Origin of the sequence: Providencia sp. PROV119 (assembly GCF_028482435.1) — a bacterium.
Lineage (GTDB): Bacteria > Pseudomonadota > Gammaproteobacteria > Enterobacterales > Enterobacteriaceae > Providencia > Providencia stuartii.
In genome coordinates, this window is sequence record NZ_JAMPQL010000004.1 from 1 (window position 1) to 57,671 (window position 57,671).

Consider the following 57,671-nt stretch of genomic DNA (forward strand, 5'->3'; position numbering starts at 1 on the left):
CCAAACTATTTATTTCAATGAGTTAATGAATTTATCGCTACTCACTTAGACTATTCCCAGCGGTATGCAATATCCACTCAGCCTGACGCTAGCGGCAATCAATCCCAGTTACGTACGGATGGATGATGAGGGAAATATTATATCTGTATTCATTTTTATTACTCTATGCCCTTTAAAAGATAGAGCTAAGATTAAAATCAGTAAGCCAATTAAATAAACGTTATCAGCCTCAGTTCTTTATTATAGAATTTATTAATGCTAATAAAAAATAAACTGAGGGGGATTGATAACAGATAAATTTATCACTCATTAGAAATAAAATTTATATATAATTAAATATAAATTACTTAAATTGCAGTAATGGATATTTATTAATAATTAATTTAAACCAAGGCGTAAATTGGTCAGGGGTATTTTTGATTTCTGTTTGTAAGTCTGAAGGTAATACCCAGCGAATGGCAGAAACTTCATCACGATTAGGGGTTACGGCGCCATCATAATAACCAATAAAGAGGTGGTCATATTCATGTTCAATTAAGCCGCCATTGACTTCTGCATGATAAACAAAGTGGCCAACTAATGAAATTTCGGTAGTAAAACCAAGCTCTTCCATTAATCGACGTTTAGCTGCCGCTAATGTATCTTCGTTAGGGCGAGGATGGCTACAGCAGCTATTTGCCCATTGACCCGCAGAGTGGTATTTATGAGCAGCACGCTGTTGAATAAGTAATTCTCCCTTGGTATTAAAAATAAAAACCGAGAATGCGCGGTGTAATCTTCCCTGTTGATGGGCTAATAGTTTAGGCATAGTGCCTATAGGGTTATCTTGTCTATCAACAAGAATGATCTTTTCTTCCATTTGATTTAATCTTCCGTATTAATTATTTCATTAGTTTATCATATTATAGTTCAATTCGTGTTACTTGTAGATTTGAGCTTTTTCATTGATAAACGCTATTTATAACGACCCTAATCACATATTAGCTATGTGACTAGGGGGATTTTTTAGACTCAATTGGTTTGCTTAGCAATTATGGGGAACGTAGGTACGTTGTTATGCACATTAAATAGCGACTATTTTTGTTGTAGCACCCATACAGCAGCCTCGACACGAGATTTTAGATTCAATTTTTTCAAGAGGTGCTTCACATGAACTTTGACTGTACTTTCTGCGATATCGAGTTTGCGAGCAATCATTTTATTTGATAGCCCTTGTGCAATAAGCTCTAAGATATTGGTTTCTCTAGGCGTTAAAGATAGAAGATTATTTTCGGTTTGTGGGCGATTGTCTCTCAGTGATTCTGCCAACACGGAAGTCAACGCTGGGCTAACCACCATTTTGCCACTGGCGGCTTCTTTAAGAGCGACAATCAGCTCTTCTGGCTCCATATCTTTCAATAGATAACCATCCGCTCCGCGTTTGAGGGCGCTAACAAGGTCTTCACCGTAATTAGAAACGGTGAAAAGAATGATCCTGCCAGATAATTCCCGTTTTCTAAGCTCATCTAGGGTTTCAAAACCATTCATACCTGGCATATTGAGATCAAGAAGGATAAGGTCTGGATCTTGTTCTTCAGCAATTTTTATACCTGTAGCGCCATCACCGGCTTCACCTATCACGAGTAATGATGGCTCAAGACTGATTAATTGTTTGACGCCATTTCTTAGCATCGGATGATCATCAATCAATAAAATCGTGGATTTTTCGCTCATTATATTTGTGTTTCCCATGAATTGCTTTGCTCCAAAATGATTAAGTAACAGGTAAAGAAAAGGTGACTTGCACTTTTGTTCCACCTTGCGCTCTCGGAATGATTTCACACTCACCATTAAGGCTAAGCGCTCGCTCTCTCATAATAATTAAACCATAGTGGTTTTGTTTGCTTGGTGTAGGGGCAATACCTTCGCCATTATCTTCGATTGTAATTGTGACAACACCGGAATCTTGTTGAAGAGTAACTTGTGCCCAATTGGCGTGAGCATGCTTCAGAATATTGCTCAGCGCTTCTCGGATTATCTGTATGATATGAATCGATTGATGGGGTGAAATGCTTTTCGCTGGAATATGGTAATTCAATAAAATCTTAAATCCCATCTTCTGACTAAATTCGTTAATTGTGCTTTCCAATGACGGAAGTAGTCCAGGCTCCATTAACTTTAATCGAAACGTGGTGAGTAACTCTCTAAGCTGACTATAGGCAGTGTTAATTTCACCTCGCATTTCACTGAGCAATTGTTGGTGTTTATCTGGCAAAGATTCTGGTTGCATTTGTAAATAGCTAATTTGCATTTTTAGACAAGACAGCGATTGGGCGATCGAATCGTGTAGCTCTCTTGCGATAGCAGAGCGTTCATCCATAATGAGTAATTGTTGCTGTTGCTCTATTTGATGTTCCATCGCTAGCATGCCTGAAATTTGTTTTACTAGCATAAGAACCAAGTTATTTTGTTCCTCAGAAATATCTTCATTATTCTCAATTTCCGCAGAAATGACACCATAACGGTGCATATTATCGGATAGCTCCCATAATAATGTTTTGGGATGATGAACAATATCTTTGGGAATAAATGACGGATCTTCGGATAGCGGATCATTTGAAGTACAACAAATTTCATGAAAGTATTTTTCATTGCTATCTTCGTAGAGCTTTAAACTCAAGTTTTTTAAACTTGTGATATTTTTGAGTTCGCCAAGGACTTTTTGTAATCGTAAATCGAGCGGCTCAGTTGAATGTAGTATCTGATTTGATTGATAAAGATAAGAAAGTACACGGTTCTTGTTGCGAAGATCGGCCGTTTTTTCCGCTACTCTCGATTCGAGCTGATGATAACTTTGTGCTAACTCATCAGACATTTGATTCAAGGTTAGCCCTAAAGTATTTAACTCATCTTGTTTGTTATTATTAGGGTATCGTTGGCTAAAATCTTTTTGCCCAATCGCATGAGCCATAGAGAGGAGTTTCATCCATGGATAATAAATTTTACGTCTAAGGTGCCAAATCGTGACCATTAATAACAAAAAGACTAAGCCAATAAAGATCATCTGTGTCATGGCGACATATGCGATTTTTCGTTCTGTTTTTTCGTCAATATCATGAACGAGTTCATCCAACATATTGACAAAAGAGATCACTTCATACCGCGCATCGCTGGCAGAATTGGCTTCAGAGAGTGCAGGGCGTAAGGTTTTTAACCAAAATGTGTGTAATTCGGAGAATTTTTCAGTGAGATCTTCAGCTTTAACAACTTGAGTTAATTCTAGGCTGGATAAATCATTTTCTAGTATATCAAGGTACTCTTTGGTATGGTCATTTAAAGGAATTAAAGAAAGCAGCCGGTAGCTTTGCATTCGAAGTGAACCGGATTTATTAATCGCATGAGCGTTACCTTGCACACTGATTATCATACGATTTGAAATCGTCATTCCGATAATACCAAGGATGGCTATAAGCAACATCAATCCGATAACTTGATTAATAATTGAAAATCGACGGTGAAATACCGGCATATTCATTTCCTTCAAAATGACCTCGCAATCTACTTTTTCTTTTTTATGATGGTTATATTGTTCAGAGATTGCTTAAATTTAAATATACTACTTCAGGGTTAACCCTAAATTTCTTATCTATAGGATAGCGTAAATATCAGGATAAAAGTAATTTAAATAAATCTATTTTTATTTTGAATATTTATAGGGTTAGCTAAATATACCCCTTGTACCCCTCTAGTAGGTTGTTTATATAGTGTGCAAAACCTAACTTGAATATCTCTTGATTTAGATCAGTCTAGCTGTTCCTAAATGAACACAAACTGACCTCATAAATGCTATTTATTGGGGTGAGTTATGTCTCAACGAGAAAGTTTAAATACACGGACAAAACAATCTGGAGCGATTATTCAGGATTGGCGCCCTGAAGATACTCAGTTTTGGCAAACAACAGGGCAGCGCATTGCAAATCGCAATTTGTGGATCTCTGTACCATGTTTGTTACTCGCATTCTGTGTCTGGATGTTATTTAGTGCAGTTGCCGTTAATTTAAATAAAGTAGGATTTAATTTCACAACTGACCAACTATTTTTATTAACAGCGCTACCCTCAGTTTCAGGTGCACTTTTACGAGTACCGTATTCATTTGTTATTCCTATTTTTGGTGGCCGTCGTTGGACTGCAATTAGTACTGTTTTTCTTGTTATTCCCTGTATTTGGTTAGGGTTTGCTGTTCAAAATCCAACAACACCTTATAGTGTTTTTGTCATTATTTCGTTGCTATGTGGTTTCGCTGGGGCCAATTTTGCGTCCAGTATGGCAAATATCAGTTTCTTCTTCCCTAAATCACGTCAAGGAGGAGCGCTTGGGCTAAATGGTGGCCTTGGTAATTTAGGGGTGAGCGTAATGCAGTTAGTTGCGCCATTTATTGTTGGTGTTGGCGTATTCTCTTTTATGGGGGGAGCAGGCACACCACAGGCTGATGGCTCTGTGTTATGGCTAGAAAATGCTGCATGGATTTGGGTACCTTTCTTATTATTTTTCACCGTGATGGCTTGGTTTGGCATGAATGATTTGGCAGCTAACAGAGCATCGTTAACAGCACAACTTCCTGTACTCAAAAGAGCCCATCTTTGGATCTTAAGTTTTCTTTATCTTGCGACCTTTGGGTCTTTCATTGGCTTTTCTGCAGGGTTTGCGATGCTGTCTAAGACGCAATTTCCTGACGTCATTATCTTAAAGTTCGCCTTTTTTGGGCCATTACTCGGCGCACTTGCCCGCCCTGCCGGAGGCATGCTGTCTGATCGCTTTGGCGGCGTAAAAGTGACGATGATTAACTTTATTGTGATGGCTATTTTCTCTGGATTGCTGTTCTTCACACTACCAACTCAAGGTCAAGGCGGTTCCTTCATCGCGTTTTACGCGGTATTTATGGTGCTGTTTTTAACGGCGGGATTAGGTAGTGGCTCAACATTCCAAATGATCGCAGTTGTTTTTCGCAAGCTAACTATTGATCGCGCCTTGTCTCTTGGGGCTTCAGAACAAGATGCACAAAAGCAAGCGGTGACAGAGAGCGCGGCAGCATTAGGTTTTATTTCCGCTATTGGGGCAATCGGTGGGTTCTTTATTCCAAAAGCATTTGGAACCTCTTTAACACTGACAGGTTCACCCGCTGGTGCGATGAAAGTTTTCTTCGTGTTCTATGTCTCTTGTGTGTTTATCACATGGTTAGTTTATGGGCGTAAGCACAAATAATAACAACCAATAAATACGATTTAAGCAATGTATGACGCCTGTCGGCGTCTCTTTGGAGGCAATCCGAATGAGCAAATTTTTAGACCGATTTCGTTATTTCAAACAGCTTGGCGAGACTTTTTCAGGCGATCACGGACAAGAGTTGAACGTCAATCGTGATTGGGAAAATGGTTATCGTAGCCGTTGGCAGCACGATAAAATTGTGCGCTCGACACATGGCGTAAACTGTACAGGGTCATGTAGTTGGAAGATATATGTCAAAAATGGTTTGGTAACATGGGAAACGCAACAAACAGATTACCCACGTACACGCCCTGACTTACCTGATCATGAACCAAGAGGCTGCCCGCGTGGAGCGAGTTACTCATGGTATCTTTACAGCGCTAATCGGGTGAAATATCCAATGGTTCGTAAGCGCTTACTAAAATTATGGCGTGAAGCGAAAGCAGAACATCAAGATCCTGTAAAGGCTTGGTTTTCTATTATCAATGATCCACAAAAAGCACAAAGCTATAAGCAAGCTCGTGGGCGCGGCGGCTTTGTACGCTCAAGCTGGCAGGAAGTAAATGAGCTGATAGCCGCAGCTAATGTCACAACGATTAAAGAGTTTGGCCCTGACCGTATTATTGGTTTCTCTCCAATACCCGCAATGTCGATGGTTTCTTATGCTTCAGGAGCAAGATATTTATCGTTGATTGGTGGTGTTTGCCTCAGTTTCTACGATTGGTATTGTGATTTACCGCCATCTTCACCGATGACTTGGGGTGAACAAACGGATGTACCAGAATCGGCGGATTGGTATAACTCCTCCTATATCATTGCATGGGGTTCTAATGTGCCTCAAACGCGTACTCCGGATGCGCATTTCTTTGCTGAAGTACGTTACAAAGGTACGAAAACGGTCGCAGTCACACCTGATTATGCCGAAATAGCTAAATTGTGTGACCACTGGTTGAATCCTAAACAGGGTACAGACAGTGCAATGGCGATGGCGATGGGGCATGTGATCCTTAAAGAATTCCATATCGAACGCCAAGCTGAGTATTTTCGTGAGTATGTACGTACTTACTCCGATATGCCAATGTTGGTTATGTTGGATAAACGTGAAGACGGAACATATGCTGGCGGTAGAATGTTACGAGCCGCCGATTTGGTTGATTCTCTGGGCGAAGAGAAAAATGCTGAGTGGAAAACCATTGCTATTGATGAAGCAACAGGGGCGTTATGTGTTCCTCAAGGTTCAATGGGGTTCCGCTGGGATAATAGTCGCAAATGGAACCTCGAGCCTCGTAAAGCGGATGATGGGCAAGAGTTCAAAATGCAGCTTAGCCTCTTGGATGGATGCGATGAGGTTGTCGAGGTTGGTTTCCCTTACTTTGGCGGCTTAGAAAGCGAACATTTCCAAAATGTTGAGCTTAAAGACGTGCTGTTACATAAACTGCCCGTAAAACGTATTCAATTGGCGGATGGTAGCGACGCTTTGGTGACCACTGTTTATGATTTGATACTCGCGAACTATGGTATTGAACGTGGTTTAGGCGATGAGAATTGTGCCGCAGATTACGATGATATGAAGGCATACTCCCCTGCATGGGCGGAGAAAGTGACGGGGGTTAGCCGTCAAAATATCATCCGGATTGCACGGGAATTTGCGGATACGGCAGAAAAAACGCATGGACGCTCTATGGTGATTGTTGGTGCAGGTATCAACCACTGGTATCACATGGATATGACCTATCGCGCTATTATTAATATGTTAGTGTTCTGTGGCTGTATAGGACAAAGTGGTGGTGGTTGGTCACACTATGTCGGACAAGAAAAATTACGTCCACAAACGGGTTGGCTGCCTCTTGCTTTTGGCTTAGATTGGCAACGTCCACCGCGCCATATGAATAGCACCTCATTTTTCTACAATCATTCAAGCCAATGGCGCTATGAAACAGTCAAGACGGAAGAGCTATTATCCCCATTAGCCGATAAAAAAGCATTTAGCGGCTCTCTTATTGATATGAATGTGCGCGCAGAGCGCATGGGATGGTTACCTTCCGCACCACAATTAAACGTTAACCCTATTACGATTGCTAAACAAGCCGAAAGTGCAGGTATGTCGGCGGTAGATTACACGGTTAACCAATTGAAAGAAGGGAATATTCGCTTTGCTGCGGAGCAACCCGATAGCCCACAAAACTTTCCGCGTAACCTATTTATTTGGCGTTCGAACCTACTTGGCTCAGCCGGTAAAGGCCATGAATATTTATTGAAATACCTATTAGGTACTGAAAATGGTATTCAGGGGCTTGATTTAGGACAACAAGGAGAAGTGAAGCCTGAAGAGGTTGAATGGGCAGATAAAGCGGCAGAAGGAAAAGTCGACTTAGTCGTAACCCTCGACTTTAGAATGTCGAGTACCTGTTTGTTCTCGGACGTGGTTCTACCAACCGCAACGTGGTATGAAAAAGACGATATGAATACTTCGGATATGCATCCATTTATTCATCCATTGTCTGCGGCGGTTGATCCTGCTTGGGAATCGAAAAGCGATTGGGAAATTTATAAAGGGATTGCTAAAGCATTCTCAGAAGTCAGCGTAGGTCACCTCGGGAAAGAAACCGACGTTGTTACGCTGCCAATCCAGCACGACAGTGCCGCTGAAATGGGGCAACCTTTCGATGTGCGTGATTGGAAAAAAGGCCAATGTGAACTGGTCCCAGGGAAAACGGCACCGCACATTATGACGGTTGAGCGTGATTATCCATCGACCTATGCACGTTATACCTCACTTGGTCCTTTGATGGATAAGCTCGGTAATGGCGGTAAAGGGATCAGTTGGAATACGCAAGATGAAATAGACTTCCTGAAAAAACTGAATAAAACCCAACCTAGTGGTGTTAATCAAGGACGGCCGAAGATTGAAACTGCTATTGATGCTGCGGAAGTTATCTTAACGTTAGCACCAGAAACCAACGGGCAGGTGGCAGTGAAAGCGTGGGATGCTTTAGGTAAAGTCACAGGCCGTGATCATACCCATTTAGCACGCTATAAAGAGGATGAAAAAATCCGTTTCCGCGACATTGTTGCGCAGCCACGTAAAATCATCTCTAGCCCCACATGGTCAGGCTTGGAAGATGAGCATGTGTCTTACAATGCCTGTTATACCAATGTTCATGAAATGATCCCTTGGCGTACCTTAAGTGGTCGTCAACAGTTATATCAGGATCATGAGTGGATGAGAGCTTTTGGTGAAAGCCTTGTGGTTTATCGTCCTCCTATTGATACCCGTGCGGCCCAACCGTTGATGGGGAAAAAGCCAAATGGTTTCCCTGAAAAGGCGCTTAACTTCTTAACGCCGCATCAAAAATGGGGGATCCACTCCACATATAGTGACAATTTACTGATGCTAACGCTGGGTCGAGGCGGACCGATTGTCTGGTTAAGTGAAGAAGATGCCCGCCAGTTAGGTATTGAAGACAACGATTGGGTAGAAGCCTTCAACAGCAACGGGGCGTTGACCGCGAAAGCCGTGGTGAGCCAGCGTATTCCTGATGGCATGATCATGATGTATCACGCGCAAGAACGCTTGATTAATTTGCCAGGCTCCGAAATTACGGCGCAGCGCGGCGGGATCCATAACTCAGTGACCCGCGTCTGCCCTAAACCGACCCACATGATTGGTGGTTATGGGCATTTAGCATATAGCTTCAACTACTATGGCACCGTGGGCTCTAACCGCGATGAATTTGTGGTGGTACGTAAAATGAAGCAGGTCGATTGGCTTGATGGTGAGCAAGATGGCTATCAGCAGGCGCTGAGCGGAAAGGAGAAAGCATAATGAAAATTCGTTCTCAAGTCGGCATGGTATTGAACCTCGACAAATGTATTGGTTGTCATACCTGTTCAGTGACCTGTAAGAATGTCTGGACCAGCCGTGAAGGCGTTGAATATGCTTGGTTTAATAACGTCGAAACGAAACCAGGTATCGGTTATCCCCATAATTGGGAAGATCAGGAAAAATGGAAGGGCGGCTGGATCCGTAATATCAAAGGTAAATTAGTGCCGCGTATGGGCAACCGAGTCGGGGTACTTTCAAAGATCTTCGCTAACCCAGATGTTCCTGCTCTAGATGATTACTATGAACCATTTGATTATGACTACAGTCATTTAAAAAATGCTAAAGAAGGGCAACATGTGCCAACGGCTCGCCCACGCTCATTAATTACTGGGCAGCGTATGAGCAATGTCAATATGGGGCCAAATTGGGAAGATGATCTTGGTGGCGAATTTAGCAAACGCGCGCACGATAAGAACTTTGAGCATATTCAAAAAGAGATGTATGGGCAATTTGAAAATACATTCATGATGTATTTGCCGCGCTTATGTGAGCACTGTTTGAACCCAGCTTGTGTGGCGACTTGCCCGAGTGGTGCTATCTATAAACGTTCAGAAGATGGCATTGTCTTGATTGACCAAGATAAGTGTCGTGGTTGGCGGATGTGCTTAACAGGCTGTCCATACAAGAAAATTTACTTCAATTGGAAAAGTGGTAAATCAGAAAAATGTATTTTCTGCTATCCACGCATTGAGTCTGGTATGCCGACAGTGTGCTCTGAAACCTGTGTTGGGCGCATCCGTTATTTAGGCGTGCTGCTATACGATGCCGATAAGATTGAGCAAGCGGCGAGTGTAGAAAAAGAAACCGACCTATATCAAAGCCAACTTGATGTATTCCTTAACCCACATGATCCACATGTGATAGAAGAAGCACAAAAACAAGGGATCCCTCTGAGTGTGATCGACGCTGCTCAAAAGTCTCCTGTTTATAAAATGGCGATGGAGTGGAAGCTTGCATTGCCATTGCACCCAGAGTATCGAACTTTACCGATGGTGTGGTATGTGCCGCCTTTGTCACCCATCCAATCCGTTGCGGATGCAGGTATGTTGGCGAGCAATGGTGTCTTACCTGATGTTGAAAGTTTACGTATCCCAGTACAGTACCTAGCGAATTTATTAACCGCTGGAGATGTCGAGCCAGTATTGCTTGCACTAAAACGTATGTTAGCGATGCGTCACTATAAACGGGCTGAAACAGTAGAAAATCAATGTGACACCAGTGCACTAGAACAAGTTGGTCTAACAGAAGCTCAGGCACAAGAGATGTATCGTTATTTGGCAATAGCGAACTACGAAGACCGCTTTGTGATCCCATCAAGCCATCGTGAGTTAGCGCGAGAAGCTTTCCCAGAAGCGAAAGCGTGTGGCTTTAGCTTTGGTGATGGCTGTCATGGCAGCGATAGCAAGGTGAATTTGTTTAATAGTCGCCGTATCGATGCGATAGATGTGACACCAAAAACATCGCAGGAGAAAACATTATGATGTCGTTGAAAGTGATTTCGCGCTTACTTGACTACCCAAGTGAAGCGTTATGGCAGCATCGTGATGAGCTTATCGAGGCGCTAGAGCAAGCGAATGAGTTGCCATTTACCCAAGCCGTTCAACTGATGATGTTTGTGCGCGAATACCTTGATGAAGATCTGTTAGACATGCAAGCACAATATTGCGAGCTATTTGATAGAGGACGCGCAACTTCCTTGTTGCTATTTGAACATGTGCATGGGGAGTCTCGTGATAGAGGGCAAGCAATGGTTGATTTGATGGCGCAGTATCAACAGCAAGGATTGCAGATTGATTGCCGCGAATTACCGGACTATTTACCGATTTATTTGGAATATTTAACGGTATTAACCCCCGACCAAACCCGTGAAGGCTTAAGCGATATTGCGCCAATTTTGGCGCTATTGGGTGAAAGATTGAAACAACGCCAAAGCCGATTCGGTGTGTTATTTGACCTTCTTTTGACGCTATCGGCGACTGCTATCGAAACTAGCCAATTGAGTGGGCAAGTCGCAGCGGAAGCACGAGATGATACGCCAGAGGCATTGGATGCTGTTTGGGAAGAGGAGCAAGTGAAATTCTTTACCGATGAAAAAAGTTGCGCGAGTGAAGTGACGGCTCATCAACATCGCTTTGCAAACGCGGTTGTGCCTCAATATTTGGATCTTGATGCGGGCTATAATGCGGGAGTTCAAAAATGAATTTTATCAATCAATTCTTCTTCGATATTTACCCCTACATTGCCGGTACTGTGTTTATTGTCGGTAGCTGGTTACGTTATGACTATGGGCAATATAGCTGGCGAGCTGGTTCAAGCCAAATGCTTGATAAAAAGAATATGCGCTTAGCGTCCAATTTGTTCCATGTCGGGATCATTGGTGTCTTTTTGGGGCATTTTTTCGGTATGTTAACCCCGCATTGGGTATATGAGTCTTTCTTGCCAATGCATATTAAGCAATTGATGGCGATGATTGGTGGGGGCGTATGTGGGCTAATGGTACTGATAGGTGGAGCGATGTTATTAAAGCGCCGCTTAACGAATCCGCGTGTCAGAGCTACTTCATCCTTTGGCGATATTATGATCTTAACCTTACTGGTAATACAGGTCTGTTTAGGGTTACTGACTATTCCATTCTCTGCTCAGCATATGGATGGTAGTGAAATGTTGAAATTGGTAGGGTGGGCACAATCGGTTGTCACCTTCCATTGGGGGGCGTCACAATACCTCGAAGGAGTTGGAATTGTCTTTAAGTTACACCTTGTTTTAGGAATGACGCTATTTTTGTTATTCCCATTCTGCCGTTTAGTGCATATCTGGAGTGCGCCAATAGAGTATATTACGCGCCGTTACCAGCTAGTGAGAAATCGTCACTAAAAATATGGCCTTGCAAATGAAGGCAAGGTCAGCTCGTGTTCTTGTGTAAACAACAAATATTGCTAATGTAGCAACCCCATATCATCGATATGGGGTTTTTTGCTTCTTTAGGCGCTTAAACGTGTTTTGACTTGTTTGGCTAAAGTGATAAGCAAAACGAGTATAATGCCCACGATTAACCCAAAAATAAGGTTTGCCAATGAAGGCGTAATGAATTGCATTACCTTACCAATTGCAGGTGTTAATGATAGCGCTAGGGCTAACTCTTCTATCCAATAATAGACTGTTGTTATACCATGAGTCAGAATACCGCCTCCGACCATAAACATGGCAGCTGTGCCGACAACGGATAAGGTTTTCATTAGGTAAGGCGTGGCGTAAATAAGCCATGTACCTAATTTGCTTAACCAAGCAGAAGCCTTTTTCTGTAAATAGAATCCGAGATCATCCAGTTTGACAATACCTGCCACTAGCCCATAAACCCCAATTGTCATAACAATCGCAATAATGGAAAGAACAATAACTTGGTTCATAAAGGTTGTTGCAGAAACGATACCGAGTGTGATCGCAATAATTTCAGCGGATAACACAAAATCCGTACGTACTGCTCCTTTGATTTTGCTTTTCTCAAATGCCGCCAGCTCTTCCGGCGACATGACGGCTTTTTGTTCCCTTTTTTCATGGTGTTCTTGGGCGGAATGGAGATATTTGTGCATTAATTTTTCTGCGCCCTCAAAACACAGGTAAGCCCCACCAATCATCAGTAAAGGCGTCACGGCCCAAGGTATGAAGGCACTGATCAATAAGGCGAGCGGAACCAATATCAGTTTATTGATAAAAGAGCCTTTTGCTACGGCCCATACCACAGGGATTTCTCGTTCTGCTCGAACCCCTGTGACTTGTTGGGCATTTAAGGCGAGATCGTCACCTAATACACCGGAGGTTTTTTTCGCGGCCATTTTTGTCATTACAGAAACGTCATCTAATACGGCTGCAATGTCATCAAGTAAAGCAAGTAAGCTACTTCCTGCCACAGAGTGATCCTTTTTGTCTAATTTAAGGTGTGTTTAATGTTAATTAGGCTGATATTGCGATAATTAGTTCACCTTTCGGTAGGTAAATAAATCCGATTTAGAAGGAATCTATGTCTGTAAGCCAAGAGATGGAGGCTCCACTTTTTAATTGTGAATTTTTTATGACAGTGGAACCAATATATATATTTTCTCTCTAATCATCTAAATTACCGTGTTTAGATGAGTTTTAAAAAGTATCGTTTGAACAAAATAATAGCAGAAAGTGACCAAGGAAGGTGGCTTTCGAATGAATGGTTTAATAAGGTTAATACATGTCTCCTGCACCTGTTTTGAGTATTGTCGTTGCCGTTTATAATGGTGAAAAGTTTCTTCCTCATTTTTTTGATAGCTTATTAGCGCAAAATCTGAGTAATTGGGAATTAATCGTCGTAAACGATGGTTCAAAAGATAACAGTGAGGCGGTGATCCGCCAGTATCAAGATAAATTCAGTCACTTTACATTATTAACGCAAGACAATCAGGGGGTTTCTGTCGCACGTAATACCGGCATGGCAGAAGCGCGAGGGAAATATATCACTTTCCCTGATATTGATGACGAAATTAGTCCTAAAATGTATGGTCGCTTGTTAGAAATTGCGTTGGCGGGAGATTTGGATGTAGCCACCTGTAACGGAACATATATTTACACTAATGGTGATGCACCAAAAGCGATTTTTCCACCCAATAAAGTACCATCAACAGGTGTGATTAGTGGCCCTGAATGGCTGGAAATTGGTTTAAGTTCACGTAAATTTTTACATGTGACTTGGTTGAATCTTTATCGTTTGGATTTAATTCGCCAGCATAACTTTTCCTTTGAACCTAAATTGCACCATCAAGATATTCCATGGACTACGGAATTACTGCTGGTGGCGAAGCGAGTTCAATTTATTAATGAGCAATATTACGATTATCTGATCCATAATCAGTCGGTTTCCCACTCCTTGCAAGGGGATGAACGGTCTATTCGTAAGATAAATACCTATTTGAAAATCATTGATATGCTGTTGGATATCTATAAGCGCTATCCGAAACAGGTTGAACAGGCGCCAGCGTGTTTATGGCAGGTCGGTAAAGAAGGGCTTGGGATTACTCAAGCCATACTTGCCATTAAATCACCGGAAACACAGCGAGATGTCGCCCGCATGTTTTTTGAGAAAGGTTATTGGGATGTGATCTGGTCTCATGCGACGACGATCAAGTTAAAATGGCGTTTGATCCGTCGTTACACTAAGTTGAAAGCTATCGCTAAATAATCGCTAAAGGGTAGCGAATGGAAACATTGGCTACCCTTGTTTTGAAAAGGCCTAATTAGGTAATCTTTTCAATGAATCAATAAACAATTCCCACAATCTAGCATTATCCAATCGAGTCGCAACTTGCGTATGGCAGTCGCTAGCTGGCGGATGCCGGAAATCAGTGACAGTCATCCCTGTGGTCAGTGCCCCTTGTAATTCAATATTTACCGGCGCTTTTTGGGTTGTGATTAATGTTGGATCAATAACATAAGCAACAGCGCAAGGGTCATGCACAGGGGCGTGCTCATTGGTTCCATTACGTTGGCGATATCCCGCAGTGTAGTAACTTAATGAGTCCACGACAAACTGGCTTATCGGTGTATTGAGTGCGGCGATATCGGCCATAATTTTGTCTGTCGGCCTTGCTTGGTGTGTTAAATCGAGGCCTACCATGGTGAGTGGCCAGCGTTCATTAAACACAATATGAGCAGCTTCTGGGTCGATAGCAATATTGAATTCGGCGACCGCAGAACGATTTCCGGTGTGGTAGCCTCCTCCCATTAAAACCACTTCTTTAACTAAATCGACGATCTCAGGCGCTTTTCTTACAGCAAGGGCAATATTAGTTAGCCCCGCAGTAGGAACGAGTGTGACTGTTTTAGGTGGATGGGATTTTAGGGTATCGATGATGAGATCAACGGCATGGCGCTTATCGAGTGGCTGTGTAGGGGAAGGAAGATGGGTGCCATCAAGGCCACTTATACCATGTACTTCTGCCGCATTTTGGATGTTACGTATTAGTGGGCGAGGACAGCCTGCTGCAATAGGGATTTGTTTTCCACCAGCGAATTCAGTGATGGCTTGAGCGTTGTGGGTGACTTTATCTAACGTTTGATTACCGACGACAGTAGTAATTGCTAGCACATCGATATCAGGATGCCCTAATGCCAATAGAATTGCCATTGCATCATCATGGCCGGGGTCGCAGTCTAAAATGATTTTCTTTTGTGGCATTTTTCTCTCCTAAAGTTGGCAGGAAAATGGTTAAGCATGAATGTATTAAGGAATGAGCTTAACCATAGGATCCATTGCTAATTGAGTCTATCTAAGCGTGTTATTAAGGTTAAAAAATTGCGTGTACATTTCCTGTGATACATCTCGGATTTATATGGATGGTGATAAATAGTTGGTAACAAATTATTAATACTTTTGGACGAGAGTGTGATTTGATTAACATATTAATAACAATTGGATTGAGTTGCTTAGGATAATGTGGTTTTTATAAGCTTTTGGCAGCTGATTTTATCGCTGAGAGAAAATAGCTTATTAATAAGTTAATGACTTTGGAGGCAGAATGGAAAACTATCTGGATAAACTACCTGATGTGATTGATTCTGTTGCAACCAACCAATTTTATCCTAATTTATTATCATGGCTATCATCATTTATTGCATTTGATAATGCCATTGTTTATTCATTTGAAAAAGATGCCCCACCACGCTTTTTATCGAAAGTTGAAAAGCGCAACAGTGACAGTGTGAACCGCATTTATCAACGCGGGGCTTACCTTATGGATCCTTTCTACCAAGAGTTACAAAAAGGGGGAGGTTCACAGGTGCTGACATTGAGAGAACTAGCACCAAAAGGTTTTTATCACACGGATTACTATCTCAATTTTTACCGGAAAACAGGTTGGTGTGATGAAGCGGGGCTGCTACTGGAAATCACCGCAGATAGGCAGTTAGGGATCTTTTTTGGTAATGAAGATGAACCGTTTTTATCTGAAAAATCAACACAGGCACCTTTAAAAGAAGCATTTGAAATTATTCGTAGCATGGCAAAACTGCATAAAGAAATTTCTCCAAATGATGTTTCTAGCCACTATCGCTTAGCAGATATGCAGACTCGTTTCGGTTTAACGCCAAGAGAGTGTGAAATAGTGGAGCTGATCCTTGAAGGTAAAGGCTCTCCGCAGATTGCGCAGTCTCTCTTTATTAGTTTAGGCACAGTAAAAAACCATCGTAAGAATATCTATCAAAAGTTGGATATTAATTCTCAAGCAGAATTGTTTAACTTATTAATGAATCATCGAAACCACCCTTCTTATCGTCGCTGTTTGTGTTGAAATTTCTAACATCAAGCATGACTTTAAAATTGTGATTATTAATATAAAAATAATACGTAATATTATGATTTAATTTGTTTTTGTTCTATTTTTAAATTAGTTGTTTATATCGAAATATTCTACCTGTGTCACAAATGTTAAATCAATGTTTCAAATATCCCTAAAGGGCTATGTAAATGTTAAAGCAAGGTTAAGATAATCGAGGTTATCGAAAGATACTAAATAGGGTATCCATTATGAATAACCAAGTAGAATCATTAACTTATTACGCTGCTACTAAAAAGTATGACCTACGTTTTCCAACATTGAGAGAAGACTTAGATGTTGACGTTGTGATCATTGGTGGTGGCTTTTCCGGTATCCATACGGCACTTGAATTATGTGAAAAAGGCATCACCAATATCGCGATTTTAGAAGGGCGTTATTTGGGATATGGCGGTTCAGGGCGTAACGGTGGACAAGTCATGGCGGGAATCGGTCATGATATTGACGCCATTAAAAAATATGTTGGCAAGGAAGGTTTAGAAACTATTTTTAAGCTTAGCAACATGGGGGCGGGGATCATGCGCGACCGTATTGCTAAATATAATATTGATGCCGATTTTTGTCGTGGTTACGCCTACTTAGGGAGTAACAAACGCCAAGAAAAAACGTTACGCAGTTGGTTGAATGATTTTAAAGCCGTCGATCCAGATGAGGAAATTGAGTTTTACTCAGGCTCTGATCTTAAACAGATCATTGGTTCGGATGCATATACCTGTGGCATCAAGCATATGGGCGGCGGTCATGTTCACTCCTTGAATTTACTCTTGGGTGAAGCAAAAGCTATTAGCGAAGTCTATGGCGCGAAAATTTTCGAAAACAGCCAAGTCGTCAATGTGGAATATGGTAATACCATCACAGTGCGTACGGCAATGGGATCTGTGCGAGCGCAAAAAATGCTATGGGCTTGTGACTCATTCCTTAATGGTCTTGAACCCACAATTTACCCAAAAACCATTAATACCTACGCTTATCAATTAATGACAGAAGAGTTACCTGAAGAACTCATTGAGCAAATTAGCCCTATTCGTGGTGCTTACAGTGATATTCGCCCTGTCATTGATTATTACCGAGTGACAAAAGAAAACAGGCTGCTGTTTGGTAGCTCAACGCATTTTCTTGAGTATATCCCGTCTGATCTAAAAGCTTGGAACCGTAATTTGATGCTAAAAGTTTTCCCCTATCTAAAAGATGTCAAAATCGAATTAGCATGGGGCGGACCGATGGCATGTAGTGCGAACCTATTCCCGCAAATAGGAACATTGCCACAACATAAAAATGTATTTTATGTACAAGGCTATTCCGGTTTTGGTGTGACGCCGAGCCAGATCGTGTGCAAAGTGCTTGCAGAAGGTATGGTCGAAGGGTCAAGCCGTTATGACTTAATGAGTTCTATTCCTCATGCCAACATCATTGGTAAGGACAAACTGCGTAATGTCATCGTATCACTGGCAAAAATTATGCACCAAACATCGGGTTACTGGCAGGGGCGCCGCTAACTCAACTATTTTGTACCATCGTGTTAATAAATAAAAAGGTGAAGTCATGATTAGTCCACTACTGTTAAACAAACCACTTCCTGATTTACTGAATATTGGTAGCGTAACCAATTTAGGATCAGAGGTTGTTGAAGGTGACCCACAAGCTAGCGTTGCGATGATCCATGGTGAGCCAACAGATAACCTAACGTGTGGTATTTTTGCCTGTACTAAAGGTAAGTTTAAAATGGTTTACCCATTTGATGAAATGGCGACAGTATACGAAGGCTCAGTCAAACTGACTGATGTCAAAACAGGTAAGACTGTTGAATATCATAAAGGTGACACTTGGTTTGCTGCTAAAGGCACTGAAGTCCTATGGGAGATCACCGCTGAGCGTTTTGTTAAGCATTATCTTGCTTGTGTAAACGCATAATTTATTTTTAAAAGTGGAGTGATAACGATGAATCAATTAGCCCTATTGCCGGAAGTTAGTGCGTTTTTGCAACGTCAACATGGACATTTTATCAACGGCCAGCCAGTTTCCGGTGAGGGGGATGCCTTCTTTGAAGTCGTTAACCCTGCCACAGAGCAAGTTATCGCGAAAGTGAAAGAAGGCACTAAGGCCGAAGTGGATGCTGCTATGCAGGCTGCTTACACCGCTTTTCGTGGTGCTTGGGCAAAAACAACGCCGATGGAGAGAGGTAACTGCCTCAATCGCTTAGCGGACTTGCTCGAAAAACATCTTGAAGAGCTGGCGCAGTTAGAAACCTTATGTTCAGGGAAAACCATCCAATTATCGCGTTTTCTTGAAGTTGGCTCTGCTGCTCAGTTCTTACGTTATTTTGCAGGTTGGGCGACAAAAATTAGCGGTGAAACACTGAATGTCTCTCTACCATCATTTAAAGGTGAACAGTATTCAGCCTTTACCCAGCGTGAACCAGTAGGGGTTGTTGCCGGCATTATTCCGTGGAACTTCTCAATTATGATTTCCATTTGGAAGTTGGCAGCGGCGCTGACTTGTGGCTGTACTATTGTTTTAAAACCGAGCGAATTTACACCGTTAACTATGCTGAGAGTGGTTGAATTAGCCAAAGAAGCTGGGATCCCTGATGGTGTTATTAATATTGTTAACGGCGGTGGTCGTGAAGTTGGCCCAGCGTTAATTAGTCACCCATTATGTTCGAAAGTGACCTTTACGGGGTCAGTACCCACAGGACTTGCCGTAGGCCGAGCTGCAATGGAAGGGAAACTCACCCGTGTAACTCTCGAATTAGGCGGTAAGAATGGGGCGGCTTTCTTGGCTGACCTGCCTGTTGAAAAAATTGTTGATGGCATTATTGAAGCGGGTTACCTCAATCAAGGCCAGATTTGTGCGGCAGCGGAGCGTTTCTATATCCCATCTTCTTTGATGGATGAAGTATTAGCTCAGCTTAAACAGCGTTTATCTACCTTGAAAATTGGTTCTCCGTTGGATGAAACAACCGAAATGGGGCCATTGGCGAATAAAGCCCATTATGAAAAGATTTTAGGGTTATTTGAGAAAGCGCGTAAAGAAGGCAATGAAATTGTCTACGGTGGTCAGCCGATAGCTGGTGCGGGTTATTTCGTACCGCCAACCATTATCCGTGCGAACAGCCCAGATGATGCGTTAATGAAAGAAGAAACATTCGGTCCAGTGGGTACTTTCTTAAGTTACGATGATGAAGAAGAGTTGATCGAACAGATGAACAGTACGCCATTTGGTTTGGCCGCGAGCCTTTGGACTAACGATCTGAGTAAGGCGATGCGTATGATTTCACGTATCGATGCAGGAACCGTTTGGGTCAATATGCACACATTCCTTGACCCTGCCGTACCTTTTGGCGGGATTAAATCCTCGGGTATCGGTCGTGAATTCGGCAGTGCGTTTATTGAACATTACACAGAACTGAAGTCGGTCATGGTTCGTTATTAATTGTTAATGTTGTTGTATTCAGCATGCCTCCAATGCAGTGTTGCCAGTAGTTGTATTTGGACGTGTTGTATCGAGTATTTTTTGAGTCAATTTTATAGTGGTTGCCCAGCTAACGCTGGGTTTTTTTTATCTCCAAAAAGTCAGGCGCAGCTTTTCTAACATTAGCCTTAAAGGGACGTTGAGACTCGGCTGGAGAAAATTATCAGTGGAGGTCACTCATGAAAACCCGTGCTCCCTGAGCTTTTGTTATCTTTTTCCTCTTGGTAACGTCGGTATCACAATCTTCGAAGAGAGTGCCTTAACAACGTACATAACCCAGTGTTAGGTAGGGCACAGAATGCCTTTTAGATAGGTTAGAACGTTTTCTGATATTGATTGTGAGACGATGCAGGATACCGCTTATCCATTAATTATTTTTAGTCTAAAGATAGATATCAAATCGCCGTAAACTCATTTCAGTTTCAGTATCACGTTCAAAAGCCACCTAGCAAGAGCGAGTTATCAATGTACAGGTAACCGATTTGAAGGTTATTTGTAACGGCATTCACTATTAACTCTCAAACGACAAATTCTCGATATGGTTTTGTGTTGGTTTTTGGGAAACATATTAAAAATTAACACGAAAAGAGAGTTTACTTGAATTTACAAAAATCGATGAGTGAGATACAAGATAATTTAGTAGATAATGCTTTGATGGTAGGGGTAAATAATCATAAAGACAATTAAAATGTTTATTTTTTAATTTTAAATATTATAAAAAATAATGAAACTCATTTTAGTTGTTTTTGCTTTTGGTTATTTTATTTACGATAATGTTATTAAGTTTGTTTTTGTCTAAAAAATTATTTTAGCGAAAAACATGATAAATGGGTATACGTATTTTTTAATGTTTTCATATGTAAAAATTTATTTTAATAATAATGGGTAAATATACGTATATTAATTTAATGGGATTATTAAAATATAAAGTAATCATTTAAAGTGTATTATTCAAAAAGTCTTTTTAATCATTTGGTTAGTTGTGAAAATCCAGTAGTTGTATTTATATTATTATTTAATTCATCGAACAATTTATGTCACTTGATAGGTCTCACCTATCGTAAGTGGTTTGTTTGATCGAAATAAACTTCTTTAATCGAATATAGATAAGAGTTAGATTACATGCAAATAAAGAGTATTTAATTATCTAATAATTTATTTCTATTTGGTTTTTCATTTTTTTTATTCTGATAAATACTTGCACTAGAGAGATTGTTTTATGGTTTCACAAGAAAAAGAACATTTTGATGTGATTAACTCTGAAATTGGTGAATTTATAAGAATGATTAGAATAAAAAAAGGGTTAACGGGAGCTGAGCTTGGTAAATTAATAGGTGTAAGTCAACAGCAAATTTCACGGTATGAAAGAGGTTATCATACACTCTCATTATCAGATTTTACATTTATACTATCAGTGATGAATGTGTCATTTTTAGACTTTATTTCATATTCGTCATTCTTTAAGTCTGATGATTGCCATATAACGCCAAAAGATTACATGCTATGAAATGATAGCCTATTTCTGTTTAAAGAATCTTTATAGTATAGGTAAAAGTTAAACTAGTTTTAGCTGTATTGTCTTTCTAATATATCAAATTAACCTTTTAGCTTTATAGCTAATGGGGATGGACTTCGTGAATTTTTATGTATTAGAAAGTGTTTTATCTAAAATGCTTTCTAATACAGATATGTTTATCTGTGTTGAGTAATTAAATAGTCTTAATTTTATTATTCAATTTATAATTAAACTTAAAACATTGATAGGAAATAGTATGAAATTAAATAAAGCTATGGCTGTATTAGCAGCGGCTATGTTAACCACATCTTTCGCTTCACTTGCAGACGTTAACTCAGGCACCGTGACTTTCAAAGGTGAAGTTCGTGATACTCCTTGTAACCTAGATGCGGGTCAAGGCGGTACGGCAACGGTTGTTGATTTTGGCCAGCTATCTCTAAGCCAATTAAATGCGGGCGATTCAAAATACAAAAATTTTGAATTGAACCTGAAAAATTGTTCTTTGACTTCTATTGACGATACAGATCCACAAAACCCAGTCACAGTTACTAAGACCGCAACGATTACTTTTGATGGTGTTAGCAAAATTGCAGGTCAAAATCTTTTAGCAACATCAGGTAGCGCAGCAAACGTTGCAGTTGGTATCCAAGATATTACTTTTGGAACCCCTGCGGCACTGAACCTACGTGATGGTGATAATACATTGACTTATTCTGCTTTCGTTAAGAAGGTGGGTGCTAATGCTGTAACAGCAGGTGATTTCTCAACGATCTCTACTTTCGAAATCGCATACCAGTAAGTTATACAGGCTCCTTCACTATTAGGCGAAGGAGCCTATAATTTGAAAAATTAATACTATGAAAAGCTTGCTGATTATTACTCTGTTATTCTCACCTATTTTCAGTATGCCAGTCTTTGCTGCAATGAATTGGGGACAGGCAACAGTAAAAGGAGAGGTACTCGCTTCTGGTTGCTCAATTCAATTGACGAGTAAAGACCAAATTATTGATTTTGGTGCCTATGCCTTAAGCAAGTTAGAAGAAAATAAGATAAAGAAACCATTTAAAATAATTTTAAATAATTGCCAATTATCAAATTCTTACTTCAATGATGAAAAATCGCCTGTACGAATAAAGTTTACAGGTCCAGCAACAAATAATTTTAATGGCTTTAAATTTAATGATGCCGATGGTTTAGCTATTTATATATTAAGTGGAAACGATGTTGTTAAACCTAATCAATACTACCCAATTTATAAATTAAAAAGAATATCCGGGAAAACAAAATCGATTAATGAACAGCAATTAGACTTTTTATCTGAGGTTATTGTTGTTGATAAGCTAAAGCCTCAATTAGGAGAATTCTCAAGTATCATTACATTTGATATCGATTACTATTAATCTAATGAGTATTTATGATGTTATCAACAAAAGAAAAAATAACGATATTCATGGTATCGATGCTTTGTTTGACTAAAGTGTCTTACGCTGTAGAGTTTAATACCGATATACTTGATAGCGAAGATAAAGCTAACATTGACGTCTCAAGATTTAAAAATCCTAATTTCATTCTACCGGGAACTTATTTCTTTAACATCATTATAAATAGTACTCAATTGACGCAGTCTACAGTTCCTATTCAAATTATTGGTGATAGTACAGATGCCTCTGTCAGTGATGTGTGCATTGATAAGTCATACATTAATAGCTTAGGTATTAAAGAAAAGTATATTGACCAATTAACCTATTGGAATGATGGGGCGTGTATTGATTTTTCGGCATTAAAAGGGGTCAGTGTTGTCCCTAATTTATCCGAAGGCACTGTGACGCTGAATATACCACAATTATATCTCGAATATATGGATAATAACTGGTTACCGAAATCATTGTGGGATGAAGGTATCAGTGGGTTGTTATTAGACTATAATGCAAACTATCAATATAGTGATCGGGATAGCTTAAAGAATCAGATTGCTTCCATTAGTGGATATCTTGGCGCCAATATGGGAGCATGGCGCCTACGTAGTGAATACTATGGTAATTATCAAAGACAAAATTCCAATGGTAAAACATCGACAATACGTAATTTTTTATTTAATGCCATTTATTTATATAGAAATATAAAAGCGCTAGATTCTAAATTAGTGATTGGTGAGAGTACAACCCCCTCACAAATTTTAGAGCCAATTAAATTTACAGGATTATCATTATTCACTAATGATTCCATGTTACCACCAAGGTTACGTGGATATGCACCAGAGATAACAGGTATAGCTAAAACGAATGCACGAGTTGTCATTACACAACTTGGACGTGTATTGCACGATGGAAATGTACCTGCTGGACCATTTAAGATTCAATCATTAAACAGTGGAACTCGTGGTGAGCTTAACGTAAAAATTATTGAGCAGGATGGTACTGAACAACAATTTACAGTGAGTAGTTCGAATGTTCCGTATTTAACGCGTCCGGGCACCACACGATATAACGTATCTGCGGGGCAACCGACAAAAGTGGATCATTCGGTATATCGTGGTGTGTTCTTTTTTAGAGCAGAGGCTTCTCACGGTTTAAATAACAATTGGTCGTTAAACGGTGCAACAGATATTAGCCAAGGCTATCAACAGGTTTCATTAGGTGTTGGTCGTTTTATGAATCGGTTTGGTGCACTTTCTGTGAACATTACGCGTTCGTTCGCACAATTAGATCATGATAGTCCTTCAGGTAACTCATACAGTGTTAATTACTCGAAAACATTCGATGACTACGATATGGACTTAACTTTTGCAGGGTATCGATTTACTGATAGAAAATACTATACATTATCCCAATATTTAGATTTAAGAGATGATAGGGTTGTTGATAGCGAAAAAGAACGTTATCAAATAACGCTTTCTAAGCGCTTAGGTGAGTTTAATATAAACTTAAATTATCAATTGCAACAATATTGGGATAGAGGTCAAACTCATCAATATGGTCTTAATATAGGTAAAAGTATCAATCTTCCTTACTTAAAACTACAGGGAGGAAGCATTACATTATCAGCAAATAGAAGCTATTATCAAAATAAATATGATGACCAAATTAGCTTAATGCTTTCTGTGCCATTTGGTAAGCAGTTTTATACTTTTGATACAATGAAATATAACGATACTTATAATTCGCGTGTTTCAGTGTCTAATTTAACAGATGATAATGACTACTATAATATAAGTGCATCGACAAGCTACGGTAAAGATGCCAAAAAACAAAGTACACTTGCTGGAATGTATGATTTACCGACACGCTATGCATCTATCAATAGTAATATGTCTATCTCGGATAAAGGGGATAGTAGTTTAGGCTTAGGAGTCAATGGTGGGGTGACATTGACGCAACATGGTGTAGCTTTACACAGTTCATCATATTCTTCTGCCTCAAGGTTAATGATAGACACAAATAATATCGCGGATGTTCCTTTAAGTAATGGTACAACCGTGACGAATGGATTAGGTATTGGCGTTATTCCTAACATGACTAACTATTATAAAAATAGTTACAATGTGGATATGAGTAAATTACCAGATAATATTGAATCATCAAATACAATTTATGATATCGCCTTAACAGAAGGCGCTATTGGATATAGAAAAATAAGTGCAGATAAAGGTTTTAAATTATTTGCAACGATTAAAATGTCTGATAACTCAGGGTCACCACCATTTGGTTCTCAGGTATTAAATGAAAAAGGGAGAGAGGTCGGGATTGTAAGCGATAATGGATTAGTTTGGTTAACAGCGGTTCAATCAGAAGAAAAGTTAAATATCAACTGGTCTAATAAAATACAATGCAGTACGACCTTACCAACCTTAGATAATGTAAATCAAATTATTTTAATTTGTGAGAAATAGAGAGTTTTTATGAAATATAAATTATTGTTAATTCCACTATTATTTATAGCACATAACAGCATGGCCGCGGTTTCTCTTGATAGAACAAGAGCGATAGTAGAAGGGAGCTCTAATCCAGTCATTATTAATATTGAGAATCAAAGTGATACTTTGCCCTATTTAGCTCAGGCTTGGATTGATGATAAAGATGGTAATAAATTAACAACAGGGCCGTTAATTGCAACACCATTGGTTCAACGTTTGGAACCAAACGTAAAAAGTATGATTCGAATCTCGACGACGGATGTATCTCAGTTACCGAAAGATAGAGAGTCTGTTTATTACTTTAATTTAAGAGAGATCCCGCCTAAAAGTGATAAACCGAATGTTATGCAGGTCGCATTACAGTCAAGAATTAAATTATTCTATCGTCCAGAGGCGATTTTAGATAAGGCAAAAACCAATTGGGCTTTAGATTTAGAATTACAATCTGTCAGTAATGGTTATGTGGTCAAAAATACATCACCTTTTTATTTGACCGTGATAGGCTTAGCCGGTGATAGAAATAAGTCAGAAAATGGCGCCTTTGATTCGTTTATGATCGAACCTTTTGGTTCTTATCAAGTCAAGACTGCTCATTTTCAAAAGCCTTATCTTACTTATATTAACGACTATGGCGGAAGGCCAACAGTTTCATTTAACTGTGATTCATCCGTCTGTAAAGCTGATAAACAATAAATTTCAGAGCTAACAAAGTGAGAGTGCAATGAAGTATTTTTATTTAGTGTTTTACACTTTATTTATTTCATTTAGTAGCATGGCCACTCAGTATGAGGAAAACAATTATTTTCCTTCGAATGATGTGACATCTGCAATGAAGATGAATGAATTAAGTGGAAAACTGAATTTTAAAATAAGTTTAATGTACTCTCCGTGTGTCATTTTAGCTAATGAATATGTTGGAAGTTTCTTTTTTATTGAGTTAGATAAATGCTTGTTTAATGATAATAATATAAAAATTCCATTACAGGCAAAAGCGAAAGTGTTTGAAGGTAATCAGCAAGTGATGGCATCTCAGAAGCTATTCTCAGGTAGAAATAATGTTTATCTACAGACTAAAAAAATTAAGGGTAGAGCAGTGATTATGGAGCTAGATTATGATTAAAAAAATACTGGTCATATTACTTAGCTTGATGGTATCTCCCGCTTTTGCCAGTGAATTGGTTATTAATTTTAATGGTAATTTAGTTGATAAAAAGTGTGAAATTAAACAATCAGATATAACAGTTCAATTCATACCTTATTCATTAGGCTATATTGAAATCGGTGGCAATATCTCGGATAAAAAATCATTTGCAATTGAATTTCAAAATTGTACGCCGACACTGATGAATAAGATTATAAAAATTTCATTAGACTCTACTAATGTATATAGGCGAAATGGCGTTGATTATTTGAAAACGCAAGGTGGAACCGGTCTCATTGTCGGCCTAGAAAGCATGAGTGGGGAGCCTATATCATTTAATCAACCTTTAGAAGTACAGGTTACTAATGATAGTAAAGCAGAATTAGTTTTAAATGCATTTTTAACTAAAGGTGATTTCGCTAAACCTGGCACTATTCATGGCACAGCAAGTGTTATGGTTAATTATAATTAATAAGAGGAAATAATATGATAAAGACAAGACAGTTACTCTTATTATTATTGTTTCTATCCAATTGGAGTCTTGCCGCTGATTTTAATAGCGGTCGTGCAGATGTCAGAATAAATATTAGTGCAACGATTGTTGCTCCGGTCTGTACCGTTTTAGGCAATAATAATCAATCCCCCTTGTTTGTGAACTTTGATAACATTGATTTTTCTGACGTAGAGAGTGGAACTGCTTATCAAGATATTCAACTTAAATATAACTGCGCTGGTAGTTCAGTACCCGCTAACAAAGTGATGAGCTTATATTTATATCCGACAAAATATGGCATTTATACACAGGTAGGTAATAATGTATTACGCACATCAAAGGAGGGATTAGGAATTTCGTTGACAAAAGAAAATACTAATCTTGATTTAAATAAGTGGATCCCTTTTGGGAGTAATGAGCTAGAAGGCTCATTTATTCTTCGTGCATCTTTAATTACACCTGATAAATCACTATTAACTGAAGGTAGCTTTGACAGTACGGTGGCTATTTTGATGAGTTATTTATAATCTGAATTAGGTCTTATGATGAAAAAATTTTTTTCTTTACTACCGGTCGTATTATTTGCTTTTTCAAATATTAGCTCCGCTGGAGACCCTGATGATTGGACTGTCATGGGATATAATGGCACTCAGTTTACCGCAAATACAACTTGGACAGGGGCTAATTTTAATGGTGTAAACTTAACGTTGAATGCCATTTTAAGTAGCTCTGGCGGGAGAATGACAGAATATGCTTGGGGGACTCGTGCCTGTGCTCCTTATGGTGGTTCTCCTAATTCAATTAACGTGCAGTATGTTATCGTACCAAATACAGTGAGATATGTTGATCCTGTAACGCGGAAGGCATTTGATTTTAGAATTGTTTTACCTCAATCTTTGGGATCAATTTCGGGATATCCTAATGCTCAATACGCAAAAATAGGTCAAAGTGCAGGTAATGTCGGGCGTGCAACGTGCAATTCAGTACCTTATACACCGATGGCTTTTAGTGGGCAAACGGCAGTAACTTTAATTAGTAATACAAATTTACCGATTAGAAGTACACCGCATATTATTCAAGTGGATACAACTTTGTTTGGGGTAAGGAATCCGGAGGTACCTAGTAAATGGTTAAGTTCTGTTGCGCTAATCCAGCCTAAAAACTCAGCAAGGTTAAACTTTTATGTCACGGTGGTGAATACGTGTCGAGTCGATAAAACTCAATTAGATTTTAATTTTGGTACATTACCTCAGTCATTAGCAGAAGGTAAAAATTTGACTAAAACAATAACGGTTAGTTGCACTCATCCAGGCAATATTAAAGTGACTTACCGACCATCAAAACCAATTGATAGTGCTAATCCAACTCGTACTAGTTTAGATTTAGGTAACACGTCATCGGGTTGGTATGGTGAGCTATCCGTGGATAATAAAAAACAGTTAATTACCACTTTACAAGGCATTACAAATAAAACATTAGATATTGGTATGACATTAGGAAAAAATAGGGCTAATGCATCGGTAGGTAATATGAGTGGTGGTGGTGTATTAATTTTTGAGTATATTTAATTTGAATTACGTTTGGCGATGGTGAAAATCAATGGATTGATTTTTACCATTTTTTATTGATATTAACACGCATAATGAGTCATTATACGTGTTAATATATGCTTTGTTTTATGATTCTCTTCATCTTCTGAGTTCACTATCACCATTTTTAATTCTCAAAATAATAAGCATCAATAATAATGAAATTAATCGTTTGATTTCCTATATCAACCTCGTAATCAATTAAATATTGATTGATTCTGTCTGTTCGATGAGTTCGTGAATATGCGCCATGACTGAGTTGATAGAAAAATACCACTCGTTTTATGCGTATTTTGTTTGTTGAAGTATTTTAGTTGTTCTCCTATGATGAACTATAATTTAAATAAAAGGATAAAGTTATTGAATATAAAATTAAAATAATTCAGTGTTTTCTCTATAGAATAGTGAGTTGAGGAACCGTGTTTCAAGTCATCTATAAACGTTTAATAAAATGATTAAAGGTATAAGATGTCCTCTATTTTAAATATTCGATTGTTTTGTTTTTTGGGATGCTGTTACTTATGATTAATGAATGAGTGAAGCTTTAGTGGCGAAATGTTAGAGAGCGAGGGTATGTATATGGAAACAGCCTTGAGCTTTGAAATCAGTGCTATGTCTAAAATAGATAATACATTAGAACATTTGCTAAAAAATACTGAAGAGCTAACGCCCTTATTCTATACAGTGAATACTGAGATAGGTAAAACTGAATGGCGAGATACCTATAATACGTGTTGTGAATTAAAGAACCTTACTCATGTAAATGTGGTTCCTCATATTGCGATTAATAATAAAGATGAATGTGAGTTATGTTTTATTATTGAAGAGTATTTGAAGAATGATATAACAGAATTGTTTGTCATTAGGGGGGATAGACACCGTTTTGATGAGGAACTCCCATTTAATTATGGCATAGAACTTATTGATTTTATTCGGAGGAGATACCCTGAAGTGATGATAAAATCCAGTATTTATCCTGATTATCACAAAGAGAGTATCACACCTGAAATAGAAATTGATTGGCTAAGAAAAAAATTGCAATTAGGCGTTACAGAGCTTATTAGTCAATTATGTTTGAATAAAAATGCATTTTCTTATATGAAAAAGCAATTGGGGAATGATATTCCTATCACAATATCAATGATGCCTATGCTTAACTTTAGTTTTATCGAATCGTTTTTTAAAAATAATGCGATCGATTATCCATTATGGATAAAGAAACACATAAGACCGAGTAATATTAATAACCATAGGGCATTTGGTATTCAGCTTACTCAATTTCTCATCGGAGAGTATATAAAAGAAAACAAGCGATTGCATTTTTTTACATTAAATAATGCAGAGATGGTCAAAAAGCTATTTGATAAATTGAGATGAATCATCTGAATATCACTGATAGATTGAACTATTTTTTCCAGCGAAATTAATATTGGTTTTATCTCGACAACAATAGGGGATGATAATCAGTTTTAATTTTATCCTTGTTAGGCTAATTCAGTATCAATGAGGGCATGATAATGTTAAAAGTCGATTACAATGCGTACCGTTCAATAAAAGGTTTTAATCGTAGAGTAAGGTTTTTAGTCATGCATTACACTGCTTTGAATTTTCAAGGTTCAGTTAATGCATTATCAGGAAATGCCGCTGTAAGTGCTCATTATTTAGTTCCCGACCCAACAGATAAAATGTATACAGATGCTGGGTTTAAGGAGATGAGAGTCTTTAATTTAGTTGATGAAAATGAAAGAGCTTGGCATGCAGGCGTGAGTGCATGGGCTGGTAGAACTAACTTGAACGATACTTCGATAGGTATTGAAATTGTCAATGAAGCTCAAGATAACAACGGGAATTTTCTTTTTCCGCCATATAATGAAGTGCAAATTGAAGCAATCAAACAATTAGCATTAAATATTATCGAACGTTACCCTGATATTATTCCTACCAATATTGTCGGACATGCGGATATTGCACCTGATGGGCGTAAAAGTGATCCCGGTGCAGCGTTTCCTTGGAAACAACTTTATGATGCAGGAATTGGGGCTTGGTATGATGAGGCGACTAAATCTTGTTATATGCAGGAATATAACGGGGGATTACCAGAAAAAGCAGAAATTTTAGAGAAGTTAAAACGCTATGGGTATGACGTTTCAAAAGCGAATACAGATAATGGCTATAAAATGTTAATTCGAGCTTTTCAGCTTCACTTTAGACCAGAAAACTATGATGGTATTGCGGATGTTGAGACGGTTGCGATCATTTATGCCTTAGTTGAAAAGTACTTCCCTTAATGTAATTGCGTTAGTTGAATAACAGGACTTTGCCTAATACTTCATTGAGTGTGATAGTGAACGTATTTATTTAAGAATGAAATGCATTGGTGTTCAATCCTATTTGGAGAGCAATGTAATAGGGGCGTTGCCAATGCATTTACTCCCAGTTGTATTATTAAATAAACAAATAATTATATGGTTAATGAATCAAATATATTGGTTTTTCCATGAATTTATTAAGGGCTGTGTCTAAGCACTCACAGCATCTTTTCTTGGCGAATAATAAAACCGGATGAAACCAGTTCTGTGCGGTTACTGACATTCGCCTTAGTAAAAATATTGCGTAAATGGGTTTTCACCGTAGACAGTGAGACCCCAAGTTGCAAAGCGATACGTTTATTGCTTGCGCCTTCTCGGACTAAGTGAATGATCTCTTGCTCCTTCGGGGTATAAGAAACCAGAGAATCAGGCAAAATGTCAAAAGTCATTAATTCAGCAATAGGTAAAATCGCGTTAAGCCGCATAACTTCTTGTTGTTGAAAGGGAGCATCCCGCAATACGGAGATCCCTGCGATGATCTTGTTTTTACGACGGATAAAAATCTCTGCCATATCTGTAATATTATTTGGCCTCATAAAGTCGTTATAAAACTCTTGGCTTTGTTGTTTCATGTCAGGTGCCATTCTGACTAATCGTAAATCATCACCTCGGAATTTATCGGGGTGTAACGGATCTAACTGATAAAAATGCTTTAAATAATCTTGATGCATACGTGAGCTAATACCATAGAGCACATGGTTATCAGGCTGCCAAAAATCATCCACCAAGTAATAAACGGATGCCGAAACAGGAATAATATGAGCAATTGTGTTCAAGCAACAGTTGATTAATGTTCGCTGGTGGTAGCACAAAGGGGGTGTCTTCATCATATTACCTTCCGTAGTGGGTCCAATCATTATCATGCAACTAATTTCTGTTAACATAAAATAAACATGTTAATAACGTGAGCTTGATTACAATATTTAAACTTCATCGGTGATAAGCCAACTCACTCAATTCGCCAATCTGTATCTTTCGTTACTACTTTATTAACATATTAATAATCTAGGTGTCTGTTATTTGTTGATTTTTAATGTATTATTTGTTTTTTTTGCAATTTATCCGGTACTTTTCGCGGCTATCCCCTTTATTCCCTCCCCCTATGGGTATCGTCCTTTAGGACGATAGCGGCAAGATTATGCTTATTTCTATAGTGGCAATGCAGTCACTCTATTTTTACAAAAAATTCACAATCATGACTGTGTTCTGAGAAAGAGAGGGAAGCAAAATGAATATATCCTCAAAATTAACCTCACATATTGAAAAGGGGAAAGTAGGGTTTCCAACGACCCTAGCTAGCTCTGTGGGTGTAATTATGGCAAGCCCTGTCATCTTGACGGTGACAAGCGGTTTCGGGATCGGCGGTGATACTTTTGCGTTAGCCGTACTGCTGAGTTTTATCATGATGCAAGCTCAGTTGACGACATTCTCTGAAGCAGCGGCGATTTTGCCAACATCAGGTTCTGTCTATGATTATATTTCATGTGGTATGGGGCGTTTTTGGGCAATTACGGGGGCATTATCAGCCTATTTGATTGTGCATGTGTTTGCAGGAACGGCGGAGACAATTCTGTCGGGTATCATGGCATTGGTAAACTTTGAAAGTCTCAATACCGTGATGGAAACCAGTAATACTTCTTGGATGGTTGGGGTTGGCTTAGTGATCACATTCGGCCTACTCAATGCCTTTGGTATCGAAGCTTTCAGTAAAGTGGAAGTGGTGCTCACGTTTGCGATGTGGAGTACTTTAGTCATATTTGGTATTGCCGGATTATTAATGCCATTCCATGCATCAGCTGAAGGCTGGTTTGGTCTTGGATTAAATATTTCAGACCCAACACTCGTGTTAAGCTTTGTGGGGATGGCGATGTTTATGTTTGTCGGTTGTGAATTGGTCACACCGATGGCCCCTGAAATTAAAAATTCAGCAAAAGTTATTCCTCGCGCCATGGCAACGGGGCTGTGTGGTGTTGCTTTTTGTATGTTCTTATTTGGTGCTTCAATGACACACCAAGTTGAAAACATCATTGTTGATCCCGCGAACAATGTTAGCTTGTTAGAAACACCAATGGCGATCCCTGCTTTCGCGGGGCAAGTGTTTGGGGATATTGGTAAATATTGGATTGGTATTGCGCTGTTATTAGCGGGTGGTGCAACGATTAACACATTGATGGCGGCGGTGCCACGGATCCTTTATGGTATGGCTCTTGATGGCGCATTACCTCGCATCTTTGCTTACCTGCATCCACGTTTTAAAACACCAGTATTTGGTATTTTTGTGGCGGTAATGATCCCTTGCCTACATACTTTCGCGATCCAAGGTGATTTAGACCGGATCATTCCATTAGTTTTAGCGGCAGTATGTTCTTGGGGAACGGCGTATTTGTTGGTGACTATCTCGGTTATTCTATTACGTATTCGTCGTCCTGATTTACATCGCGCTTATCGTTCACCGTTTTTCCCGCTTCCACAAATTATTTCTAGTGTCGGCATTATCTTGGCGATTATTTATATTACGCCGCCGGGAATGAATAAGTCTGATGTCTACATTCCTTTTATTATTATGTTAAGTCTGACAGCAAGTTACGCTTTAATTTGGACTGTCTTTGTGCAGAAAGTAAATCCATTTAAACCTGTTCCAGTTGAGCAAGTGCTATCAAGCACCTTTACTGAGGAAGAGTTGAAGGGGGTGAAAATTGAGCCACTACGCAACCTTGCCTAAGGGCAACATTTGGCAGCGTTTAAATAAAAAACGGTTGCCAGCAGGTTATCAACAAGGGTTAACCTTGAATAGGGTAGAGCGTGATATTTTACCGTATCAATGTGAATGGGGAGCTCCAGGGGAGCTCCTAATACACCCGCAGGCGTCATTGACTATTCGAGTGACTGAACGTGTTAAAACCTTATTTATGGCGTTTATTGTATTTAGCCGTTTTTCTGTGACAGGGCGCTGTGGTTCAGCTATCAATGCAAAAATTACGGTGAAAACCCGCGGGAGCTTAAAGCAAAAACATGTTCATTTCATCTCGAAGGATGAAGAAGGGCAAGCCGTCGTTAATTTATTGAAAGAGTACCCCATTATTGCTCAAACACTTGAAGAGTTAGACTTTAATTATTTTCACTTAGTGATCAAAGATGGGGTTTGGCATTGTGAAATAGAGCCTTTTACCGCTTCAGAGATGGTGTGTCGAATGCCAGCAATCCGCCGTTATTTACGTTTAACACCAGAACAAAGGCACCGCCTATTAAGTGCATTACAATTATTCCAGCAATTTATGGAAAAACATTATGATAATCATTGAGTTTGAAATGTTAATTTGATAGTAATGTTTGCTATTGAAACTCTTTCTCAATGGAAATGGACGTGAAATCGTTACCGTTATTAGGCTGTATCTTACTTTCATCGGCCGCTATGGCAGCCGTTCCAGATTGTATTCGCTTGGATGAATTATCTCCTTCTATTGAGGGGATTCATAATAGCGAAGGTCATAGCTGTTTGCTGGTTGAAATCTCAAATAAACAGTACATTCGCCAAGAGGGGGATGGTATTTCAGAAGCTGTGCTTTCAGGGAATGATAAGCAACCCATTCGCGTGTTAGTACAACATTTACCACAAACAGAGCCGCATTCTGTCTCTTATATTGTGCCCAAGCAGGGGCAATATTACCTCAATTTACAAGGTGCACCGGAGCAGCCTTGGCATCTCAAATTTAATTTAACTGACTATCAACCATTAGCGATTGAAGCGGAACATAAAATTGATAGCCCTAAATTACAAGCTTTACTTGATGCACATAAACAAGAGAAAACGACAGACGCTTTTTGGCGAGAGGTAAAAGCACAGGGAACCCCCTTAGTTGAAGAGTATAAAAAAGGACAAAAGAAGGTCACTTTTTTATGGCGTGGTGCAACCGCTAATGCTTATATTTTAGGTGCGCCTTCAGGGAATCATGAAACCATGGCCCATATCCCGAATACGGATATCTGGTATCGCACTTTTATCGTTCCGAAAGACACTTTGTCACAATATAAAATCGCCCCTGATGTGCCGAAAGTGACAGAAGGTGGGTTCGCGCAACGCAAAGCGATTTTGGCGACGGCACAAGCCGATCCATTCAATGCGCATGGGATCCCGTCATTTGCGACGGATCGCTATAATCGCTTTTCATTATTGTCATTAGCGCCAGAAAAACGTCAATGCGACTTTGCCAAGATTGAGGGGCACCAACGTAAAGGCCGCTTAGAATCATTTAATTTTCACAGTAACCTGTTAAATAATGATAGGCAGATTTATCTGTATCGCCCTGCGGTCGCAATGAGTAAGCCATCGGTGTTGGTATTATTAGATGGACAAACCTACTTGCATACTTACAAAATGGCTGACTTTTTTGATAAGTGGATGTCGGAGGGCGCAATACCACCAATGTATGTGGTGTTCCTTGATAGCATTAGCTCCGAGCGCCGTAACGTCGAGTTACCACCAAATCCTGATTTTCCGAAGATGCTGTCAAAAGAGCTGATGCCTGTCTTAGCAACAAAAGGCATCCAAGCACCTGCACAGTCAACCATTATTGCCGGATCGAGTTATGGAGGATTAGGCGCGACTTGGAACGCCCTCTCACATCCTGAATTATTCGGCAATGTACTCAGTATGTCAGGCTCTTATTGGTGGGCACCTAAAGGAAAAGAGCCTGAGTGGCTGATCCGCGAAATAGAGCAGATGTCGAAAAAACCATTGCGTTTTTACCTTGAAGCGGGGCTATTTGAGCAACGTGGTAGTTGGGGCGGTATCATTCAAAATCATTATCGATTATTGGATGTATTGAAGCATAAAGGTTATCAGGTGGAAGCGACTGAGCTACCAAGTGGACATGATTATGTCTCTTGGTGTGAAACGCTCTATACAGGAACTCGTTACTTAATGGCGGAACCACCGAAACAATAGTGTCATTTAATTGACCCAAAGAAAAACAATAATGGAAGCAGCCACCGTGTCGTTAGGCTGCTTTTTTTATTCTTAATGACAATGATCTTTTTTTCGACATAAAAGCGTCATGCAACTGTCATCTGACTCAATTAGCATGCCTGTCATTATTTGAAGCAATTACATATTTAATTTCTTTTTATTATTGGCAAGGAAATGGTTATGACAGGTCATTGCATGAAATCGATTTTAGCTGTTGCTGTAAGTACAATGATTTTTGGTAGTGCTATCCCTGTATATGCGGCAACGCCGACAGATGCGGTTTCACAAAATCGCGCAGCACAAGGTGATATCACTAAATTTGGCGGTGCTCGTCGCCTAGCACAAGAGCAAACCGATATTATGAAAGCGGCGCTCCATAATGGGCAGGCGAAAAACGTCATTCTGTTTATTGGTGATGGTATGGGCGACTCTGAAATTACGGTGGCACGTAATTATGCAGAAGGGGCAGGCGGTTTCTTTAAAGGTATCGACGCATTACCTATTACTGGTCAATATACTCACTACGCATTAGATAAAAAGACGAAAAAACCTGATTACGTAACAGATTCAGCCGCTTCAGCGACAGCTTGGTCTTCTGGCGTGAAAACCTATAACGGTGCTTTAGGTGTTGATGTGTTTGATAAAGACCATGAAACCTTACTTGAAATCGCTAAGCGCCATGGTAAAGCGACAGGTAACGTGACGACCTCTGAAATTCAAGATGCGACCCCAGCCGCGCAATTTTCCCATGTCACAGCGCGTAAATGTTATGGGCCAGAAGAAACCTCCGCAAAATGTGCGAGCAATGCCTTAGAGAATGGCGGTCGTGGTTCAATCACTGAGCAACTGCTGGTTACCCGTGCTGATGTTACATTAGGTGGTGGTGCGAAAAGCTTTAAACAAGTGGCGAAAGCCGGTGAGTACAAAGGTAAAACGCTAGAGGAGCAAGCAAAGGAGCGTGGTTTCAATATCGTGCGTGATGCGAAATCCTTAGATGCGGTTACTGTTGCAAACCAAGATAAACCTGTTTTAGGCCTATTCCATGATGGCAATATGGCGGTTGCTTGGGAAGGTCCTAAAGCAACGCATTATGGCAATATCAATAATCCACCGCTTGAGTGCAAACCGAACGCTAAGCTAGATCCAAATGCACCGACATTGGCTCAAATGACACAAAAAGCAATCGATCTGTTGCAAGTCAACCCGAATGGTTTCTTCTTGCAAGTTGAAAGTGCTTCGATTGATAAACAAGATCATATGGCTAATCCATGTGGCCAAATTGGTGAGACGGTAGCTTTGGATGAAGCCGTACAAGTTGGCTTAGAGTTTGCGAAAAAACACGGTGATACATTGGTGATTGTCACTGCTGACCACGCGCACTCCAGCCAAATTATCCCGGAAGGAACCAAGTCTACTGGGTTAACACAAGCATTGATCACAAAAGATGGTTCCGTCATGGTGGTTAACTACGGTAACTCTGAAGAAGAAGATTCACAAGAGCACACTGGCGCACAGTTACGCGTTGCAGCGTATGGCCCACATGCCGCTAACGTCATGGGGTTAACTGACCAAACCGATTTGTTCTTTACCATGCGCGATGCCATGGGATTGAAACAATAAACCAACCTGTAAGTGGAATCCTCTGCGATAGGAGATTGCGGAGGATTTTTTATTGCCCCCTCTTTTTAACCTCCCGCTATTTACGCTCTCTTACATTAACTTTTTTGCGTTAACTCAGCGATTCAGGTATAAAAAATGATTAGACGATTGAGCCTGCTTGATGTGTATTGTGGCATAGTGGGGAGAGTTTAATCGCTTATTCATACCATCCGCATTAAGGTTTATTGTTAACTTTTTGAATAATAATAAAAATAATGTATGATTGTATGATTTCACTTAATTCGGCAACGTTTTAAGTTATCTAATTAATTCATCCATCAAGCAAGAGTGAAAAAGGCGGTCTCCTTCCGTTTGAAATCACTCGTACAGTTTTATCACCATTGTCTTAAATATAACAAATATAACGTCATAGGGTTTCAATGCTGGCACTTTTACATCTTTTATCATCTGTCGCATTGCTAGTTTGGGGCACACATATTGTCCGTACTGGTATTATGCGGGTTTTTGGTGCAGATCTACGCCGTATTTTAGGAAAGAGTGTTAATAAGAGAACAAGCGCATTTCTTTCCGGCGTAGGGGTAACTGCGCTCGTGCAAAGTAGTAATGCAACGGCATTACTGGTTATCTCTTTTGTTTCTCAGGGGCTGATTTCATTAACGCCTGCCATGGTTATCATGCTTGGTGCCGATGTCGGGACAGCGTTGATGGCGAGGGTGTTAACGTTTGATCTCTCTTGGTTATCACCGCTGCTGATCCTTGTGGGTGTTTCAACCTTTTTAAGCCAAAAGAAAAATCGCACAGGGCAAATTGGTCGTGTCGGTATCGGGCTTGGGCTTATTTTATTAGCGTTACAGTTAATTGTGGCATCGGCAGAGCCGATTACCCATGCTGATGCGGTGAAAGCAATTTTTACCTCGTTAAGTGGGGATGTTGTTTTGGCACTGCTGGTGGGTGCTCTGTTTGCCATGGTGAGTTATTCAAGCTTAGCAGCGGTGTTATTGACTGCCACATTAAGCGCAACAGGCTTGGTGCCTCTTTATATTAGCTTGAGTATCGTTATTGGCTCTAACATTGGTAGTGGCTTACTCGCCATGATGAGTAGCCGCGGGCAAAATGAAATTTCACGACAAGTCGTTCTGGGGAGTTTGCTATTTAAACTAATCGGCTGTGTTGTCGTATTACCTTGGGTGAAACCACTGGCAGAATGGATTGGGGGCTACGGCTTTAATGAAGCCGAAATCGTGATCTATTTTCACGTGTTTTATAACCTAGCTCGTTGTCTTGTCATGTTGCCTTTTGTTGGGCCAATGGCGAGGTTATGTAATAAATTAATCCCTATTGTTCCTTCGATGGAGCAAGAGGTTGCCCCGCGTTATTTGGATAAAAGTGCATTAGAGACGCCATCACTGGCAATCGCTAACGCCGTACGAGAAACATTACGTATGGGGGATCTACTTGAATTAATGCTTCAACGTTTTACAGATGTTCTTAACGGTAATAAAGAGCAGAAAAGGGAAATTAACCGCTTGGATGAAGAGGTCGATATGCTGCATAGCAGCATTAAACTCTATTTAGCACAGTTACATCAAAGCGAACTCAGTGAGGAAGATTCAAGGCGTTGGGCTGAAATTATTGATACTGCTTTTAATTTGCAGCAATCATCGACTATCATCCACCGAATGACTTCTGAGTTAGTCAAAAAATCGATTGATAATCGCCGTTCCTTCTCTAATGAAGGTTATAAAGAGCTACATTCTTTACTTGAGCGATTACAGACGAATTTGAATCTAGGGATGTCTGTTTTTGTTTCGGCCGATATTGATAATGCGAAACGTCTACGGCGTGCAAAACACCGTTTTCGTCTTATTAACCAACGCTTTGCTTATGCTCACGTTGAAAGGTTACACAAACAAAATATGCAAAGTCTAGATACTAGTAACTTACATGTTAGCCTGCTAGGCGATATGAAACGGTTGAATTCATTATTTTGTGCCGTTGCTTATCATGCGCTAGAAGGCGTAGCAGAAAGCCGTAAAGAGCAATTGAGTTTAGAAAATGAGAAAAATACGTGAATTAACAAGGGATGAAGTTCCTTCGGTTTGGTCAATTGATAGAACAGAATTAATCGAAAATTTATATCTTCACCAAAATGGGAAATTAGTGTTATCCGCGCAACGCTTTGATATGAAAGGTTGGCCGGAAGGTGAACCTGAGGCATATACGCCACATTTACTCGAAAGCTATGATAACGGAGCGGTATTTATTGGCGTGTTTGATCATGACACACTAATCGCCGCTGCAAGTTTAGATAATGTATGGCGTGGTGAAGAGCGTAATTTACTTCAATTGTCATTCTTACATGTTAGCCACCGCTATCGGGGTGAGGGCTTAGGGGGCATGTTATTTAATCAGTGCTGTGAATTAGCCAAAGAGAAAGGGGCAGCTGGCTTATATGTATCAGCAACGCCTTCTGAAAATACAGTCCATTTTTATCAGTATATGGGGTGTGAACTGCTAGATAAGCCAGACCCAGAGCTATTTGCCTTAGAGCCTGAAGATATTCATTTTGTTTATTTATTTAATGAATAAATAGCTTTTATTTTTTCTTAAATAGGCATGGTTTCCTCAATAAAAAATATTGTATTTTGCCAAAAACAAGATATGATTGATAATCATTATCATTTAGATTGTTGAGGTCGCTATGCCAACTAGCGTAACAAAAAGCACTTATCTACGTCGCTCTACAGCAGGGTTATGGGGTGTTTTCGCGGTTATTTTGTTGAGCGTGATTTATCTACTCAGCAATATGGGGCTAAATAGCCTTAAAGCTGTCACGATAGTGACTATGCTAACCACCGCCGCAATGTTATTCAACCGCGGCTCTCGGCGCTTATTGATTATCCCCGCCGTGATAGCACTGTTATGCAGTCTAATGGCTTTAGTCTCACAACATAGCGTATAAGATAACCGTAGTTTACACGCCTACAGCGAATCTTCGGGTTATAGGGAAAGGGTTCGTTGATCGAGATAGGAAGTTAACAGTGGTGCGAAAGGGGGGACTTGAACCCCCACGCCCGAAGGGCACTAACACCTGAAGCTAGCGCGTCTACCAATTCCGCCACCCTCGCAGGTACTGTCAATTCATTGAAAGCTATCGATTTAATTTTTAACTTGGTGATTAAAAATTGTAGTCTGTATGGTGCGAAAGGGGGGACTTGAACCCCCACGTCCGAAGGACACTAACACCTGAAGCTAGCGCGTCTACCAATTCCGCCACCCTCGCAATATCAGACTCTATTTTGTGTCGATAGTACGCAGCGGATTTTAGGCTAATTTAGCCGCGCGTCAATAATTTTTTTATTATGCTTTTATTATTTGATGTAAAAACGGCCAACCATTTCTAGGTTAGCCGCGATAGAAATCATGGAGGTTTATGGATTAGCGTTTAATTGCTTGATAAACCTTAAATTTACCTGTTTTTGCTAATACTTCATGGCTGCCAAATGCCTTATCAAGCATGTCTGGATAAGGTAAAAAAGCATTGGCCACAATACGGAGTCGCCCACCTTTTTTCAGGTATTTCGGGGCTTGGAAAATCATATTTTCAGCCGCACTGTAGCTGGTATTTAACCCATCATGGAAAGGGGGGTTAGAGATAATCCAATCAAAGGTGTCATTGATATCTGAGTAGGCATCGCTTGCAAGTACTTTGCCAGTTAACTGATTGGCTTGTAATGTGGCGATAGAGGAGGCAATAGCAGCCGCGCTCACATCACTCAGTGTCAATGTTACATTAGGGTTGTGGCTTCCGACGACGGCAGCTAAAACGCCATTACCGCAAGCAATATCAAGTAGATTACCTGTAATAGGCTCATTCAGTGTAGAAAGTAGGAGTTCACTACCAATATCTAATTCATTGTGACTAAACACGCCAGGTAAGGCTTGGATCTGTACGTTCTCTACTTCATAGCGGCGCCACCAACGAGTTATATCAAAATCCGTAGGTTGTTCTAACTCACCATAATACAGCCCACAGCGTCTTGCAGAGTCAATTTTTTGCAATGTCGCGATGCCTTCCATGATAGATTCGGCACTTTTTACACCGCTACGGTTTTCGCCAACAATAAAAATTTGGCTACCTGTGGTCAGGTGAGTGCATAAATCATCCAGTTGAAAGCAGGCTTCTTGTTTATTTTTAGGCCAGAAATAGATCAAGGTATTGCAAGGACGTACAAAATCAGCATCCGCTACCGCAGCAAATTTCACACTGTCGCCCATTAAGGAGTGCAAATTTTGCCAACGATGGTATTGATTAGTGAGAACACGTACGCTCGCAGCTTCTAAGGTTGCTGCTAATTCATCTTGGATGTCACCCGCTAAAATGACATGGCGATCGGTAAAATGCTCAAGGTGGCGTTGGATAACTTCGCTAGCCGGTGTCAGTAGTGACATACTTTGTTGATCTCCTAAAATACCCTCAATCTTTCGAGCCATCGCGTTTTAGCGTCTAGCTACAATGCAAATTGTTTATGGTATGTATGTAAGCCTAATTATTTTGTGCACACTTTATCAGAAAATGGGGAAATAGCATTGCTCTGTTGGCGCTATTGATCCGCTTTGATAAGATGTCGTTGTTAACATAGCGACTGGAATGAAATGAATGGCACGACGTGACAGACTTTTAAATCAAATGGGTATCACTCAATGGGTAGTGAGAAACCCTGCTGTATTACGTGGTGAACGTGGTGTAAGAATTCCAGATTCGACTAAGCTTATTATTATTACTGATGAGAACCTTGATTTAAACAACCGTCTGTTAAAAGATATTTTTCTGGCGATGAAAATTTATCCAACGGATGTGGTTTGTATTAATTCAGAGCAATTGGCAATGCTTCCAACACCAATAACAATAAATTGTTGGGTCTTAGGCGGCCAATCTCATCCAGAAGGGTTAAATACAACCTTTATTTCTCCTGTATTAGATGAGCTGGCAGCCAGCAATAGCGCTAAACGGGCACTTTGGGAGCAGATTTATCAATATGACGAAAATTTCAGCACTAAAGCAGTCTGATCTTGCGACAGCTTTCTTAATCGAAAAGTTAAGTCATGATTTTCCTTGGACTGAGCGTGTTTTTTATGGAAACCAAGGGGAAAAGTATCATAACATCAAAATTACTCTTAATAATCAGATCGTTGGTTTTGCTATAACACAGTGTGTTCTTGATGAGGCAACACTCTTTAATATTGCCGTGCACCCCGATTATCAAGGAAAAGGGTATGGGCGTATGTTAATGGAGCAACTGATTAAGGATCTGGTTGATAAAGGGATTTTGACATTATGGCTTGAAGTTCGTGAATCGAATGCACCGGCGCTGCACCTGTATGATAAATTAGGGTTTCATCAAGTGACGGTACGTAAAGATTATTACCCTGCAAAGCAGGGGCGAGAAGATGCGCTTATTCTGGCATTAACCCTGTTTAATGACGCATAATGTGATTATTAAACCACGGCCGAATATGGGTCGTGGTAAATTTGCCTGCCGATTATTTAATACGAATACTTAAGCCATATTAGCCTTTTACAATGAGTGGGTCTTGGCTAACCATATTATATTCAGCATCTTTTCGGTAACCAAAAAGCCGAACCAGTGTACGGCGGTTATCTTTTACAATATCCCGACTATGTAAGCTTAATTTATTATTAATCACTATCATCCTATATGGCTGCAAATCGACGGCATCAAATTCCATATTTTCGGCAATAGAATTAAATTTATTATACGTTTTTTGGACGAATTCTGAAGCCGCGGGATTGAGTGAAAAACGCTCTGAATTATAATTCATATTCAATTTTCCATGCTTATCAAGTTCAAGGATAGAAATACATTTTCCACCGATACTTTTTCCTTCACTGGCTGTTTTCGCTTTACGGAAATCAAAGCTGGCTGTGGTTAAAGCAACGATTTCTTCAGGTGATAATTGGTCAATGATGCGCTTAATGGGGGCTACTTTTGTTGTTTCTGATAAAGGGTTCCACCTTGCAGTGAGTATCAGCGATGACGGTGAAGGGGAGTGCCCATCGATAATGTTAATTGCGGAGTAATAAGGGTCTTCAGTGTGTGGTACGACCGCTTTGCCCGAATGGGAACTGGCATCTGGGGCTTCATTTTGGCGTTTTTCAGCACCACCGCCATTAAAGTTAGCTACAATTCTAATAATATTTCCTAGGTTTTCAGTATCATAAGCAAATGTGGTTTCATTTAATAATGCTAAAATAATTTGCTCTTGTGAGGCCAATTTTAAAATTTCGATATCACTTTCTAATTCTTGGAGGGTCGGTAAGGCGCTTTTATTCGGAAGGTTAATCGGTTCACCATTAACGTCCGTATCCACAAACCCTTCAAAAACTAAATAAGGAATTTTTTCATTCCTATAGTCATCCAGTAGTTTCTTATCTTCATCATTGAATAAGTTGTATAACTGAGTTGCAACCTGCTCTGCTAATTTTTGACTTCCTGATATTTGAGGCCCACCATTTAAAGCGAATTGATAGGACTTTTCCTGTAAAAGCGTGGCGATCTCACTGCTGAGGAAAATGTGATTAATGGTTTTATTGTCTGGCATAATTTTATTATTCCTATAATTCAATTTATTAGATAACGATTTTTAATGAATAAAAACTAATTCATTAATTAAGGAATAATAAAAAAATATTATTTTTTTTCGATTTCTTAATCTATTAGTGTTTGATCTTATAATCGGATGCTTTTTATTTGACGGCATGAAAAACCACAGTATCCAAACTGTGGTTTTATTCTAATAGGCTTTTAGAGGGTTATTTAGATAGCTTTTCAGATGCAGGTAGAATAGGGGGATTGATTACAACTTGGCTTTTTTTGCGGTACTTCTTTTCTGCTTTTTCTGTGCGGACCTCTTCATTAAGGCCTTTGTATGTCGAATAACACATCAATAGCATTAATATGGAAAGCGGGATAGCAGTGGCAACTAAAGCAGATTGTAAACCGGATAATCCACCTGTGATGATCAATACGATAGCAATAGCCGCGATAACCACTCCCCAAATGGTCTTCGTCGTATGGGTTGGATTTGGGTTACCATTTTCACTGACCATTCCCAATACGAATACGGCTGAGTTTGCTGAAGTAATAAAGAAAACCATCACTAAAACCATGGCCAATACGCATAAGAAGGTGCTTGCAGGGAAATAGTCTAAGAATTTAAAGAAAGCAGAAGTCACATCTGATTTCACCGCTTCTGCAAGTGCTTTTTGTCCCATGTTTTGGATAAGATGGATGGCTGAGCCTCCCATCACGGCAAACCAAGCGAATGAGCCGAACACAGGAATAAAGACAGCGCCAATCATAAACTCTTTAATGGTACGCCCTTTGGAAATACGCGCCACGAAACTCCCTACTAAAGGCGCCCATGCAATCCACCAGCCGAAGTAAAAGAGAGTCCAGTTCGCAATCCAAGCACCATCATTATAGGGTTCAGTACGGAATGACATACTGACAAAGTTTTGTACATAGTCACCAATACCTTGAAAAAGAACTTTAAGGATCGTTTGTGTCGGGCCAGCAAAGAGAATAAAACCCATCAAGGCGAATGCTAATAGCATATTTAAGTTAGATAAATGCTTAATCGCACCTTGTAAACCAGAGATGGTCGACATGATATAAATGATGGTGACCACTGCAATAATCGCAATTTGGATCCAGATACTTACAGGGATCCCCCATAAGTAATTCATGCCACTGTTAACTTGCAGTGTGCCAAAGCCTAGCGAGGTCGCAATACCAATAACGATCGACAATACCACTAATACATCGACCCATTTCCCTATCGAGCCTTTGATACGTTCACCGATCAGTGGGTAAAACACAGAGCTCAGCGATGAAGGTAATTTCTTTCTAAATTGGAAAAAGGCTAATGATACACCGACTAAGGCATAGCAGGCCCAAGCTGAGACCCCCCAATGTAAATAGACATATTGCATGGCGGTTTTTGCTGCTTGTTCGGTATAGCCTGTACCAACTGGAGGGCTGATATAGTAAGAAACAGGCTCGGCAACTCCCCAAAACACGAGGCTAATCCCAATCGATGCACTAAATAACATTCCAACCCATGTTGCGGTACGATATTCGGGGCGATCACTGTCCTCTCCAAGCCGAATATGACCAAACTTTGAAAAACCGAGATACATACAAAAACTAAAAAAGATAAAAACGGCTCCGAGTATAAACCAACCTAAATTGTTATAGATAAAACCCAGAGAGTAATTTGAAAATGCTTCGAGTTTGTCAGGTATAAAGGCGCCTAAGCTGATTAATACCAGACTAAAGGCGAGTGATACGTAAAATACAGATTTCTTATTATTCATCATACCTCTTCTCCAGTTGCTCACTTATTTTTATGTCTTTTAATGAGAGTTGGTTTGCAGGGAATGCTACTTTTGGTTTACAGAGAATATCCATGAAAATATTGCGTGGTCAACAATTAATTAACCTATAATTAACAAATGTATTTCACGATATGTCATTATCTATATGTTTTAAATAGGTAAATTATTATTGTTATAATAATGTTTAATATTTTGTTTGATCATTATTGAGATCTAGATTAACATTCCCAAAAAACATGTTAACTATAAGTTTACATAAGTGAGGCAATAATGATGAGCAATGCAAAAAAAGTCATTTCGATTAATGATCACCTTGATATTGATAATGCGTGGACCATTCCTGCACGCTATTACACGTCAGATGACGTATTTGAGTTCGAAAAAGAAAATATCTTTGCTAACTCTTGGGTTTGTGTTGCTCACAGTAGTGAGGTGAAAGAGAAAAATGCCTATATCACTCGCCAGTTGATTGGCGAAAGCCTTGTTATCGTTAGGGGGCGAGATGATGTTTTGCGGGGCTTTTATAATGTCTGCCCGCATCGAGGCCATCAGTTGATCAGTGGTGAAAGCGGTAAAATGAAAAATGTCATCACTTGCCCTTATCATGCTTGGGCATTCAAATTGGATGGTCAATTGGCACATGCGACAAACTGCGAAAACGTGAATAACTTTGAAGCCGATGCCATGTCATTGAGCAGTTTTCATGTGATTGAGCACGCAGGGTTTATTTATATTAATTTGACAGAAGGCGAGCCTCAACCTATCGAGGAGCAACTGCCTGGATTAGCGGCAAAAATGGAAGAAGCTTGCTCAGTGATCCGTGATCTGAAATTAGCGGCACGCTTTGTCAGCCATACGCCAGCTAACTGGAAGACGATTGTTGATAACTATATCGAATGTTATCACTGTCCAACAAACCATGTCAGTTTTGCTAGCTCGGTCGATGTGAATGTGTATGAGCACCAGTTGAATGAAAACTGGACGGTACAGATTGGTCAAGCCAAACCTTCAGAGTCGTCATATCAATTTGATGAATCAGTAGTCAATCCACGTTTCTTCGGCTTTTGGATTTGGCCTAGCACCATGTTTAATATGCCGCCAGGTGGTGATTTTATGACCGTCATTTATGAGTTTCCGGTTAGTGCGGGAGAAACGTTGCAGCATTACGATATCTATTTCTTAAACGAAGAATTGACGGAGTACCAAAAGAATTTAGTGGAGTGGTATCGGACGGTATTTCGCCCAGAAGATCTGCGCCTCGTTGAGAGTGTTCAAAAAGGGTTACGTTCCCGTGGCTATCGAGGGCAAGGGCGGATCATGGCTGATAGGCAACGTAGTGGGATCAGTGAGCATGGCGTCGCACACTTCCATAAGCTGATTGCAACGGCACACACTGAGTGACGGGAGAAATAGCACATGAATAGGTTAAATAACCCAGCGCTATTCCGCCAGTCTTGCTATATCAATGGTCAATGGGTGGATAGTTCGAAGACTATTTCAGTATTGAACCCTGTGGATCAATCGGTGCTGGGTACTGTACCCAGCCTTTCACCAGAGCAGGTGAATGATGCGATTGTGAAGGCACATCATGCGATGGAGGCTTGGCGTCAGTTCACGGCAAAACAACGTGCTACGATTTTACATCGCTGGTTTACATTGATTGAAGCCAATATGGATGACTTAGGTTTGCTGATGACATTAGAGCAGGGCAAACCGTTGAATGAGGCTAAAGGGGAAATTCGTTATGCCGCCTCGTTTATCGAATGGTTTGCAGAGGAAGGCAAGCGAGTTTATGGTGAGACGATCCCGCAAACCGTAGCTAGTAACCGTCTTTTAACCATCAAGCAACCGATTGGTGTGTGTAGTGCCATTACGCCATGGAACTTCCCCGCCGCAATGATCACGCGCAAAGCCGCTCCCGCATTAGCAGCGGGCTGTAGCATGATCATCAAACCCGCCAGTGAAACACCGTTTACGGCTCTCGCACTTGCTGAGTTAGCGCAACAAGCTGGCGTGCCTGCTGGGGTGCTGAACATTGTGACAGGGGAATCTCGTGTTTTAGGGGAATTACTCACACGCCATGAATTGATCAGTAAATTTTCTTTTACTGGCTCTACGCAAGTTGGACGTCAACTGTATGAGCAGTGTGCCTCAACGATCAAAAAAAGCGCTTTAGAGCTTGGGGGAAATGCCCCTTTTATTGTGTTTGATGATGCGGATATTGATAAAGCGGTAAACAGCGCAATACAGGCAAAATTTCGTAATGGTGGGCAAACCTGTGTTTGTGTGAATCGTTTTTATATTCATGAGTCCATCTATGCGCCATTTATCGAGAAATTCACTGCGAAAGTAAGCCAGTTACGTGTTGGAAATGGGTTGGATGAGGGTACTGATATTGGGCCTATGATTACATCTCGAGCCATCGATAATATGAATCTATTAGTTAAAGATGCACTTGCTAAAGGTGCCAAGCAGCTAACGTTGGGGAGTGAAATCACTGAGCAAGGTAATTTTATCAATCCAAAAGTGTTAGTGGATGTGGATGATTCAATGGATATCGTACACGAAGAGATTTTTGGCCCTATTGCGGTACTTATTCATTTTCGTGATGAAGATGAGGTTATTAAGCGAGCGAATAATACGATTTATGGTTTAGCCGCCTATTTCTTTTCAAAAGATATTGGTCGTGTTTATCGCGTGGCAGAGAAACTGCAAAGCGGCATGGTTGGGATTAATACAGGCCTGATCTCCAATGAAGTTGCTCCATTTGGTGGTGTTAAGCAATCGGGCCTAGGCAAAGAAGGTTCCCGATATGGCATAGAGGACTACCTGACCGTGAAATATCTGTGTATTGACATCGCTTAGCCAGTAATCAGTAAAAGAGGGAATTGTGATGAGCCAACAAAAAATAGCCGTAAATGTTAGCCGCATAGAGCAACTTAGCCCAACCATTAAAATGTTCGAGTTCGTTGCAAAAGAGACCTTGCTTGAACCGTTTAGTGCGGGGAGCCATATTACGGTACATATGAACGAAGAGCTGGGATTACAGCGGGCTTATTCGTTAATTAGCGATCCTAAAGATTGCCATTGTTACCGTATTTCTGTGCTACGCGATGAGAACTCGAAAGGCGGCTCTGCTTATATGCATGAACAGTTAGCGGAAGGGGATTTAGTTTATTTATCGCCTGCTCAAAACTATTTTTCATTGAAACATGACAGTTCTTGTAAGCATATTTTGATTGCGGGAGGGATTGGTATTACCCCGTTCCTCTCATACCTTTATGAATTAGAGCAAACGGGTATGGAGTTCGAGCTTCATTACTGTTTTCGCGATCAAAATACGGCTGCTTTTGTTGAACAGCTTCAAGAGCGATTGGGGGAGCGATTATATCTTTATGATAATGCGAAAGCGCAGCGCCTATCTGTCGAGCAGTTGGTTAAAGCGCAACCCAAAAATAGCCATGTTTATGTGTGTGGCCCTGAATCATTAATTAATGCGGTTATCGAACATGGCAATGCACATTTAGGTGAATCTCAAGTTCATTTTGAAAACTTTGGTGAAGTAGCAAATGAAGGCGAGGCTTTTGAGGTTTATTTCCAACGTTCAGGGTTTAGCTTAAATATCAGCGAAGATGTCTCCATTTTGCAGGCGATCGAAGCAGATAAACGTATTCAGGTTGAATGTTTGTGCCGCAATGGCGTGTGTGGCACTTGTGAAACGGCAATTTTAGAAGGCGAGGCAGATCATCGCGATCACTACCTTGATGATGATGAGCGTGCGGAGCAGAAGACCATGATGTTGTGTGTTTCGCGTGCTAAGACTAAACGGTTAGTGTTAGATTTGTAATGTATGCTAGCCCCGATAATGGGGCTTTTGTGTTATTTAAGCTGAAACATGAGGAATGGCTGCTGCTCATCATTGAGATGATAAGAGGCACTAATTTCACGGTCTTGAAAGTGAATGTGACCGTGACCTTTACTATACACCCCTTCTAACCACGGTTTATGATTGATAGCGAGTTGATAGAGTAAGCGCTGTAATTCCAAATAATCGATATCCGCAGTTTGGCTTTCGAGATTACTGGCAAGTATTTCCCCCGCTTTATCGGTAAACACAACTAAATGGTTAAAGTGAGCAAGTAAGACATCAAAGTAGCACTTAATTTTACGTAGCCGTAGTTCTGTATTCTTACGTTCGGTGTTATCTAGGCTGATCCCCACCAATTTAGTCACTTTACCATTTGGGCCTTTAACACCGGTTGCTCGTGAGGTGATCCATCGGTAGCCATCATCCCACGCAATTTTAAAATCCATTTCATGGGCGCCACCTTCACGAATGATCTTTGAGTAACCATTCACTAATTTATCTTTCGATTCTTGGTTCATTAAAGCCCAAAAATCATCATTAGTGGTGATTTTGATGCCGTAAACATCTTCAACATTATCCGAATAGTTCAGTTCGCCCGTGAGTAAATCCCATTCCCAAGTAACGATCTCAGTGGACTCTTGAAGATGCACTTCATTGATATTACGAACAATGGCTGGGTGTGAAGCGGTAGAGGCGTGATTGGTGTATTCACCATATTTGAGCCATATTTTATCAACATTCAGTAATTGTGCTAATTTCTCAAGGTTGTTTTCATCAATCATACCGCCTTTTGTCCACTTGTTGACGGCAGTCCGAGAAACACCAAGTGCTTCAGCGGCTTTTAACTGGCTCATTTTTTGTTGTTTCAATAAGGCCAGCAAACGTTGTCCAAATGTTTGCGTGTCTTTCATCGGCTCATGTCCACCTTTTGTTTATTCATCCTGAAATTGATGCGGTAAATGTTTTGATAAGTATTCTGTTAAATTTTCAATAAAAACGCGCAAGTTTGCATTATTGCGGGCGGTGCGTGAATAAACGGCATACACATCAGCAGGTTGGCTCCATTGTGGAAGTACGCGAATTAATTTTCCGCTCTCTAACTCCGGTAGTACACTCCATAATGAACGCAACAAAATACCTTCACCGCCGATACACCACTGTTTAGCGACATCACCATTGTTCACCATGAGCTTACTATTTGGTGCCACCGTCATACTTTCTGTTTGATGTTGTAGTTTCCATTGTGCAGGTGCTTGGTTGCGCTCTTTAATCGTAATGCAAAAATGTTGTTTTTCTAGCTCTTGAGGATGATTAGGGCTGCCATGCTGCTCTAAATAAGCAGGGGAAGCGCAGAGAATGCGTTTATTTTTGGCGATTTGCTTCGCAATGTAATGATCGGGGATTGTGCCACCAATATAAATATCGAGATCAATGTTTTCGCTGATAATATCAATGGAACGATCGGTTAAAGTAAGGTCGATCCCTAAGAGTGGATAGTTAGCACGTAATGCTAGGATAAAGGGGTTGAGATAGGCGCTACCAAAGCCTGTGCTGCAACTGACCCTTAACTCACCACGGATCTCCTCTCGACAGGCGTTTAACGCATTGTGCATATTGTCGAGTTCGTGTAATAGCCGCTCACCACTGCTCAGAACAATGCGTCCTTCATGAGTTAAATTAATTGAGCGGGATGCTCGCAGAAATAGCGTCTGGCCGAGATTTTCTTCAAGTAATTTTATGCGTTTGGAGACATAGGCGGGTGAAACAAGCAGTTGCTCCGCGGCTCGTGAAAAACTCATTAAGCGAGCAACAGTGACAAATACTCTAATGTCTTCCAATGCGGGTAGCTTGTTCATAGTTTGTAAACCCAAAGATTACACTTCGACGCTATACTTTATCACAGCAACCCATAAACTGGAGATCTTACTTACTCATAAAATTTATTGTTGTGGGAGTGCCGTGACATGTCACAATTTAATATCGCAGTCATTCCAGGTGATGGTATTGGAACAGAAGTTATACCTGAGGGATTAAAAGTCTTAGAGGCCGCAGCAAGTCAACATCAGGTAAAGCTTAACTTTACCCATTTTGATTGGTCCTGTGAAACTTACCATCGTACAGGACGCATGATGCCTGAAGATGGTTTAGAACAGTTAAAAAAATTTGATGCCATTTTCCTTGGCGCAGTCGGGTTCCCTGGTGTGCCTGACCATATTTCACTTTGGGGGCTGTTGTTACCCATCCGCCGTGCTTTCAACCAATATGTTAATTTGCGTCCGGTACGCCTATTTGAAGGGATCAAATCCCCTTTAGCCGATAAAAAACCCGGTGATATTGATTTCTATGTGGTACGTGAAAACGTAGAAGGGGAGTATTCGGCTATTGGCGGCATTCAGTATGAAGGTACTGAAGATGAAGTGGTGTCTCAGCAAAGTATTTTTACCCGTAAAGGTACGGATCGGATATTAAAATATGCGTTCGAATTGGCACAATCACGGGAGAAAAAACATTTAAGTTCGGCAACGAAATCAAATGGCCTTTTTCACTCAATGCCTTATTGGGATAGCCGTTTTGCGGCAATGGCAAAACACTACCCTGATGTGAAAGTGGATCAATTCCATATTGATATTTTCGCCGCCAACTTGGTCAGAATGCCTGAATTTTATGATGTGATTGTAGGCTCCAATTTGTTTGGTGATATTTTGTCGGATTTAGGCCCTGCCTGTACCGGAACCATTGCCATTGCACCTTCTGCGAATATTAATCCTGAAAAACAGTTCCCATCTATGTTTGAGCCAGTACATGGTTCAGCGCCTGATATTGCGGGGCAAAATATTGCTAACCCAATCGGCACTATTTGGGCGGGCGCAATGATGATGCAGCATCTCGGCTGCCCAGCAATGCATGATACCATTATGGATGCGGTTGAAACGGTGATCAAAGAGCGCCATCACTTAACTCGCGATATGGGCGGAAATGCAAGTACACAGCAACTTGGGCAAGCCATTGCTGATCTGATTTTAGCCAAATAGTCACTCTTTTTGGGGAGCCTGCTGAGGCTCCTTAGTGGCTTTGGCATGTCGTCCGTTCTGTTTTAATTAGTTTAATGGCAGTAACAAAAAGAGTCTCTTTCTCGGTAACAATCGCTATCAATTAAGTGACCTTTGATTGTTTATGACCCTAAGATCTGAGAAAATAGCCGCCAATTTCGATTAACAAGACGGATTTGCTGAGCTAAGAGCCACCTATTGCCTCTCCTAATGCATGTACAAATCTGTATTCAAACAAAAAAGAACGGTTAAATGGCAGATCAGAATTTTCTACATGAAGTCAACGCGCGCAGGACGTTTGCGATCATCTCCCACCCTGATGCCGCCCAGCCTTTCAACGCTTAAAATCACCTTTCATTGCACACCACAATCACATCTCTACGTACTGAATTTAAAGGCTTTTTGTCTTTTTCTCGTTTATTTGCTTTTCAATGATGTTCAAACGTAACCTCGGAAAGTGTGTACAAACTTGAGTACAAATTCCGTTTTAGAGGCCTTTGGCGAAAATTCCATGACACAAACCTGTCTGTAGGCCTTGTGGTTACTGGGTTTGACGTAAAAAGTACTACCGTTAAAAAGAGTCTCTTTTTTGGTAAATGTTTTCTTCTGTACCAAATTACAAAATTTAATGAGGGAGTTTATTGTTGGTGTAATTTTTGCTTTAGTGTTTGTTTTTGAAGATGCTTGAAGCGAACCAATACGGTTATTTCTAATTGAGATATCAGACTTACCTTCAAATTTAGTTGCTGTGTACACCATCATTTTGCACTTGTTTTTCGACTTGTGTGTACAAAATTTCCTGTAACTGTGTACAAACTTCCTCTTTGTTGCACTTATCTTCTGGCGATTTGACGCGAGTTCTTCTGTATCCCTTGCTGTATAAGGGCTGAGCGACAAAAGTACTTAGGGAGTTTGATGCGTCAGTTCGCGATTATCAGGGAGAGTATCGCTCTTTTGTCGATGACAAAAATCTCCTTCTACTTATATGTAATTATGTATCAGGTCATGGCTTTTGATATGTAATGGCTAATCAAATTTGTGTTATTTGAGTTGCTGTGATATGTTTTTGTATATAATTATTCTTAAGTGATGCATTAAGGCGTATCGAAATGAGCTATGTAACAGAGCAGATACTAGAAAGTCTTCGAGAAGCTCGGGTACGAAAGGGGTTTAGCCAGAGAGAGTTAAGTGCTCGTTCGGGTGTGCCTCAAAGCCATATTTCGAAAATCGAGTCTGGCAGTGTTGATTTAAGAATATCCAGTTTGATTGCACTTGCCCGTGTACTAGACCTAGAGCTATTGGTTGCACCTAAAAAGTCTGTACCTGCCATCAAGTCGATCATTCGAAGTGGCCAAGGTATTAACGGCATCAGCGATGAGGGTGAGCCAATGTCGCCCGCGTATCAGTTAGAGGAAGACGACGATGACTAACCATGTCTCTACGCTCAACGTGTTGCTCTATGGTGAACCGATCGCAACGATTACCAACGTGGGTAATGACAGAACACTTTTTGCCTTTATGGATTCGTACATTAATGACGAATCGCGACCTGTGTTAGGGCTTGGCTTTAAAGATTCGCTCGGTGGCCTGCTGACTAGCTTCAAACCTACCCAAACTAAGTTAACCCCGTTTTTCTCCAACCTTTTACCAGAAGAAACCATGCGTAATTACCTGGCTGAGCGTGCTGGTGTGAACCCAGCACGGGAGTTTTTTCTATTGTGGGTGCTAGGGCAGGATTTAGCTGGCGCGATCACGGTTGAACCGGCGGATGGTGAAGCGCTGCCACCTAATGTGCATCAAGGCATTGACGATGAAACGAAAATTGAAGCGCCGATGCGCTTCTCATTGGCGGGTGTGCAGTTGAAGTTTTCAGCCGTGCAACAGGCTAACGGCGGCTTGACCATTCCAGCAACTGGTAAAGGTGGCTCTTGGATTGTGAAGTTGCCGTCATCTCGATTTGACGCTGTGCCAGAAAATGAATATTCGATGATGGAACTGGCTCGCATGTTGGGGATGGATGTGCCAGAAACGCAGCTACTCCCGATTAACCAGATTGCTAATATTCCAGCAGGCATTGGCAAATATGGTGACAGTGCGTTTGTGATCAAGCGCTTTGATCGTGTTGATGGCCAAGCGATACACATTGAGGATTTTGCGCAAGTGTTTGGCGTCTATCCTCAAGATAAATACAAAAAAGCCAGTATGCGCAATATTGCTCAGGTTATCGGCATTGAAGGTAAAGACGAAGACATTGCAGAATTTACTCGCCGATTGGTGTTCAACACGCTAATTGGCAATGCCGATATGCATTTGAAGAATTGGTCTGTGATTTACAAAGATAAGCGCACTGCGTCTATTGCACCTGCTTATGACTTTGTTTCAACCATTCCTTATATCCCCGATGATAGTGCATCGCTGAAGGTGAGCCGTAGCAAGAAATTCAGCGATTTCACGCTGGATGAGATATCACACTTAGCGGCTAAAGCCATGTTGCCAGAAAAATTGGTGTTAGATACAGCCAAACAAACCGTAGCAGGCTTCCATGAGGTATGGGCGAAAGAAAAAGCGCATTTACCCCTTACTAAGTCAGTCATTGAAGCCATTGAAATGCACTTACGAAGCATACCGCTACGCTGAATACCTAGTAGCTAGAGCGTGCATATCGATAAAGATGGTTTAACTTAATGCGATTTTACGGCGCTTTTCGCCGTAAACTGGAAATTTGGTAAACTGCACAATGATACCGGTGTCATGATAAGGCTGATCTTCTGAACAAATCATGCATCTTTCTGACCATCAACTAGTGATGAATCAGGCGATGATAGCTTAACATTGATTTTCAGGAGAATGCAGATGACAGCAGTAGCGCACCAAGTAACCCCTTTTCTAACGTCTTACGAAGTTATGGCTCGTTACCACATTAGCTATACGACTCTCTGGCGAAGAATAAAAGATGGCAGCTTGCCGCAACCTCGCATCAACCGAAATACACGAAACAAGCTGTGGCACATTGAAGACTTGGAGGAGTATGAGAAGAAAGAGGACTGAGCCTCTTTCTTTTATTTTACTGTCCGAAACGCCAGTTGAATGGAAAGCCTGTCGGCTCGATGATGGTTTCTAGCTGTTGATACCAAACGTCGTAAGCATGACGCATTTCATCCAGGTACTGATATTGGTTGTAGATAGCATCCAACCCTTTTTTGCTGTGGCCAATCATCAACTCGGCAACTTCTTGCGTGGTGATGGCTGACATTCGCGTTCGCATCGTTCTGCGAAGATCATGCATAGACCAATGTTCCATCTCAACACCAAGCGATCTGCGAGCCCAGATTTTCACATTATTAGGAATAGTGGTATCAAAGCCATTTGTGGCAAGCTCTTCTTGTCCGTTCGCGGGAAACAAGTAGGTTGATTTGCTCATCTGCATCGCCAGTTCAATCAGCTCAATAGCTGGCTTAATCAATGGCCGCATGATCGGCGCTCCAATTTTCTCACCTTGTTTGCGGATCTCTATGGGCACTGTCCACATTGCAGATTGCAAGTCAAAGTGATGCTTTTCAGCTTGAATGAGTTCTCCCTTACGGCCTCCCAATAACAGAAGCAATTTTATGTAGATGCGATTCTTCTCAGTGATTTTTGACTCATGCAAATAGCGCCAAAGTATCCTGATCTCGTTGTCATTTAGCACCCGAGTTCGTTTGCCTTTCTTACCGCCAACCTTCTTTGCTGTGATCCCAGCAGCAGCGTTAATTTCCAAGATTTGTTCATCAATCAGCCAGTCATAGAACTTATGCAGTACAGACACTAGGCGCTCTGTGTTTGACGGAGACGACTCTGAAACCTCACGAAGACAGTTTCTTAAGGACAATTCATTGATGTCAGTTAATGGGTACTTGCCAAGTCTGGGCAGCAAATATATTTCACTGCTACGTTTTTGGAAGTGCCACGTTTTCTCCTTTAATCCTTGCTTACCGGCAGAGTCTATCCAGTCTCGAAAAATCGATTCGAAGCTTTGGTTGGCAGAATACTTAGCCCGTTCCTGCTGAAGGTAGAGCTTAGGGTTTCGGCCTTGATCAAGTACAGCCCTTAACCTATCCAGCTCATTCCTAGCTTCAGCAAGCTTCATAAGTGGGTAAGTACCTATGTCTACCCGCTGTTGCTTGCCATCGAAACGATAACGAAACTGAAAAACAATTTTGCCCTTGGGCGATACCCGAGCACTTAGCCCATCTCGGTCGGCTTTTACTACGGTTTCTTTTGCTTCTTTATTTAACCTGGCATCGAGCCAGCTAACTGATAACGCCATGTTATAAGCCCAGCCCTAGTTTTGATTTTAATGATTGTTTACGTGATTCTGCTTTGGGTTCTGGCGCTGTACTGACAGAAGTAATTTCACCATCTGGTGCATGGCCATCCACCGGTGCAGATGTCGTTGATATATTGGGTTGGCTCATGTGAATTAACCCAAAGGTGGCCAGCATCCGCAGACGCTCAGCGCGTTCCCGTGGCGGCGTCTTTTCCAATTCTTTGAGTAGTTCAGGGTGGCTCCCTGGGGGAATGTTGACGACAACTCTCATAATCAGGCCCCATAAAACCAGAAGCCTCGGACGTTCGCCAAAACAGACTGTTCCGGCACGATGATTTTGCTTCGTGAAAAAATCTCCTTGGCCGCTTCCTTATAAGCCAAGGCTCCACCTCCGGCGATCAATACCAAGTCCGCATTGATGCTTTCGTCGCGCATAGATTGGCGCATGGCTGTAAGAGCAA

At 40.6% G+C, this 57,671-nt stretch carries 50 protein-coding genes and 2 tRNA genes (1 of these 52 running past the window's edge); 36 read left to right on the forward strand and 16 right to left on the reverse strand.

Annotated features, from left to right (window positions below; genetic code table 11):
- Positions 1-343 precede the first annotated feature (343 nt).
- The 3 genes from idi to narX all read right to left on the reverse strand — a co-directional run bounded on the left by idi (position 344) and on the right by narX (position 3,508).
- Positions 344-859, reverse strand: coding sequence for an isopentenyl-diphosphate Delta-isomerase (gene idi / locus PSF11_RS06340; RefSeq protein WP_004923075.1), 516 nt, complete (start codon positions 857-859; stop codon positions 344-346).
- 215 nt (positions 860-1,074) lie between these two features.
- On the reverse strand, positions 1,075-1,713 hold the full coding sequence (narL, locus tag PSF11_RS06345) for a two-component system response regulator NarL (protein WP_014656853.1): 639 nt from the start codon (positions 1,711-1,713) through the stop codon (positions 1,075-1,077).
- Positions 1,714-1,753: 40 nt separating this feature from the next.
- Positions 1,754-3,508: a nitrate/nitrite two-component system sensor histidine kinase NarX gene (gene narX / locus PSF11_RS06350; protein ID WP_014656852.1), complete on the reverse strand. Its 1,755-nt coding sequence runs from the start codon at positions 3,506-3,508 to the stop codon at positions 1,754-1,756.
- A gap of 336 nt (positions 3,509-3,844) precedes the next feature.
- On the opposite strand from narX, the gene PSF11_RS06355 reads away from it, so the two are divergent.
- From PSF11_RS06355 to narI, 5 genes are all read left to right on the forward strand, one after another.
- Positions 3,845-5,242, forward strand: coding sequence for a NarK family nitrate/nitrite MFS transporter (locus PSF11_RS06355; RefSeq protein ID WP_040132752.1), 1,398 nt, complete (start codon positions 3,845-3,847; stop codon positions 5,240-5,242).
- A gap of 67 nt (positions 5,243-5,309) precedes the next feature.
- The gene (locus PSF11_RS06360) at positions 5,310-9,071 is read left to right on the forward strand and encodes a nitrate reductase subunit alpha (RefSeq protein WP_072502546.1); all 3,762 of its coding nucleotides are present in this window, start codon (positions 5,310-5,312) and stop codon (positions 9,069-9,071) included.
- Entirely contained in the window at positions 9,071-10,612 is a 1,542-nt protein-coding gene (gene narH, locus PSF11_RS06365; RefSeq protein ID WP_004926510.1) for a nitrate reductase subunit beta, read from the forward strand. The genes PSF11_RS06360 and narH overlap by 1 nt, the downstream gene beginning before the upstream one ends.
- The gene (narJ, locus tag PSF11_RS06370) at positions 10,609-11,331 is read left to right on the forward strand and encodes a nitrate reductase molybdenum cofactor assembly chaperone (RefSeq protein ID WP_040132754.1); all 723 of its coding nucleotides are present in this window, start codon (positions 10,609-10,611) and stop codon (positions 11,329-11,331) included. Before narH ends, narJ begins: the two co-directional genes overlap by 4 nt.
- A complete protein-coding gene (gene narI / locus PSF11_RS06375; protein WP_004926515.1) occupies positions 11,328-12,005 on the forward strand; it encodes a respiratory nitrate reductase subunit gamma in 678 nt (225 codons plus the stop codon). Before narJ ends, narI begins: the two co-directional genes overlap by 4 nt.
- A 107-nt stretch (positions 12,006-12,112) precedes the next feature.
- Here the strand turns inward: narI and PSF11_RS06380 are convergent, their stop codons facing one another.
- Positions 12,113-13,039 (reverse strand): DUF808 domain-containing protein, encoded by a 927-nt coding sequence (locus PSF11_RS06380; protein WP_004926518.1) that lies wholly within the window; start codon positions 13,037-13,039, stop codon positions 12,113-12,115.
- A gap of 311 nt (positions 13,040-13,350) precedes the next feature.
- Between PSF11_RS06380 and PSF11_RS06385 the strand changes: the two genes are divergently transcribed.
- A complete protein-coding gene (locus PSF11_RS06385) occupies positions 13,351-14,334 on the forward strand; it encodes a glycosyltransferase (RefSeq protein ID WP_004926519.1) in 984 nt (327 codons plus the stop codon).
- Positions 14,335-14,385: 51 nt separating this feature from the next.
- On the opposite strand, the gene uriH is transcribed toward PSF11_RS06385, so the two are convergent.
- A complete protein-coding gene (gene uriH / locus PSF11_RS06390) occupies positions 14,386-15,330 on the reverse strand; it encodes a uridine-preferring nucleoside hydrolase UriH (RefSeq protein ID WP_004926521.1) in 945 nt (314 codons plus the stop codon).
- 340 nt (positions 15,331-15,670) lie between these two features.
- Here uriH and PSF11_RS06395 point away from each other — a divergent pair, with 340 nt between their 5' ends.
- The 15 genes from PSF11_RS06395 (at position 15,671) to PSF11_RS06465 (ending at position 30,897) form a co-directional block, all read left to right on the forward strand.
- The gene (locus tag PSF11_RS06395) at positions 15,671-16,441 is read left to right on the forward strand and encodes a helix-turn-helix transcriptional regulator (RefSeq protein ID WP_014656847.1); all 771 of its coding nucleotides are present in this window, start codon (positions 15,671-15,673) and stop codon (positions 16,439-16,441) included.
- A gap of 236 nt (positions 16,442-16,677) precedes the next feature.
- Positions 16,678-17,982 carry an NAD(P)/FAD-dependent oxidoreductase gene (locus PSF11_RS06400; RefSeq protein ID WP_004926527.1) on the forward strand — a complete coding sequence of 435 codons (1,305 nt, stop codon included), beginning with the start codon at positions 16,678-16,680 and terminating at the stop codon, positions 17,980-17,982.
- A 46-nt stretch (positions 17,983-18,028) separates the two neighbouring features.
- Positions 18,029-18,397 (forward strand): cupin domain-containing protein, encoded by a 369-nt coding sequence (locus tag PSF11_RS06405; RefSeq protein WP_004926531.1) that lies wholly within the window; start codon positions 18,029-18,031, stop codon positions 18,395-18,397.
- A gap of 27 nt (positions 18,398-18,424) precedes the next feature.
- Positions 18,425-19,918 carry an aldehyde dehydrogenase family protein gene (locus PSF11_RS06410; protein WP_072502543.1) on the forward strand — a complete coding sequence of 498 codons (1,494 nt, stop codon included), beginning with the start codon at positions 18,425-18,427 and terminating at the stop codon, positions 19,916-19,918.
- A gap of 1,258 nt (positions 19,919-21,176) precedes the next feature.
- Positions 21,177-21,464 (forward strand): helix-turn-helix domain-containing protein, encoded by a 288-nt coding sequence (locus tag PSF11_RS06415; RefSeq protein ID WP_004926536.1) that lies wholly within the window; start codon positions 21,177-21,179, stop codon positions 21,462-21,464.
- 265 nt (positions 21,465-21,729) lie between these two features.
- The gene (locus PSF11_RS06420; RefSeq protein ID WP_004926539.1) at positions 21,730-22,272 is read left to right on the forward strand and encodes a fimbrial protein; all 543 of its coding nucleotides are present in this window, start codon (positions 21,730-21,732) and stop codon (positions 22,270-22,272) included.
- Positions 22,273-22,330: 58 nt separating this feature from the next.
- On the forward strand, positions 22,331-22,873 hold the full coding sequence (locus PSF11_RS06425) for a fimbrial protein (RefSeq protein WP_004926542.1): 543 nt from the start codon (positions 22,331-22,333) through the stop codon (positions 22,871-22,873).
- Between the two features lie 14 nt (positions 22,874-22,887).
- Complete coding sequence (locus PSF11_RS06430; RefSeq protein ID WP_272682748.1) at positions 22,888-25,362, forward strand: fimbria/pilus outer membrane usher protein; 2,475 nt, start codon at positions 22,888-22,890, stop codon at positions 25,360-25,362.
- 9 nt (positions 25,363-25,371) lie between these two features.
- Positions 25,372-26,079 carry a fimbrial biogenesis chaperone gene (locus PSF11_RS06435; RefSeq protein WP_060560946.1) on the forward strand — a complete coding sequence of 236 codons (708 nt, stop codon included), beginning with the start codon at positions 25,372-25,374 and terminating at the stop codon, positions 26,077-26,079.
- 28 nt (positions 26,080-26,107) lie between these two features.
- A complete protein-coding gene (locus PSF11_RS06440) occupies positions 26,108-26,506 on the forward strand; it encodes a hypothetical protein (RefSeq protein WP_014656844.1) in 399 nt (132 codons plus the stop codon).
- Positions 26,499-26,999 carry a fimbrial protein gene (locus tag PSF11_RS06445; RefSeq protein ID WP_004926555.1) on the forward strand — a complete coding sequence of 167 codons (501 nt, stop codon included), beginning with the start codon at positions 26,499-26,501 and terminating at the stop codon, positions 26,997-26,999. The genes PSF11_RS06440 and PSF11_RS06445 overlap by 8 nt, the downstream gene beginning before the upstream one ends.
- A gap of 14 nt (positions 27,000-27,013) precedes the next feature.
- Complete coding sequence (locus PSF11_RS06450; RefSeq protein ID WP_004926558.1) at positions 27,014-27,547, forward strand: fimbrial protein; 534 nt, start codon at positions 27,014-27,016, stop codon at positions 27,545-27,547.
- A 15-nt stretch (positions 27,548-27,562) separates the two neighbouring features.
- Positions 27,563-28,588 carry a PapG chaperone-binding domain-containing protein gene (locus PSF11_RS06455; RefSeq protein ID WP_004926562.1) on the forward strand — a complete coding sequence of 342 codons (1,026 nt, stop codon included), beginning with the start codon at positions 27,563-27,565 and terminating at the stop codon, positions 28,586-28,588.
- Between the two features lie 600 nt (positions 28,589-29,188).
- On the forward strand, positions 29,189-29,986 hold the full coding sequence (locus tag PSF11_RS06460) for a methylenetetrahydrofolate reductase (protein ID WP_036941938.1): 798 nt from the start codon (positions 29,189-29,191) through the stop codon (positions 29,984-29,986).
- A gap of 140 nt (positions 29,987-30,126) precedes the next feature.
- Positions 30,127-30,897 (forward strand): N-acetylmuramoyl-L-alanine amidase, encoded by a 771-nt coding sequence (locus PSF11_RS06465; protein ID WP_053110831.1) that lies wholly within the window; start codon positions 30,127-30,129, stop codon positions 30,895-30,897.
- A gap of 239 nt (positions 30,898-31,136) precedes the next feature.
- Here PSF11_RS06465 and PSF11_RS06470 read toward each other — a convergent pair whose 3' ends face one another.
- A complete protein-coding gene (locus PSF11_RS06470; protein WP_014656840.1) occupies positions 31,137-31,808 on the reverse strand; it encodes a LuxR C-terminal-related transcriptional regulator in 672 nt (223 codons plus the stop codon).
- 398 nt (positions 31,809-32,206) lie between these two features.
- Here PSF11_RS06470 and PSF11_RS06475 point away from each other — a divergent pair, with 398 nt between their 5' ends.
- From PSF11_RS06475 to PSF11_RS06505, 7 genes are all read left to right on the forward strand, one after another.
- Positions 32,207-33,700, forward strand: a complete 1,494-nt coding sequence (locus PSF11_RS06475; RefSeq protein WP_004926576.1) for an APC family permease — start codon at positions 32,207-32,209, stop codon at positions 33,698-33,700.
- Positions 33,675-34,280 carry a DUF3156 family protein gene (locus tag PSF11_RS06480; protein WP_225829618.1) on the forward strand — a complete coding sequence of 202 codons (606 nt, stop codon included), beginning with the start codon at positions 33,675-33,677 and terminating at the stop codon, positions 34,278-34,280. Before PSF11_RS06475 ends, PSF11_RS06480 begins: the two co-directional genes overlap by 26 nt.
- Before the next feature lie 56 nt (positions 34,281-34,336).
- Entirely contained in the window at positions 34,337-35,923 is a 1,587-nt protein-coding gene (locus PSF11_RS06485; protein ID WP_223854867.1) for an alpha/beta hydrolase-fold protein, read from the forward strand.
- 201 nt (positions 35,924-36,124) lie between these two features.
- Positions 36,125-37,564: an alkaline phosphatase gene (phoA, locus tag PSF11_RS06490; RefSeq protein WP_014656836.1), complete on the forward strand. Its 1,440-nt coding sequence runs from the start codon at positions 36,125-36,127 to the stop codon at positions 37,562-37,564.
- Positions 37,565-37,983: 419 nt separating this feature from the next.
- Positions 37,984-39,636: a Na/Pi cotransporter family protein gene (locus PSF11_RS06495; protein WP_004926590.1), complete on the forward strand. Its 1,653-nt coding sequence runs from the start codon at positions 37,984-37,986 to the stop codon at positions 39,634-39,636.
- A complete protein-coding gene (locus tag PSF11_RS06500; protein WP_036941931.1) occupies positions 39,620-40,153 on the forward strand; it encodes a GNAT family N-acetyltransferase in 534 nt (177 codons plus the stop codon). Before PSF11_RS06495 ends, PSF11_RS06500 begins: the two co-directional genes overlap by 17 nt.
- Before the next feature lie 112 nt (positions 40,154-40,265).
- Positions 40,266-40,526 (forward strand): DUF1435 family protein, encoded by a 261-nt coding sequence (locus PSF11_RS06505; RefSeq protein ID WP_004926595.1) that lies wholly within the window; start codon positions 40,266-40,268, stop codon positions 40,524-40,526.
- An 80-nt stretch (positions 40,527-40,606) separates the two neighbouring features.
- On the opposite strand, the gene PSF11_RS06510 is transcribed toward PSF11_RS06505, so the two are convergent.
- The 3 genes from PSF11_RS06510 to rsmC all read right to left on the reverse strand — a co-directional run bounded on the left by PSF11_RS06510 (position 40,607) and on the right by rsmC (position 42,016).
- Positions 40,607-40,692: transfer RNA gene (locus tag PSF11_RS06510), tRNA-Leu, on the reverse strand.
- A 69-nt stretch (positions 40,693-40,761) separates the two neighbouring features.
- A tRNA-Leu gene (locus tag PSF11_RS06515) sits at positions 40,762-40,847 on the reverse strand.
- A 155-nt stretch (positions 40,848-41,002) separates the two neighbouring features.
- The gene (gene rsmC / locus PSF11_RS06520) at positions 41,003-42,016 is read right to left on the reverse strand and encodes a 16S rRNA (guanine(1207)-N(2))-methyltransferase RsmC (protein WP_072502539.1); all 1,014 of its coding nucleotides are present in this window, start codon (positions 42,014-42,016) and stop codon (positions 41,003-41,005) included.
- 208 nt (positions 42,017-42,224) lie between these two features.
- Here rsmC and PSF11_RS06525 point away from each other — a divergent pair, with 208 nt between their 5' ends.
- Together PSF11_RS06525 and rimI are read left to right on the forward strand one after the other, a co-directional pair.
- Positions 42,225-42,635 carry a DNA polymerase III subunit psi gene (locus tag PSF11_RS06525; RefSeq protein WP_004926599.1) on the forward strand — a complete coding sequence of 137 codons (411 nt, stop codon included), beginning with the start codon at positions 42,225-42,227 and terminating at the stop codon, positions 42,633-42,635.
- Positions 42,604-43,056, forward strand: coding sequence for a ribosomal protein S18-alanine N-acetyltransferase (gene rimI, locus PSF11_RS06530; protein ID WP_004926602.1), 453 nt, complete (start codon positions 42,604-42,606; stop codon positions 43,054-43,056). The genes PSF11_RS06525 and rimI overlap by 32 nt, the downstream gene beginning before the upstream one ends.
- Positions 43,057-43,135: 79 nt before the next feature.
- Here the strand turns inward: rimI and PSF11_RS06535 are convergent, their stop codons facing one another.
- Together PSF11_RS06535 and PSF11_RS06540 are read right to left on the reverse strand one after the other, a co-directional pair.
- Positions 43,136-44,188, reverse strand: coding sequence for a hypothetical protein (locus tag PSF11_RS06535; RefSeq protein WP_072502538.1), 1,053 nt, complete (start codon positions 44,186-44,188; stop codon positions 43,136-43,138).
- A 211-nt stretch (positions 44,189-44,399) separates the two neighbouring features.
- Positions 44,400-45,968, reverse strand: coding sequence for a BCCT family transporter (locus PSF11_RS06540; RefSeq protein WP_004926609.1), 1,569 nt, complete (start codon positions 45,966-45,968; stop codon positions 44,400-44,402).
- Between the two features lie 291 nt (positions 45,969-46,259).
- On the opposite strand from PSF11_RS06540, the gene PSF11_RS06545 reads away from it, so the two are divergent.
- The 3 genes from PSF11_RS06545 to PSF11_RS06555 are packed head-to-tail and all read left to right on the forward strand — an operon-like array spanning position 46,260 to position 49,833.
- Positions 46,260-47,387 (forward strand): aromatic ring-hydroxylating oxygenase subunit alpha, encoded by a 1,128-nt coding sequence (locus PSF11_RS06545; protein WP_014656833.1) that lies wholly within the window; start codon positions 46,260-46,262, stop codon positions 47,385-47,387.
- Between the two features lie 15 nt (positions 47,388-47,402).
- Positions 47,403-48,851, forward strand: coding sequence for an NAD-dependent succinate-semialdehyde dehydrogenase (locus PSF11_RS06550; RefSeq protein ID WP_072502537.1), 1,449 nt, complete (start codon positions 47,403-47,405; stop codon positions 48,849-48,851).
- A gap of 28 nt (positions 48,852-48,879) precedes the next feature.
- On the forward strand, positions 48,880-49,833 hold the full coding sequence (locus PSF11_RS06555; protein WP_004926619.1) for a PDR/VanB family oxidoreductase: 954 nt from the start codon (positions 48,880-48,882) through the stop codon (positions 49,831-49,833).
- A 32-nt stretch (positions 49,834-49,865) separates the two neighbouring features.
- Here PSF11_RS06555 and PSF11_RS06560 read toward each other — a convergent pair whose 3' ends face one another.
- Positions 49,866-50,765, reverse strand: coding sequence for a helix-turn-helix domain-containing protein (locus PSF11_RS06560; RefSeq protein WP_004926622.1), 900 nt, complete (start codon positions 50,763-50,765; stop codon positions 49,866-49,868).
- A 21-nt stretch (positions 50,766-50,786) separates the two neighbouring features.
- A complete protein-coding gene (locus PSF11_RS06565; RefSeq protein WP_004926625.1) occupies positions 50,787-51,710 on the reverse strand; it encodes a LysR substrate-binding domain-containing protein in 924 nt (307 codons plus the stop codon).
- A gap of 108 nt (positions 51,711-51,818) precedes the next feature.
- Here PSF11_RS06565 and PSF11_RS06570 point away from each other — a divergent pair, with 108 nt between their 5' ends.
- From PSF11_RS06570 to PSF11_RS06580, 3 genes are all read left to right on the forward strand, one after another.
- Positions 51,819-52,886 (forward strand): tartrate dehydrogenase, encoded by a 1,068-nt coding sequence (locus PSF11_RS06570; RefSeq protein WP_072502536.1) that lies wholly within the window; start codon positions 51,819-51,821, stop codon positions 52,884-52,886.
- Positions 52,887-54,013: 1,127 nt separating this feature from the next.
- Positions 54,014-54,334, forward strand: a complete 321-nt coding sequence (locus PSF11_RS06575; RefSeq protein WP_000122829.1) for a helix-turn-helix domain-containing protein — start codon at positions 54,014-54,016, stop codon at positions 54,332-54,334.
- Complete coding sequence (locus PSF11_RS06580; RefSeq protein ID WP_004249310.1) at positions 54,327-55,541, forward strand: type II toxin-antitoxin system HipA family toxin; 1,215 nt, start codon at positions 54,327-54,329, stop codon at positions 55,539-55,541. Before PSF11_RS06575 ends, PSF11_RS06580 begins: the two co-directional genes overlap by 8 nt.
- A 427-nt stretch (positions 55,542-55,968) precedes the next feature.
- Here PSF11_RS06580 and PSF11_RS06585 read toward each other — a convergent pair whose 3' ends face one another.
- The 3 genes in view from PSF11_RS06585 to PSF11_RS06595 are tightly spaced (at most 2 nt apart) and all read right to left on the reverse strand, a layout consistent with a single transcriptional unit that may run on beyond the window.
- Entirely contained in the window at positions 55,969-57,210 is a 1,242-nt protein-coding gene (locus PSF11_RS06585; RefSeq protein WP_004249312.1) for a tyrosine-type recombinase/integrase, read from the reverse strand.
- A gap of 1 nt (position 57,211) precedes the next feature.
- Complete coding sequence (locus PSF11_RS06590; RefSeq protein ID WP_004249313.1) at positions 57,212-57,481, reverse strand: hypothetical protein; 270 nt, start codon at positions 57,479-57,481, stop codon at positions 57,212-57,214.
- A gap of 2 nt (positions 57,482-57,483) precedes the next feature.
- Positions 57,484-57,671: the 3' portion of a ParM/StbA family protein gene (locus PSF11_RS06595; RefSeq protein ID WP_000497807.1), read on the reverse strand. 787 nt of this gene lie beyond the right edge of the window; only the last 188 of its 975 coding nucleotides appear in the window; its start codon lies beyond the right edge, outside the window; its stop codon occupies positions 57,484-57,486.

What these genes read in the sequence shown, in the direction of transcription:
- idi (WP_004923075.1), bottom strand. Translation starts at nt 859, where the DNA reads ATGGAAGAAAAGATCATTCTTGTTGATAGACAAGATAACCCTATAGGC.
- narL (WP_014656853.1), bottom strand. Translation starts at nt 1,713, where the DNA reads ATGAGCGAAAAATCCACGATTTTATTGATTGATGATCATCCGATGCTA.
- narX (WP_014656852.1), bottom strand. Translation starts at nt 3,508, where the DNA reads ATGCCGGTATTTCACCGTCGATTTTCAATTATTAATCAAGTTATCGGA.
- PSF11_RS06355 (WP_040132752.1), top strand. Translation starts at nt 3,845, where the DNA reads ATGTCTCAACGAGAAAGTTTAAATACACGGACAAAACAATCTGGAGCG.
- PSF11_RS06360 (WP_072502546.1), top strand. Translation starts at nt 5,310, where the DNA reads ATGAGCAAATTTTTAGACCGATTTCGTTATTTCAAACAGCTTGGCGAG.
- narH (WP_004926510.1), top strand. Translation starts at nt 9,071, where the DNA reads ATGAAAATTCGTTCTCAAGTCGGCATGGTATTGAACCTCGACAAATGT.
- narJ (WP_040132754.1), top strand. Translation starts at nt 10,609, where the DNA reads ATGATGTCGTTGAAAGTGATTTCGCGCTTACTTGACTACCCAAGTGAA.
- narI (WP_004926515.1), top strand. Translation starts at nt 11,328, where the DNA reads ATGAATTTTATCAATCAATTCTTCTTCGATATTTACCCCTACATTGCC.
- PSF11_RS06385 (WP_004926519.1), top strand. Translation starts at nt 13,351, where the DNA reads ATGTCTCCTGCACCTGTTTTGAGTATTGTCGTTGCCGTTTATAATGGT.
- uriH (WP_004926521.1), bottom strand. Translation starts at nt 15,330, where the DNA reads ATGCCACAAAAGAAAATCATTTTAGACTGCGACCCCGGCCATGATGAT.
- PSF11_RS06395 (WP_014656847.1), top strand. Translation starts at nt 15,671, where the DNA reads ATGGAAAACTATCTGGATAAACTACCTGATGTGATTGATTCTGTTGCA.
- PSF11_RS06400 (WP_004926527.1), top strand. Translation starts at nt 16,678, where the DNA reads ATGAATAACCAAGTAGAATCATTAACTTATTACGCTGCTACTAAAAAG.
- PSF11_RS06405 (WP_004926531.1), top strand. Translation starts at nt 18,029, where the DNA reads ATGATTAGTCCACTACTGTTAAACAAACCACTTCCTGATTTACTGAAT.
- PSF11_RS06410 (WP_072502543.1), top strand. Translation starts at nt 18,425, where the DNA reads ATGAATCAATTAGCCCTATTGCCGGAAGTTAGTGCGTTTTTGCAACGT.
- PSF11_RS06415 (WP_004926536.1), top strand. Translation starts at nt 21,177, where the DNA reads ATGGTTTCACAAGAAAAAGAACATTTTGATGTGATTAACTCTGAAATT.
- PSF11_RS06420 (WP_004926539.1), top strand. Translation starts at nt 21,730, where the DNA reads ATGAAATTAAATAAAGCTATGGCTGTATTAGCAGCGGCTATGTTAACC.
- PSF11_RS06425 (WP_004926542.1), top strand. Translation starts at nt 22,331, where the DNA reads ATGAAAAGCTTGCTGATTATTACTCTGTTATTCTCACCTATTTTCAGT.
- PSF11_RS06430 (WP_272682748.1), top strand. Translation starts at nt 22,888, where the DNA reads ATGATGTTATCAACAAAAGAAAAAATAACGATATTCATGGTATCGATG.
- PSF11_RS06435 (WP_060560946.1), top strand. Translation starts at nt 25,372, where the DNA reads ATGAAATATAAATTATTGTTAATTCCACTATTATTTATAGCACATAAC.
- PSF11_RS06440 (WP_014656844.1), top strand. Translation starts at nt 26,108, where the DNA reads ATGAAGTATTTTTATTTAGTGTTTTACACTTTATTTATTTCATTTAGT.
- PSF11_RS06445 (WP_004926555.1), top strand. Translation starts at nt 26,499, where the DNA reads ATGATTAAAAAAATACTGGTCATATTACTTAGCTTGATGGTATCTCCC.
- PSF11_RS06450 (WP_004926558.1), top strand. Translation starts at nt 27,014, where the DNA reads ATGATAAAGACAAGACAGTTACTCTTATTATTATTGTTTCTATCCAAT.
- PSF11_RS06455 (WP_004926562.1), top strand. Translation starts at nt 27,563, where the DNA reads ATGATGAAAAAATTTTTTTCTTTACTACCGGTCGTATTATTTGCTTTT.
- PSF11_RS06460 (WP_036941938.1), top strand. Translation starts at nt 29,189, where the DNA reads ATGGAAACAGCCTTGAGCTTTGAAATCAGTGCTATGTCTAAAATAGAT.
- PSF11_RS06465 (WP_053110831.1), top strand. Translation starts at nt 30,127, where the DNA reads ATGTTAAAAGTCGATTACAATGCGTACCGTTCAATAAAAGGTTTTAAT.
- PSF11_RS06470 (WP_014656840.1), bottom strand. Translation starts at nt 31,808, where the DNA reads ATGATGAAGACACCCCCTTTGTGCTACCACCAGCGAACATTAATCAAC.
- PSF11_RS06475 (WP_004926576.1), top strand. Translation starts at nt 32,207, where the DNA reads ATGAATATATCCTCAAAATTAACCTCACATATTGAAAAGGGGAAAGTA.
- PSF11_RS06485 (WP_223854867.1), top strand. Translation starts at nt 34,337, where the DNA reads ATGGACGTGAAATCGTTACCGTTATTAGGCTGTATCTTACTTTCATCG.
- phoA (WP_014656836.1), top strand. Translation starts at nt 36,125, where the DNA reads ATGACAGGTCATTGCATGAAATCGATTTTAGCTGTTGCTGTAAGTACA.
- PSF11_RS06495 (WP_004926590.1), top strand. Translation starts at nt 37,984, where the DNA reads ATGCTGGCACTTTTACATCTTTTATCATCTGTCGCATTGCTAGTTTGG.
- PSF11_RS06500 (WP_036941931.1), top strand. Translation starts at nt 39,620, where the DNA reads ATGAGAAAAATACGTGAATTAACAAGGGATGAAGTTCCTTCGGTTTGG.
- PSF11_RS06505 (WP_004926595.1), top strand. Translation starts at nt 40,266, where the DNA reads ATGCCAACTAGCGTAACAAAAAGCACTTATCTACGTCGCTCTACAGCA.
- rsmC (WP_072502539.1), bottom strand. Translation starts at nt 42,016, where the DNA reads ATGTCACTACTGACACCGGCTAGCGAAGTTATCCAACGCCACCTTGAG.
- PSF11_RS06525 (WP_004926599.1), top strand. Translation starts at nt 42,225, where the DNA reads ATGGCACGACGTGACAGACTTTTAAATCAAATGGGTATCACTCAATGG.
- rimI (WP_004926602.1), top strand. Translation starts at nt 42,604, where the DNA reads ATGACGAAAATTTCAGCACTAAAGCAGTCTGATCTTGCGACAGCTTTC.
- PSF11_RS06535 (WP_072502538.1), bottom strand. Translation starts at nt 44,188, where the DNA reads ATGCCAGACAATAAAACCATTAATCACATTTTCCTCAGCAGTGAGATC.
- PSF11_RS06540 (WP_004926609.1), bottom strand. Translation starts at nt 45,968, where the DNA reads ATGATGAATAATAAGAAATCTGTATTTTACGTATCACTCGCCTTTAGT.
- PSF11_RS06545 (WP_014656833.1), top strand. Translation starts at nt 46,260, where the DNA reads ATGAGCAATGCAAAAAAAGTCATTTCGATTAATGATCACCTTGATATT.
- PSF11_RS06550 (WP_072502537.1), top strand. Translation starts at nt 47,403, where the DNA reads ATGAATAGGTTAAATAACCCAGCGCTATTCCGCCAGTCTTGCTATATC.
- PSF11_RS06555 (WP_004926619.1), top strand. Translation starts at nt 48,880, where the DNA reads ATGAGCCAACAAAAAATAGCCGTAAATGTTAGCCGCATAGAGCAACTT.
- PSF11_RS06560 (WP_004926622.1), bottom strand. Translation starts at nt 50,765, where the DNA reads ATGAAAGACACGCAAACATTTGGACAACGTTTGCTGGCCTTATTGAAA.
- PSF11_RS06565 (WP_004926625.1), bottom strand. Translation starts at nt 51,710, where the DNA reads ATGAACAAGCTACCCGCATTGGAAGACATTAGAGTATTTGTCACTGTT.
- PSF11_RS06570 (WP_072502536.1), top strand. Translation starts at nt 51,819, where the DNA reads ATGTCACAATTTAATATCGCAGTCATTCCAGGTGATGGTATTGGAACA.
- PSF11_RS06575 (WP_000122829.1), top strand. Translation starts at nt 54,014, where the DNA reads ATGAGCTATGTAACAGAGCAGATACTAGAAAGTCTTCGAGAAGCTCGG.
- PSF11_RS06580 (WP_004249310.1), top strand. Translation starts at nt 54,327, where the DNA reads ATGACTAACCATGTCTCTACGCTCAACGTGTTGCTCTATGGTGAACCG.
- PSF11_RS06585 (WP_004249312.1), bottom strand. Translation starts at nt 57,210, where the DNA reads ATGGCGTTATCAGTTAGCTGGCTCGATGCCAGGTTAAATAAAGAAGCA.
- PSF11_RS06590 (WP_004249313.1), bottom strand. Translation starts at nt 57,481, where the DNA reads ATGAGAGTTGTCGTCAACATTCCCCCAGGGAGCCACCCTGAACTACTC.